The organism is Bradyrhizobium sp. AZCC 1578 (assembly GCF_036924675.1).
In the GTDB taxonomy this organism is placed as follows: Bacteria; Pseudomonadota; Alphaproteobacteria; order Rhizobiales; family Xanthobacteraceae; genus Bradyrhizobium.
In genome coordinates, this window is sequence record NZ_JAZHRZ010000001.1 from 4,544,629 (window position 1) to 4,599,841 (window position 55,213).

The 55,213-nt window shown below is 62.8% G+C and carries 60 protein-coding genes and 1 riboswitch (2 of these 61 running past the window's edge); of the genes, 28 read left to right on the forward strand and 32 right to left on the reverse strand.

The window, feature by feature from the left end:
- The 4 genes from V1290_RS21685 to V1290_RS21700 all read left to right on the forward strand — a co-directional run.
- On the forward strand, positions 1-836 hold the 3' portion of the coding sequence (locus V1290_RS21685; protein ID WP_334366289.1) for a dienelactone hydrolase family protein. It extends 58 nt beyond the left edge of the window; 836 of the gene's 894 nt are visible here — the last part of the coding sequence; the start codon falls outside the window, past its left edge; its stop codon occupies positions 834-836.
- Positions 836-1,294 (forward strand): glutathione S-transferase family protein, encoded by a 459-nt coding sequence (locus V1290_RS21690; protein WP_334366290.1) that lies wholly within the window; start codon positions 836-838, stop codon positions 1,292-1,294. Before V1290_RS21685 ends, V1290_RS21690 begins: the two co-directional genes overlap by 1 nt.
- A gap of 465 nt (positions 1,295-1,759) precedes the next feature.
- Positions 1,760-2,215, forward strand: a complete 456-nt coding sequence (locus V1290_RS21695; RefSeq protein WP_334369121.1) for a VOC family protein — start codon at positions 1,760-1,762, stop codon at positions 2,213-2,215.
- Between the two features lie 765 nt (positions 2,216-2,980).
- Positions 2,981-3,511 (forward strand): dihydrofolate reductase family protein, encoded by a 531-nt coding sequence (locus V1290_RS21700; protein WP_334366291.1) that lies wholly within the window; start codon positions 2,981-2,983, stop codon positions 3,509-3,511.
- Positions 3,512-3,602: 91 nt separating this feature from the next.
- On the opposite strand, the gene V1290_RS21705 is transcribed toward V1290_RS21700, so the two are convergent.
- The 7 genes from V1290_RS21705 to V1290_RS21735 form a co-directional block, all read right to left on the reverse strand.
- Entirely contained in the window at positions 3,603-4,376 is a 774-nt protein-coding gene (locus tag V1290_RS21705; RefSeq protein ID WP_334366292.1) for a type III pantothenate kinase, read from the reverse strand.
- 142 nt (positions 4,377-4,518) lie between these two features.
- On the reverse strand, positions 4,519-4,890 hold the full coding sequence (locus V1290_RS21710; RefSeq protein ID WP_334366293.1) for a hypothetical protein: 372 nt from the start codon (positions 4,888-4,890) through the stop codon (positions 4,519-4,521).
- A 71-nt stretch (positions 4,891-4,961) separates the two neighbouring features.
- Positions 4,962-6,689, reverse strand: a complete 1,728-nt coding sequence (locus V1290_RS21715) for an ATP-dependent Clp protease adaptor ClpS (RefSeq protein ID WP_334366294.1) — start codon at positions 6,687-6,689, stop codon at positions 4,962-4,964.
- A 74-nt stretch (positions 6,690-6,763) separates the two neighbouring features.
- The gene (locus tag V1290_RS21720; RefSeq protein WP_334366295.1) at positions 6,764-6,925 is read right to left on the reverse strand and encodes a hypothetical protein; all 162 of its coding nucleotides are present in this window, start codon (positions 6,923-6,925) and stop codon (positions 6,764-6,766) included.
- Positions 6,926-7,062: 137 nt separating this feature from the next.
- Complete coding sequence (locus tag V1290_RS21725; protein ID WP_334366296.1) at positions 7,063-7,347, reverse strand: GYD domain-containing protein; 285 nt, start codon at positions 7,345-7,347, stop codon at positions 7,063-7,065.
- 144 nt (positions 7,348-7,491) lie between these two features.
- A complete protein-coding gene (locus V1290_RS21730; RefSeq protein WP_334366297.1) occupies positions 7,492-7,962 on the reverse strand; it encodes a methyltransferase family protein in 471 nt (156 codons plus the stop codon).
- A 103-nt stretch (positions 7,963-8,065) separates the two neighbouring features.
- Entirely contained in the window at positions 8,066-8,497 is a 432-nt protein-coding gene (locus V1290_RS21735) for a nuclear transport factor 2 family protein (protein WP_334366298.1), read from the reverse strand.
- A gap of 125 nt (positions 8,498-8,622) precedes the next feature.
- Between V1290_RS21735 and V1290_RS21740 the strand changes: the two genes are divergently transcribed.
- Entirely contained in the window at positions 8,623-9,234 is a 612-nt protein-coding gene (locus V1290_RS21740) for a GyrI-like domain-containing protein (protein ID WP_334366299.1), read from the forward strand.
- A gap of 56 nt (positions 9,235-9,290) precedes the next feature.
- On the opposite strand, the gene V1290_RS21745 is transcribed toward V1290_RS21740, so the two are convergent.
- The 5 genes from V1290_RS21745 to V1290_RS21765 form a co-directional block, all read right to left on the reverse strand.
- Positions 9,291-10,268, reverse strand: a complete 978-nt coding sequence (locus tag V1290_RS21745; RefSeq protein ID WP_334366300.1) for a Bug family tripartite tricarboxylate transporter substrate binding protein — start codon at positions 10,266-10,268, stop codon at positions 9,291-9,293.
- Between the two features lie 106 nt (positions 10,269-10,374).
- Complete coding sequence (locus V1290_RS21750; protein ID WP_334366301.1) at positions 10,375-10,593, reverse strand: alpha/beta fold hydrolase; 219 nt, start codon at positions 10,591-10,593, stop codon at positions 10,375-10,377.
- 23 nt (positions 10,594-10,616) lie between these two features.
- Positions 10,617-11,156 carry an alpha/beta fold hydrolase gene (locus V1290_RS21755; protein ID WP_334366302.1) on the reverse strand — a complete coding sequence of 180 codons (540 nt, stop codon included), beginning with the start codon at positions 11,154-11,156 and terminating at the stop codon, positions 10,617-10,619.
- Positions 11,157-11,185: 29 nt separating this feature from the next.
- A complete protein-coding gene (locus V1290_RS21760) occupies positions 11,186-11,800 on the reverse strand; it encodes an NADPH-dependent FMN reductase (protein ID WP_334366303.1) in 615 nt (204 codons plus the stop codon).
- A gap of 57 nt (positions 11,801-11,857) precedes the next feature.
- Positions 11,858-12,898: an LLM class flavin-dependent oxidoreductase gene (locus tag V1290_RS21765; protein ID WP_334366304.1), complete on the reverse strand. Its 1,041-nt coding sequence runs from the start codon at positions 12,896-12,898 to the stop codon at positions 11,858-11,860.
- Between the two features lie 115 nt (positions 12,899-13,013).
- Between V1290_RS21765 and V1290_RS21770 the strand changes: the two genes are divergently transcribed.
- Complete coding sequence (locus V1290_RS21770) at positions 13,014-13,952, forward strand: LysR family transcriptional regulator (protein ID WP_442895005.1); 939 nt, start codon at positions 13,014-13,016, stop codon at positions 13,950-13,952.
- Positions 13,953-13,980: 28 nt separating this feature from the next.
- Here V1290_RS21770 and V1290_RS21775 read toward each other — a convergent pair whose 3' ends face one another.
- From V1290_RS21775 to V1290_RS21800, 6 genes are all read right to left on the reverse strand, one after another.
- Positions 13,981-14,868 (reverse strand): bifunctional 5,10-methylenetetrahydrofolate dehydrogenase/5,10-methenyltetrahydrofolate cyclohydrolase, encoded by an 888-nt coding sequence (locus V1290_RS21775; protein ID WP_334366305.1) that lies wholly within the window; start codon positions 14,866-14,868, stop codon positions 13,981-13,983.
- A gap of 14 nt (positions 14,869-14,882) precedes the next feature.
- A riboswitch (ZMP/ZTP riboswitch) is annotated at positions 14,883-14,962 on the reverse strand.
- 154 nt (positions 14,963-15,116) lie between these two features.
- Positions 15,117-17,048, reverse strand: a complete 1,932-nt coding sequence (locus V1290_RS21780) for a serine hydrolase (RefSeq protein WP_334366306.1) — start codon at positions 17,046-17,048, stop codon at positions 15,117-15,119.
- A 272-nt stretch (positions 17,049-17,320) separates the two neighbouring features.
- Positions 17,321-18,247 (reverse strand): hypothetical protein, encoded by a 927-nt coding sequence (locus V1290_RS21785; protein ID WP_334366307.1) that lies wholly within the window; start codon positions 18,245-18,247, stop codon positions 17,321-17,323.
- A gap of 13 nt (positions 18,248-18,260) precedes the next feature.
- Positions 18,261-19,586 (reverse strand): HlyD family type I secretion periplasmic adaptor subunit, encoded by a 1,326-nt coding sequence (locus tag V1290_RS21790; RefSeq protein ID WP_334366308.1) that lies wholly within the window; start codon positions 19,584-19,586, stop codon positions 18,261-18,263.
- Positions 19,583-21,316: a type I secretion system permease/ATPase gene (locus V1290_RS21795; RefSeq protein ID WP_334366309.1), complete on the reverse strand. Its 1,734-nt coding sequence runs from the start codon at positions 21,314-21,316 to the stop codon at positions 19,583-19,585. The genes V1290_RS21790 and V1290_RS21795 overlap by 4 nt, the downstream gene beginning before the upstream one ends.
- A 128-nt stretch (positions 21,317-21,444) precedes the next feature.
- Complete coding sequence (locus V1290_RS21800; RefSeq protein WP_334366310.1) at positions 21,445-21,735, reverse strand: hypothetical protein; 291 nt, start codon at positions 21,733-21,735, stop codon at positions 21,445-21,447.
- A gap of 209 nt (positions 21,736-21,944) precedes the next feature.
- On the opposite strand from V1290_RS21800, the gene V1290_RS21805 reads away from it, so the two are divergent.
- The 7 genes from V1290_RS21805 (at position 21,945) to V1290_RS21835 (ending at position 30,232) form a co-directional block, all read left to right on the forward strand.
- A complete protein-coding gene (locus V1290_RS21805; protein ID WP_334366311.1) occupies positions 21,945-23,195 on the forward strand; it encodes an NAD(P)/FAD-dependent oxidoreductase in 1,251 nt (416 codons plus the stop codon).
- Between the two features lie 250 nt (positions 23,196-23,445).
- Entirely contained in the window at positions 23,446-24,363 is a 918-nt protein-coding gene (locus V1290_RS21810; RefSeq protein ID WP_028347963.1) for an ABC transporter permease, read from the forward strand.
- Positions 24,360-25,241: an ABC transporter permease gene (locus V1290_RS21815; protein WP_334366312.1), complete on the forward strand. Its 882-nt coding sequence runs from the start codon at positions 24,360-24,362 to the stop codon at positions 25,239-25,241. Before V1290_RS21810 ends, V1290_RS21815 begins: the two co-directional genes overlap by 4 nt.
- Complete coding sequence (locus V1290_RS21820; protein ID WP_334366313.1) at positions 25,238-26,215, forward strand: ABC transporter ATP-binding protein; 978 nt, start codon at positions 25,238-25,240, stop codon at positions 26,213-26,215. The genes V1290_RS21815 and V1290_RS21820 overlap by 4 nt, the downstream gene beginning before the upstream one ends.
- Positions 26,212-27,162, forward strand: a complete 951-nt coding sequence (locus V1290_RS21825) for an ABC transporter ATP-binding protein (protein WP_334366314.1) — start codon at positions 26,212-26,214, stop codon at positions 27,160-27,162. Before V1290_RS21820 ends, V1290_RS21825 begins: the two co-directional genes overlap by 4 nt.
- 44 nt (positions 27,163-27,206) lie before the next feature.
- Positions 27,207-28,736, forward strand: coding sequence for an ABC transporter substrate-binding protein (locus tag V1290_RS21830; RefSeq protein WP_334366315.1), 1,530 nt, complete (start codon positions 27,207-27,209; stop codon positions 28,734-28,736).
- Positions 28,737-29,212: 476 nt separating this feature from the next.
- On the forward strand, positions 29,213-30,232 hold the full coding sequence (locus V1290_RS21835; protein WP_334366316.1) for a serine hydrolase: 1,020 nt from the start codon (positions 29,213-29,215) through the stop codon (positions 30,230-30,232).
- A gap of 19 nt (positions 30,233-30,251) precedes the next feature.
- Here the strand turns inward: V1290_RS21835 and V1290_RS21840 are convergent, their stop codons facing one another.
- Complete coding sequence (locus V1290_RS21840) at positions 30,252-31,727, reverse strand: amidase (protein ID WP_334366317.1); 1,476 nt, start codon at positions 31,725-31,727, stop codon at positions 30,252-30,254.
- Between the two features lie 126 nt (positions 31,728-31,853).
- Complete coding sequence (locus tag V1290_RS21845; RefSeq protein ID WP_334366318.1) at positions 31,854-32,030, reverse strand: hypothetical protein; 177 nt, start codon at positions 32,028-32,030, stop codon at positions 31,854-31,856.
- 166 nt (positions 32,031-32,196) lie between these two features.
- Between V1290_RS21845 and V1290_RS21850 the strand changes: the two genes are divergently transcribed.
- The gene (locus tag V1290_RS21850) at positions 32,197-33,003 is read left to right on the forward strand and encodes a transglutaminase-like domain-containing protein (protein WP_334366319.1); all 807 of its coding nucleotides are present in this window, start codon (positions 32,197-32,199) and stop codon (positions 33,001-33,003) included.
- 62 nt (positions 33,004-33,065) lie between these two features.
- Complete coding sequence (locus tag V1290_RS21855) at positions 33,066-33,314, forward strand: type VI secretion system-associated protein TagO (RefSeq protein ID WP_334366320.1); 249 nt, start codon at positions 33,066-33,068, stop codon at positions 33,312-33,314.
- Between the two features lie 70 nt (positions 33,315-33,384).
- Here V1290_RS21855 and V1290_RS21860 read toward each other — a convergent pair whose 3' ends face one another.
- Positions 33,385-33,615, reverse strand: a complete 231-nt coding sequence (locus V1290_RS21860) for a hypothetical protein (protein ID WP_334366321.1) — start codon at positions 33,613-33,615, stop codon at positions 33,385-33,387.
- A gap of 322 nt (positions 33,616-33,937) precedes the next feature.
- Between V1290_RS21860 and V1290_RS21865 the strand changes: the two genes are divergently transcribed.
- The 3 genes from V1290_RS21865 to V1290_RS21875 all read left to right on the forward strand — a co-directional run bounded on the left by V1290_RS21865 (position 33,938) and on the right by V1290_RS21875 (position 35,204).
- Positions 33,938-34,180: a hypothetical protein gene (locus V1290_RS21865; protein WP_213254581.1), complete on the forward strand. Its 243-nt coding sequence runs from the start codon at positions 33,938-33,940 to the stop codon at positions 34,178-34,180.
- A gap of 374 nt (positions 34,181-34,554) precedes the next feature.
- Positions 34,555-34,734, forward strand: coding sequence for a hypothetical protein (locus tag V1290_RS21870; protein ID WP_334366322.1), 180 nt, complete (start codon positions 34,555-34,557; stop codon positions 34,732-34,734).
- A gap of 335 nt (positions 34,735-35,069) precedes the next feature.
- Positions 35,070-35,204, forward strand: coding sequence for a hypothetical protein (locus tag V1290_RS21875; RefSeq protein WP_334366323.1), 135 nt, complete (start codon positions 35,070-35,072; stop codon positions 35,202-35,204).
- Between the two features lie 100 nt (positions 35,205-35,304).
- Here the strand turns inward: V1290_RS21875 and V1290_RS21880 are convergent, their stop codons facing one another.
- Both V1290_RS21880 and V1290_RS21885 read right to left on the reverse strand, forming a co-directional pair.
- The gene (locus V1290_RS21880) at positions 35,305-36,273 is read right to left on the reverse strand and encodes a VOC family protein (protein ID WP_334366324.1); all 969 of its coding nucleotides are present in this window, start codon (positions 36,271-36,273) and stop codon (positions 35,305-35,307) included.
- Positions 36,274-36,886: 613 nt separating this feature from the next.
- A complete protein-coding gene (locus tag V1290_RS21885; protein WP_334366325.1) occupies positions 36,887-37,252 on the reverse strand; it encodes a nuclear transport factor 2 family protein in 366 nt (121 codons plus the stop codon).
- 260 nt (positions 37,253-37,512) lie between these two features.
- Between V1290_RS21885 and V1290_RS21890 the strand changes: the two genes are divergently transcribed.
- Complete coding sequence (locus V1290_RS21890) at positions 37,513-38,646, forward strand: alpha/beta fold hydrolase (protein WP_442895070.1); 1,134 nt, start codon at positions 37,513-37,515, stop codon at positions 38,644-38,646.
- 70 nt (positions 38,647-38,716) lie between these two features.
- Here the strand turns inward: V1290_RS21890 and V1290_RS21895 are convergent, their stop codons facing one another.
- Together V1290_RS21895 and V1290_RS21900 are read right to left on the reverse strand one after the other, a co-directional pair.
- On the reverse strand, positions 38,717-39,067 hold the full coding sequence (locus V1290_RS21895; RefSeq protein WP_028347975.1) for a RidA family protein: 351 nt from the start codon (positions 39,065-39,067) through the stop codon (positions 38,717-38,719).
- Positions 39,068-39,189: 122 nt separating this feature from the next.
- Positions 39,190-40,848, reverse strand: coding sequence for an FAD-binding dehydrogenase (locus V1290_RS21900; RefSeq protein WP_334366326.1), 1,659 nt, complete (start codon positions 40,846-40,848; stop codon positions 39,190-39,192).
- A 287-nt stretch (positions 40,849-41,135) separates the two neighbouring features.
- Between V1290_RS21900 and V1290_RS21905 the strand changes: the two genes are divergently transcribed.
- The 6 genes from V1290_RS21905 (at position 41,136) to V1290_RS21930 (ending at position 46,451) form a co-directional block, all read left to right on the forward strand.
- Complete coding sequence (locus V1290_RS21905) at positions 41,136-41,606, forward strand: hypothetical protein (RefSeq protein WP_334366327.1); 471 nt, start codon at positions 41,136-41,138, stop codon at positions 41,604-41,606.
- 189 nt (positions 41,607-41,795) lie between these two features.
- Entirely contained in the window at positions 41,796-41,960 is a 165-nt protein-coding gene (locus V1290_RS21910; RefSeq protein WP_334366328.1) for a hypothetical protein, read from the forward strand.
- 22 nt (positions 41,961-41,982) lie between these two features.
- On the forward strand, positions 41,983-42,573 hold the full coding sequence (locus V1290_RS21915; protein ID WP_334366329.1) for an SCO family protein: 591 nt from the start codon (positions 41,983-41,985) through the stop codon (positions 42,571-42,573).
- Between the two features lie 180 nt (positions 42,574-42,753).
- A complete protein-coding gene (locus V1290_RS21920) occupies positions 42,754-43,581 on the forward strand; it encodes a transporter substrate-binding domain-containing protein (protein WP_334369124.1) in 828 nt (275 codons plus the stop codon).
- Positions 43,582-43,733: 152 nt separating this feature from the next.
- Positions 43,734-45,377: a lysine--tRNA ligase gene (locus V1290_RS21925; RefSeq protein WP_334366330.1), complete on the forward strand. Its 1,644-nt coding sequence runs from the start codon at positions 43,734-43,736 to the stop codon at positions 45,375-45,377.
- 291 nt (positions 45,378-45,668) lie between these two features.
- On the forward strand, positions 45,669-46,451 hold the full coding sequence (locus V1290_RS21930; protein WP_028347981.1) for a class II aldolase/adducin family protein: 783 nt from the start codon (positions 45,669-45,671) through the stop codon (positions 46,449-46,451).
- A 317-nt stretch (positions 46,452-46,768) separates the two neighbouring features.
- Here the strand turns inward: V1290_RS21930 and V1290_RS21935 are convergent, their stop codons facing one another.
- Positions 46,769-47,104, reverse strand: coding sequence for a mismatch-specific DNA-glycosylase (locus tag V1290_RS21935; protein ID WP_334366331.1), 336 nt, complete (start codon positions 47,102-47,104; stop codon positions 46,769-46,771).
- Positions 47,105-47,114: 10 nt separating this feature from the next.
- On the reverse strand, positions 47,115-47,765 hold the full coding sequence (locus V1290_RS21940) for a S24 family peptidase (RefSeq protein ID WP_334366332.1): 651 nt from the start codon (positions 47,763-47,765) through the stop codon (positions 47,115-47,117).
- 185 nt (positions 47,766-47,950) lie between these two features.
- Here V1290_RS21940 and V1290_RS21945 point away from each other — a divergent pair, with 185 nt between their 5' ends.
- Both V1290_RS21945 and V1290_RS21950 read left to right on the forward strand, forming a co-directional pair.
- Entirely contained in the window at positions 47,951-48,295 is a 345-nt protein-coding gene (locus tag V1290_RS21945) for a DUF952 domain-containing protein (protein ID WP_028347984.1), read from the forward strand.
- Positions 48,292-49,389, forward strand: coding sequence for a quinone-dependent dihydroorotate dehydrogenase (locus tag V1290_RS21950; RefSeq protein WP_334366333.1), 1,098 nt, complete (start codon positions 48,292-48,294; stop codon positions 49,387-49,389). Before V1290_RS21945 ends, V1290_RS21950 begins: the two co-directional genes overlap by 4 nt.
- An 11-nt stretch (positions 49,390-49,400) precedes the next feature.
- On the opposite strand, the gene V1290_RS21955 is transcribed toward V1290_RS21950, so the two are convergent.
- The 5 genes from V1290_RS21955 to V1290_RS21975 all read right to left on the reverse strand — a co-directional run bounded on the left by V1290_RS21955 (position 49,401) and on the right by V1290_RS21975 (position 54,672).
- On the reverse strand, positions 49,401-50,726 hold the full coding sequence (locus V1290_RS21955) for an MATE family efflux transporter (RefSeq protein WP_334366334.1): 1,326 nt from the start codon (positions 50,724-50,726) through the stop codon (positions 49,401-49,403).
- Between the two features lie 2 nt (positions 50,727-50,728).
- The gene (locus V1290_RS21960; protein ID WP_334366335.1) at positions 50,729-51,463 is read right to left on the reverse strand and encodes an MBL fold metallo-hydrolase; all 735 of its coding nucleotides are present in this window, start codon (positions 51,461-51,463) and stop codon (positions 50,729-50,731) included.
- A gap of 24 nt (positions 51,464-51,487) precedes the next feature.
- On the reverse strand, positions 51,488-51,790 hold the full coding sequence (locus tag V1290_RS21965; protein WP_028347988.1) for a DUF6460 domain-containing protein: 303 nt from the start codon (positions 51,788-51,790) through the stop codon (positions 51,488-51,490).
- A gap of 96 nt (positions 51,791-51,886) precedes the next feature.
- Positions 51,887-53,638: a cisplatin damage response ATP-dependent DNA ligase gene (locus V1290_RS21970; RefSeq protein WP_334366336.1), complete on the reverse strand. Its 1,752-nt coding sequence runs from the start codon at positions 53,636-53,638 to the stop codon at positions 51,887-51,889.
- Positions 53,635-54,672, reverse strand: coding sequence for a ligase-associated DNA damage response exonuclease (locus V1290_RS21975; protein WP_334366337.1), 1,038 nt, complete (start codon positions 54,670-54,672; stop codon positions 53,635-53,637). Before V1290_RS21975 ends, V1290_RS21970 begins: the two co-directional genes overlap by 4 nt.
- Positions 54,673-54,887: 215 nt before the next feature.
- On the opposite strand from V1290_RS21975, the gene V1290_RS21980 reads away from it, so the two are divergent.
- Positions 54,888-55,213, forward strand: the start of a protein-coding gene (locus V1290_RS21980) for a class I SAM-dependent DNA methyltransferase (protein WP_334366338.1). Its footprint extends 601 nt past the window's final position; only the first 326 of its 927 coding nucleotides appear in the window; the start codon lies at positions 54,888-54,890; its stop codon lies off the right edge, out of view.

Below are 55,213 nucleotides of genomic sequence, written 5' to 3' on the forward strand. Positions count from 1 at the left end.
AAATGGTCAAGATACCTTGGAAGGGTGACTACGCGCACAACTATGATGCAGTCTACACTCCCGACAACAAGCACCGCTCAGGCTTGTCAAAGAACTTTCTCAATGGTGCTCCGGAGGAAGGGGGCAAGGTGCAGAAGAACGGTGTGCTCAGTGCTGAAATCATCAAGCCTAAAGGCAGCACCGGCCCGGTGCCGTTCATCATCTTGATGCACGGCTGCACCGGCTTGTCCAAGGCGGTCGCCATTTGGGCCAAGGAAAAGGCCAAGGTTTTTCTCGACAATGGCATTGGCGTTGTGATCCTCGACAGCTTCAAGCCACGCAACGTTGAACGGACTTGCGGCGAAGCCAATTACCACTGGGGCTGGCGGCGAGCCGAAGACGCCTACTCGGCGCTCGACTATCTGATCGAGAACAAGCTTGCTGTCCCCAGCGGGGTCTACGTGATGGGTCGGAGCAATGGCGGTACCGCAGTGATGATGATCAGCCATTCGCACTACTCATCCAATCACCGCAACACCTTCGCCGTTGTTTTTGCCGTCTCGCCGGGTTGTGCTAGTCTGACCAAGGTAAAGTTCTCGACGCGGCTTATCATTTTTACGGGCGACAAGGACAACGCTAACGATCCGAAAGTTTGCCAAGAAATTGTGAGCGACAAGGTTCAACTCGTGCTGTTTAAAGGCGTTCACCACGGGTACGAAGACAAGGGGCCGGCCTACGTCATGAGCAATGGATGGCGAATGGAGTACAACGCCAACGCCGACAAAGAGACCATTAATCGATCACTCGCCGTGATGAAATCAAAAGAAGCCTTTAGGCCCGGGGTGGAGGTACGTTGATGGACGCTAGGGTCGGTCTGAAATGCTCGGTGTTTGCCGACGAGAGCGGCATCGTCGTGAGCGCTACGCTGGCTCGCATGAGGGCAGCGCTCGACTCGCGCGCCCGGGTGGAACAATGGCTTGACTGGAACCAGTGCCGCCTCGGCCCCGCCGTGGTCGATATCGTCCTCAACAAGGTATTCCTCGGCCCCAATGGCGACGCCTCCGCAATCGAGCGTGGCGAACGGCGATTGGCGGATGTCGCTCCGGTCCTGGAAGCCAGGCTGTCACGTTCCGCCCATGTCGCCGGAGACACGCCAACGATCGCGGACCTGTCGATTGCATCGAACCTGACCCAACTCTATCTTGCCGACGCTTCGCCAAAGACACCCGCCACCGTTGCATGGTATCGCAAAATGGAAGCGCTAAGCGGTGTCAGGGCATCGTGCGCGCCCATGCAGGCCAAGACGAAGGGTTAACGGCCAACCTCGTCCCGAGCACACGCCACAAAACGCTAGAGCAAGTTGTTTTTTACCGGAATCGGGATTTCCAGTCTGGAGAATCTCTGATTCAAACTCGATGGATGGCGCGCCCCCTTTTGGAAGACACGCGGCCTGCGCAAGGGCAAACACTATCGCGCCGAGCCAGCCTGCAGATACCGCGGCCGGCCAGAACGGCAAGGGTGTGAGCCGGTTGAGCGCGAGCCCAGTAAGCACCGCGACCGCCCACGCGATCGGCGGCCGGACAAATGACGTCAGCGGTACCTGCCGTGTCAGCCATGGCGGAACCTGCGTTCCTTTCGATGTAGCCAGCCGAAGTTATTTGCAGGCGTAGCGCAAAATCGCAGGCAGTCCGAAATGAGCGTGCCCGAAGCTCTTCGCGCCGTGGATGGCGTAGTGCTACCGTCCAGCAGCTACACCATCACCAGGGACACGACCGAAATCATGACCAAAAGTAAATTGCTACGAATGGACAATGTCGGCATCGTGGTGGAATCTCTCGATGATGCCATCTCTTTTTTCACCGAGCTTGGCCTGACGCTTGAGGGGCGAGCCATGGTTGAAGGAGAATGGGCCGGACGCGTCACTGGACTGGGTAATCAGCGCGTCGAGATCGCCATGATGCTCACTCCCGACGGCCACAGCCGCCTCGAGCTCTCGCGTTTTCTCACCCCGTCTGTAGTCGCCGATCACCGGAACGCCCCGGTGAACGCCCTCGGCTACCTGCGTGCTATGTTCACAGTGAGCGACATCGACGAAACACTCACCAGACTCCGTAAGCACGGTGCGCAGCTCGTCGGCGAAGTGGTTCAGTACGAGGATTCGTATCGGCTCTGCTACATCCGCGGCCCCGAAGGACTTCTCATCGGACTGGCAGAACCACTCGGTAGTAATCGGTAACGGTTAAGGGAGACCCCCGCCCGCGTCAGCGGGTGGGGTTGGACGTGCCACGCTTCAGCCGGATCGCGTGGCGTAGTGCGATTTCGCAATCTGTCGCAACTTTTCGAGCGACAGCGGTCTCGCGGCTGCAGCGTCATAGCGTTCCGGCGGAAACGTAGTTATCAGTTTCATCTACGCCGGGGCGCCATTTCCTCGTCGCCGCGCCCGGCGTGTTGGCAGTGTTCCTCCCATGGTGGGTTACGCACTGGGAGGTCGATCGCCATTCCTTGGGCTTGAGCTGACGCGCGCCATCGGCGCGATATTGATCCTTGCCGGCATACCCGGACTTGTGGGTTCATTTGCTCGCTTTGCGCCGTATCATTCGGGCTAATCGTCGGCGTAGCGCGCAATCGTGCAACCTCGCAGTTTTGCCGGCTGGAACACGCGGCAGGCCACGGCATCATGGCGCCGCGGCGAACGAGTAGTGCCCATCTTTATCGACCGTGGCGCGCCATTTCGGTTCAAAGGCACGAACGCCTGGCACCGCCGCCTCTACGCCAGAGGCGGCGGTTAGCGTTCGGAGCAGCTCGCTCCGCAGCCCACGAATGCGAACCTCTTTCCGGCTCACGACTTACACCCGCTGCGCGACAGCGCGCGCACTTGATCGCGGGCGAACGTGCCGTCGCCGTTCCCAATTGCGATTCAAAATCAGTCAATCTAGCTTACAACCGATTTCATGACGCAATCAGAACCGCGTGGATGGGCCGCGTGAGGAAGGAATTGGGTATGGCTAAGCTCGTGTTCGGAATGAACCAGTCCCTGGACGGCTACGTCGACCATATGGCGTTTGCGCCAAGCCCTACGCTCTTCCGCCACTTCATCGAGGAGGCTCAGGGGCAGGCAGGTAGTGTGTACGGTCGCCAAATGTATGGGATCATGCGTTACTGGGACGACGATCATCCTGAGTGGGGTGCAGAGGAACACGCCTTCGCGGCGGCGTGGCGGAAACAGCCGAAATGGGTCGTCTCGCGCTCGTTGAAGTCGGTCGGCCCCAACGCCAGGCTTGTTGAGGATGATCTCGAGGGCGCGATCCGCAAGCTGAAGGCCGAGCGCGACGGGGAGATCGAAGTTGCTGGCCCGAACTTGGCGCAAAGCCTCACCGAACTTGGCCTGATCGATGAGTATCGAATCTACCTGCACCCTGTCGTGCTTGGCCACGGCAAGCCATATTTCGCCGGACCCCGGCCGCCGCTCCGCCTTGTGACCCATGATCGGATTGGCGAGGATGTGATCAGGTTGACCTACGTTCCTGCTTAATCTCGCGACTCGCCGGATGGAAATCGCAGCGATCTGCGCTCGCTAGCGGCGCTGGCGAAGTAGGAACGGCGGATTGTATTCGAGTGCATCGTCACCGTAATCCCGTACTACGCCGGTATATCTCCAGCAGACCGCGAATCGTCAGGTCGGGATCGAAGTGATCTATCGCCTTGGTGGCGTCGTGGAACAACGATGCGACGCCGCCGGTGGCGACGACCGTCATTGCTTCGTTCCGCTCGGCCTTAATGCGAGCAATCATTCCTTCGATGAGCGCAACGTGACCCCAGAAAATACCGGACTGCATGGCGCTAACCGTGTCATCGCCTACCACCCGTCGTGGCTTTTGCAGCGCAATTCTGGGAAGCTTCGCGGCGGCTGCATGCAGGGCCTCCATCGACAGGTGGACGCCTGGCGCGATCACACCTCCCTCGAAGCCGCCATCACTCGCGATCACGTCCAGCGTGATGGCGGTCCCGCTGTCGACAATGATCAATGGCCCGGAATAGAGCTTGAGCGCGCCGAGCGCATTGACCAGACGGTCCGATCCGACCTCCGAGGGCTTCTTGGTCCGCACCTCGATGCCCAGCTCGGTGTTCTCACCAATGATCAACGGCTCGGCGTGCAGGTAACGACGCGACAGGTTTCGCAGGTTGAAGATCGACTGCGGCACTACGCTCGATATCACACAGGCATTCAAAAGGCTGAGCTCAAGTTTGTGCATCGCCATGAGCTGCGACAGCCACACGGCGTACTCATCGGCTGTACGGCTAGGCTCGGTAGCCGATCGCCATTGGGCGATCCAATGGTCGCCGTCGTGAACCGCGAACAGGCTGTTGGTGTTTCCCTGCTCAATTGCCAGAAGCATCGATCAAGTCCTGCGTTGCAGCTTCACATTATCTGGGCGCGGCGCCACGGTGAAGCAATAGTGCCCATCCTCATCGGCCGCGGCGCGCCACTTATCGACTGCATCGCGCAAATATCTTGACCTGCGAGGCCACCCCTGCGCTTCAATGGCCTTCGCGCTCGGCGTCGCCCTGAACCGCGTCTTCCGCTTGTGCGGCGACCAGTGCCGGCACGCCGCGGGATCGAATGACGATTCCGATGACGTCGACATCGACCTTCAGCAGATCGAGCTCTCGCGTCATCTCGCGCAGTTCCTGGCCCTTGCGCGCGATTTCCTCGGAAACGTCGATAGCCATGTTGCGCTCGGTGACCCCGCCCGGGCTGCCGACGAACATTTTGGCTCTGAGCCACTCCAGCCGCGCCCGCTGCGTATCGCGCGCGAACTTCTTTTCGACGAACTGTCGCCGTGCCTCTACGTAGGCCGCCAGCAATTCGACGTCGGACATTTTGTACAGGTCGTCGGCTGAAACGCTCATGGCCGCTGGCTCAGACGATCGGGTTCATGGCAGGTAGCGGGTCAAAACCTATTCTACCAAGCCAGGTCCGATCAAGAGCCTGCCATTTCCTGCGCGCCGCCGAGCAGCGTGACGTTGAGTCTGCCGCCAGTGAACAACATGTCGTCCAGCGCTTCGCTGATGTCGCCGGATTCGACCGTCGAACCGCCGTCCCGAAAAATGCTCGCTTGCGCGATACGCCGCATCAATTCCTTGATGAACGCGGCGCTGACGCCCTTCGTGCGGTTCACGGTCTCATCAATGATGGTCTGATCCATCGGCAGGTCCTTGCCATAGAGCCGAACAAGCTTGCTGCGGCCGATGCCGTCGGGCAGCGGCACTTCGATCGCCTGGTCGATGCGTCCGGGCCGGCCGGCCAGCGCGCCTTCAAGCTGCTCCGGCCGGTTGGTGGTGAGGACGAACAGGATGTCGGAGTCCTCCTTCAGCCCGTCCATTTCGTTGAGCAGCTTGTTGAGCAGCGGCTCTTCACACGATCCCATCTCCTCGCGATCGCGGGCGATGAGGTCGACGTCCTCGATCACTACCATCGTCGGCTGCAACAGGCGCGCCAGCTTCATGTAGGCGCCGAGCAACCCCACCTGCTCGGCCGTGATGATCAACGTCGTATGTCCGGGCAAATTGGTCGCGAGGTAACGGATCGTGTGCGTCTTGCCGGTGCCCGGCGGACCATAAAGCAGGATGCCCTTGCGGGTCGACTGGCCCAGCTTGCGAAGCGCCGCGCGATTGCCGACAAAGCCCATGACGTTGCGATCGAGCAGCTTCAGCGTCTGTTCGGGCAAGATGACTTCCTCACGTCCGACTGCCGGCAGCCGGTGCACCATGACCCCGCTCGACCGTCCGCGATAATCGGATCCACCTTCGAGCGAAAGGATCTTGCCGCGATAGGAACGCGCGGCGTGCACCGCCTCTTCAAGCCCGGCGAACGAACGTTGCACGAGTGCGTCACCGGCGGCGCCGGCCGGCACGGCGATCTCGATGCGTATCGCAGCCTCATGCTGGTATTCGCGATGAAACGATAGCAGCACGGCGTAGCGGAGTTCGCCGGCCCTGCACAGCCACAGTCCGGTATGCAGGCATTTCACCGGCTGCGCTTCACCGATCTCGACGTCGTGGTACTGCGGCGGCGCAAGCGCCGGTGCGTTCCGGCCATCCTTCATCAGGGCCGCAAATACCAGCGTCTCATAGCGATACTCCTCGTGAATGCCGAAGAAGTGCAGCGCCGAGGCGAGCAACTGGTCGACCGCGACCTGGACGTCGGCGAGCATGTGGCCGGGAAACTGCCGCGCTCTCGTCACTAGCTGGTTTCGCGGGATTCCGGCAAAGTGCCAGTCAAGCGCGAGCCAGGCGTATTTGAACTCGTCTCCAGGCACGGCCTCCGATGCGCGCCTGACGGCAAGCAGGCAGCAGTTGCAGAGGCACGCCGTGCCGCCGGCGAGCAGGATTTCACTGCCAGTCGCCGGTGCTCCGCAAAGATCGCATGCGCCTTTCGTGGTCGCGGTTTCGCTGGTGATCAGCAAACCATGACCGGCGGCGCTGATGCTTTGCCGTGCCGAATCCAGCAGCGCCTTGGCGACCGAGCCCGGGTAGGGGCCGCAGGCCACCTTCTCTTTGTTCTCGATCAGCGCGGTGAATGCGATCGCTTCCCGTTCCGACTTGCCGAATACGTTGCGAAGGAGCTGCCGGACGAATTCGACGGGCGTATCGTCGTCATTATGAATGAAGAGCGTGATCGACCCGGCGTCGGTGCAAATGTCATGCATGAAAGGAAAGACCTCATACGCGTTGTTGCCCAAAGAACAAAAAGAGAACACAGGCGGCGAGCCCCGTCAAGCGGTCAGAGAACCGCCACTTCCAATGTGGGAATAGCATTGATCTTCTCGCCAAGCTCCTGCTCGGCCCGCTCCAGATCGTAGCGCTTCTGCAGATTGAGCCACAGGTCCGGACCAAGCCGCACCACCGCAGTAATCGCTGCGTAGCGGCTTGCGGCATCCTTCATCGACCGTGGCGCGCCCGGCCTTCGATCACTCCGGGGTAAGCGCGGCACCCGCGCCCGGGAACAATGCCGCACCCTGCTCGCCCAAGCGAAGTGGGCACGGGTCGGTCGCAGGAAAGCCGTGAGCCACGCCGCGACGCCTAGTTCGCCGCGTCCTTGATAGCGGCTTCGAAGGTCTTGGGGTCGAAGGCCGGCATGCTTTGGACCCGCCCCAGACCCTGGGTCGCGTACCAGACGGAGAACGCGAGCATCGCCGCCTCATTCGGGGCATCGACGATGTCGACGAAATCGTAGTAGCCCTGCGTGTAGTGGATCGACTCGACCTTGATGCCTAGCTTGTCGAGTTTTGTCTTGGCCTTGCCGATCCGCTCCGATTGCTTGCTTGCCCATTCCGGGCTCAGATTACCAAGCAGCACATATTTCATGGCCACCTCCACGAGAGGTTGATCATTTTGCGCGAAGGACCACACAATTATACGCCTTCCCACGACCCATGCCCATGCCGATTTGCGGAGCGGGAACGGCGAGGCACGGGTTCCCCCGGCGCTGGTCCCTGGCCGACAAGTGCCCTATAGCCAGCGCCGGACCCGCGCGCAGTAGCGGCGATAGACGTCCCCGAACTTGCGCTCGAGATAGGCTTCCTCGCGAGCGATCACACCGTAGCGGATGACTAGCGCGAAAGGCAGCAGCGTCATCAACAGCCAGAGGCTGTTGAAGGCAATGGCCAAGCCGATGAGCCCCAGCACCATGCCGAGATAGATGGGGTTGCGCGTGAAGCGGTAGGGGCCAGCCTCCACGATGGTCGTGGTCGGCAGGTTGGTGGGCACATTCGAGCCGGCCCGGGTCATGGTAGAGATCGCCCACGCGACCAGCGCCAGCGCGAGGGTAAACACTATCGCGCCCAGCCAGCCTGCAGGTAGCGCGGCCGGCAAGAACGGCAAGGGCATGAGCCAGTTGAGCGCGAGCCCGGCGAGCACCGCGAGCACCCACGCGATCGGCGGCCGGACAATGACGCCAGCGGTATCTGTTATGTCAGCCATAACGGGACCGGTGAAACCGCGCTTGATCTGGCTGAAGGCTATTTGCAAGCATAGCACAAAATCGCAGGCTGCACCGGGACGCGAACGGTGTGGGAAGCGGAATTCAGACGATGCCGTGTTCTTTCAGAACGGCTTGCTCGTCCCCTGACACCCATCCAAAGATCTTCGGCGTGTCTTCGAGTTGCTGCACCAGATAATGGACCTCAAAATCAATGGAAACATCCGATTCGCTGCCACGGTCGTAGATGGCGGTCCAAGCGACGTGCGCCAGGCAATGCTGCTCGTCGATCGGTGCGATGCGGACATTGCGAAGTCGCATATCCTTCGTACCGATCCGGCGATAATTTTCAAACCCCTGTTGCATCATCTGCTTCAGGTGTTCGTCATTCCGGCCGACACTGACGCCAGCCGGAGAGGCCGCAACGAACGCAGTGGCGTATGAAGACGCCACTTGGTCCATATCCACTTGATCCCTAAGCGCCGTTCGGAACAGGTTCTCATAGCGCTCAAACAAGTCCTTTACGTTCTTCTCCATAAGGTGCCGCCTCCTCACTATGGCTCTCCGGGCTCGAGGTATTCTGCGCGAGGTGGTCTAGTGTAGTCTAGTAAGGCTGATCTGGTTCGGCCGTCCAAACATGTTCAGAATGCTGTGAGGGGTAGATGGAGAAGCTGGATCTAAAGAAGGTGAGGAAGCCACTCTTCACCGCTCCCCTTAACCGCTTCGTGACGATCGATGTGCCGCCGGCTTCCTACCTCATGGTAGATGGTCATGGTGACCCGAACACAGCCCAAGCTTATAGGCTGGCCGTCGAAAGCCTCTACGCGACGGCCTTTACGATCAAATTCTCCTGCAAGGCAAACGGGAAAGACTTCGTCGTGATGCCATTGGAGGGACTTTGGTCAGCTCCCGACCCTGAGAGCTTCTCCGCACGGCGCAAGAACGAATGGGAATGGACCATGATGATCATGGTGCCGGACTATGTGGATGACGAGACCTTCCTGGCTGCCAGGATCAAGGCGCGAGAGAAGCTCGGCGCGCTTCCTGACAGTCTGAGGCTCGAAAGCCTGGAGGAAGGCCTCTGCCTCCAGGCATTGCACGTGGGCAGCTACGACGACGAAGGACCGCTGCTCGCGAGGTTGCACGGGGAGATCATGCCTTCCGGCGGCTACGATTTCGCCGGTCGGCATCATGAGGTCTATCTGAGCGACCCTCGCAAGACGGCGCCCGAAAGGCTCAAGACCGTGATCCGCCAACCCGTGCGGCAGAAGTGAAAGTGGAGCCTGATCAGCACGTCAAGCGCCACAGAGGCCGGCTACGACATTTGCAGCTAGTTGGCGGCGCGAATGCCCCGCTCACGTATGATCACGCCGAACCGCTCGGAGTCTTTGCGGGACTTTTCCTTGAACTCTTCCGGAGACATCGGTGCGGCAATATTTCCGAGGGTCGCGATACGCTCGTTCAACGCGGCGGTTGCAAGCGATCGATTAATTTCCTTGTTCAAACGCGCGACAACATCGGGTGATGTTCCGGCTGGCGCGTAGATGCCGAATACGGCATCCGCGTCAAAGCCCGTAAGGCCGAGCTCGCCGAGCGTGGGTACATTCGGAAGTTGGGGCGATCGTTGGGGGCTTCCGATCGCAAGAGCACGCAGCTTGCCGGCTTTCACGTGCTCGATGGCGATGCCGGGATCGAACAGGAAGTCGAGTTGCCCCCCGAGCAGGTCATTGAGCGCAGGTGCCGCGCCGCGGTAAGGCACGTGCACTGCGCTTGTGCCGGTCATGTTTTTCAACATTTCTGCCGCAAGATGGGGAGAACTGCCGATACCGGGCGATCCAAAATTCCGCTTTTCCGGATTGGCCTTCAGGTCAGCAATGAATTCCTTGAAATCCCGCACCGGATTGTCCGCCCGAATGACGAGATAGAAAGGCACGCGTGCAACAGAAGCGACGGGGATGATGTCCTTCGTGGGGTCGAATGGCATTTTGGCATACAGATGCGGATTGATCGCCACCATCCCGCCTGAAGACATCAGCAGGGTGTAGCCATCCGGCGCTGACCTCGCCACGAATTCTCCGCCCAGATTTCCGCCAGCGCCTCCCCTGTTTTCGATTACGACCGACTGACCGAAAGCTTCGCTGAGAGGTTGACCTACAAGGCGCGCGAGCTGATCTGCTGCTCCTCCCGCGGGAAAGTTGACAATGAGACGAATGGACTGGCTAGGCCAAGTCTGTACCTGCGAAGTCTGTGCCAGCGAAGTGGATATCAGGCCCGCGGTGAAGGCGATCGCGACCACAATGGCTCTCATGATTATCTCCCTGGCTTTTACTATTTGAAGGAATAGAGATGGATCGCTCGATCCATCCGCAGCATCCCGTTCCGCATATGAAAGCGAGCGGGCGGGTAAATCACTTTCAACCGGCGAGGAAATCGCCGATCGGCGCGACACAGGCGGGGTCTTCCTGCATGGCGAAGTGCCCAACGCCGGGCACGATATGAGTGCGGGCTTTTGAAATCGCGCCTGCCCAGAGTTCCGCCTGACTGGCAAGCGCGATCCTGTCCCTGTCGCCCCACACGATAAGCGTTTCGTTGGGTATCCGGCTTAGCCATCGACCGAGATTCGGGTGTCCCATGCCGTGGGCCTTCCGAATGTTGCTCAGCGCCTGGCCTTCCTTCTCCGTTGCCGCAATGAACTGCTCCGGCGCGGGGGTGCAAGCGAGCCTCCGGGAAAGTATCGGGCCGCAACTTCCGTTCGATGCGCCAGGTAGTGAGGCAAATCTTGCGGAGCGATTTTGGTGGGGTCGGCGCCGCGATGGTCAGGATGGTTGAGCCCGGCAGGGGCGTTCAGCACCAGACGAGCAAAGCGTTCGCCGGCGACCACCGCCATTTCTGCCGCCATCCAGCCGCCCATGGAATGACCCACGAGGTGCGGCCGATCCAGCCTCAATGCTGCGATGAGCCGCAAATTATGGACGATCAAATCCTGCATCCCGCAGATAAGCGGCGCAGGTCCGCTTTCGCCGAAGCCGGGGTGGAATGGCAGATAGACCCGAAACCTGTCGGCCAAACCACGTGCCCATTCTTGCCCCTCGATCGTTGCCGCTCCGTGGAGCGCCAGGACGGCCGGACCCCTTCCGATGACTTTTATGACCGTGTCCACGGCATCGATTTCGAGCTTTATCGTTTCGAATACCACGTCAAACTCCCTTTTGGCCGCGAGCCGGACTACGGTTGGACCATCGTTTCTGTCGAGAAGGAGTGCGCTGCCAATCTGCCGCGAGATTGCGTGCGCACGAAATCGATCACCTGCTGGCCCACCGTCTCGAGCTGACGTTTGGTTGCCGCATCGGTGCAATTTCCCTCGGCGTCGAACAGTGCGCTGGATGTGTTCAACATTGCACCAAACGGCGTTGGCCAGCCTCTAAGGGAATGAGCAACCGTCCGAAGCGCGGCTAATGTCTGCCCAACCGCCTGCCATCCGCCAGCACAAGCAATGCAGCCGACGGGAATTCCATCCAGGTAAGCGCGTGTATCCGTTCTAAGTTCTTCCGCGTAGTCTAGCGCGTTCTTTATCAGTCCAGATATCGATCCATGGTAGGCCGGCGACGAGATGATAATGCCGTGGCATTCACGAAGCGCGGCCAGGAGACGCGAAGCCTGATCGGACTGTTGCTGTCCGGGCATATACATCGGCAGAAGCAGTTCTGCACCGGAGAGAAGCAGGGTCCTTGCGCCTTCATCCTCGGCGGCCTTGAGGCTGATCACGAGCGCGCGTTCGGACGATGACCCGCGCCGCGGGGTTCCTCCTATCCCGAGAACAAGAGGCTTATCCTGAATCATGCTTCGCTCCAGTTGTTGTGCCGCAAGCCCGCAATGCTCGGCTCGCAATCGGGCTCATCAACCTATCTGCGCGCGTCGCAATTGGGGGATCACCTCCTCGCCGAAGAGAGCGAGTGTTTCACGGCGACGCGGCGTAAAGCTCCTTCCCAGCATCGCGAGGAAATGGCCCGCGCCGCATTTGCGGCATTGATCGATGATCTGTTCGGCGACCTGCGCCGGTGTGCCGGCGATGTAATCGTCGTCATGCAGTGAAAAGCCGGCTCCAGCCCGCGGCGCATCGAGCAATGAGGATGTGCCTTGGACAACGCGCGGATCGCCAGCCACAACTTTCAGAGTCGCTGCCTTCGCGGCACGAGATTCCTCGCGCGCCTCAGCCGCATTGTATGAAATGGAGACATTGCGCCGGATTGCGAGTTGATCGGGCCCTGCCGGAAATCCCAGTTTGGCAGACTCCGCGCGATACACGTCAAAAATTTCTGATATGCGGATGACGGATTCGAAGCCGGTGCAGATCTTGGATCGCCTTTGAGCGGATTTCTGCGCGGATCCGGTACTTACAACAGTTGTCCATTTTGGCGGAGACGGCTGCAGGAAGACGTTCGGCATCAGGCTGAGGTTTTCGAATTTCCAATACTTTCCGCTGTGGCTGATGACGTGGTTCACGAGGGCGGCATCGAGTATCTCCAAAGCCTCGTTGAACCGCTCGCGGGCCTCCTCGATCCCTAAGCCTATCCGCGCGAGCTCCTGCGGCACGCCGGCTGCAAAGCCGATCTCGAGGCGTCCCTTTGTCAGGTGATCGAGCATCGTCAGTTCTTCGACGATGCGCCATGGCTCATAGAGCGGCACGACCATTCCCATCGTTCCCAGCCGCAGCCGGGTCGTGTGACGAGAAATAGCTGCAATCAAGAGGTTGGGAGAGGGGCTATATGAGTGACCGAAGTGATGTTCGCTAAAGAATATTCCTTCGAACCCCAGCTTCTCGGCTTCGAGCCAATGCGCGTAGCCTTCGTCGAACACGGCAGTCACGGTACTGGGCAGGGTCTCCCCGTCGCTCAGGTTCGGGGCCTGCATGAATTCAAAGATCCATGGCTTGATCAAAGCGTTTCTCCCAATGCACGACTTATTTCTTGATTGCGTCTTGAGTACACGGGACTTTTAAATTTGAAAAATCGATTATATTGATCTGTGATATTTGAATGATGGATGTAAGCCGATGCGGTTCGGAGGCCTGGACCTCAATCTCCTGATCGCGCTTGATGCGATCCTTGAAGAACGCAGCGTCATGGGAGCCAGTCGACGCCTTCATCTCAGCCAGCCGGCGATGAGCGCCGCTGTTGGCAGATTGCGTCAGTATTTCAACGACGAGATTTTCACGATTTCACAGCGAAAGCTGGTGCCGACGCCGCTGGCGCAATCGCTGGAAAGACCAACCCGGGACATCCTGCTGCGAATCCGGGCCAATCTGATCTCGCCGCCAAAATTCGACCCGGCGAGTTCCGAGCGGCGTTTCCGGCTGGTCGTTTCCGATTATGCGAGCATCGTATTGATGCACGCCGTCATGAAGCGCGTCTATCGCGCCGCGCCGCGGGTTTGCCTTGAAATTCTTCCCTTCGGTGATCGCGTCGATGACCAGCTTCAGCGAGGGGAGGTCGATTTCGTCGTGATCCCCGATACAAATCTCATTGATGGCCATCCCAGCCAGCATTTGTTTGCAGACGAATTCTGCTGCGTCGCCTGGCGCGGAAGCCGCCAGATCGGGCGCTCGATCTCGCTTGGCCGCTATCTTCAGCTTGGACACATAACGGCTCAGCTCGGGCCCATTCACGGAGTATCCTTCGATGAACGCGCCCTCGTGCAGTTAGGTTATAAGCGCCGCATCGAGGTCATTGCCCCGAACTTCACCGCGATGGCTGCCATGGTGATCGGAACGGACCGCATCGCGACAATGCATCATCGCCTCGCTGTAATTTTCGCGCGAAACTTTCCGCTGAAGCTGCTGCGTGCGCCGGTCCGCATCCCCGCATTTCGAGAAGCCCTACAATGGCCGGCGTCTTTTCACCTGGATCCCGCCCTTGTTTGGCTGCGCGAGATCATTACCGACGTTGCTGCCGAGGTTGACCGGACCCCGGCCAAGCAAATGAAGGTTGGGTAGGCGCGACAGCGTGCAGGGAAAGGCGAAGTTAGTGTGCCGCGGTAGACGCCAGCCGCATCCGTGCCGATAGCCGGCCTCTCGCTGCCTTCACCGTATTCTCCATCAGGCATGCGATGGTCATCGGACCGACCCCTCTTGGCACGGGCGTAATGGCGCCGGCAACCTGTACCGCCTCCTCGAAAATGACGTCGCCCTGAACGGCATATCCGCCGTCCTGCTTCGCGACACGCGTGGTGCCGACGTCGATGACGATGGCTTGCGGCTTGATCCAGTCGCGGCGCACAAGTCCGGGCTTGCCGACTGCGCTGACCAGGATGTCCGCCTCGCGGCAGATGCACGCGATGCCGCGTGTATGGACATGCGTTTGGGTCACCGTCGCGCGCTCTTCCAGAAGCAGCGCTGCCATCGGCTTGCCCACGATATTCGAGCTGCCGATGACGACGGCGTGATAGCCGGTAAGATCCGGCGCGATCGATTTGATGAGTTTCAGGCAACCCGACGGCGTGCATGGCACGAGGGCGTCGGCGCCATGCAGCAGGCGGCCGGCATTCAGCGCATGCAGGCCGTCGACATCCTTGGCCGGATCGATCGCGCCCATGATGCGCAACGTGTCGATGTGCGCCGGCAATGGGAGTTGGACGAGAATACCGTCGATATCGTCCCGCTCGTTCAGCGTCGCAATGACGGAAAGCAGCTCGGCTTCGTTGACGCCATGCGGCAGGATTTTCGTCTCGCCGCGCAAGCCCAACTGCTTCGCTATCTTGATCTTGCTTCGGACGTAGATGTGGCTGGCCGGGTCATCGCCGACCAGCACCACCGCCAAGCCCGGTGCTTGGGATAGCTGCCCCAATTCACCCGCAACACTGTCGAGAAGAATTTGCGCCTGTTTGCGCCCGTCGATGATTTCCGCAGTCATGGCACCTCCGTAAAGAGCGGTGCCCAGGCGCGCGGCATCTAGCTTCCGCGCTCCCCGATGGTTGTCCATCTGAGCGCCAGTCGCGCGGAAGCAGGCTTCATAGTTGATTGGATGGCCGAGGGCAATGGCCGTCGTAGCACCACATCACAGGGAACGCCGACGCGACCGGATTGAGCGTCGTCGAGGGGATGCCGGGGGGCGCACATGGACGATGCGTGGGACCTCGCGTCTGCGCTTTGGTCTCCCGGTCAGTTGATCCGCTGACCAATGATCTGCCAGGGCCCCGGATCCAGCACCAGGCGCATCGTCTGATCGGTACCGTCGCGGCGGAATGCAAGGCGCGTGTGGTCGCCGCCATCGACAAAGAACTCGCTGCTCGACATGGGGACAACCGTGATCGGTGCGCCTTTCTCAAAGTCAAGAACCGACAGGGCACGACTGGCCTCGAGCTCGAGCTTGCCATCCTTGACGGCGACTTCAAGGTCAGCTCCTGCCGCTCGGATCGGGGCGCGCACGACCGTCAACTCGATCGGCTCGTGCTGCTCGTTGCGCACGATCTTCAGGTGGATCGAGGTGTTGACGGGCCCGCGCATCTTGTCGAGCACTTGGTTGAGGGACTTGCCTTGCGTCGCCTCGCCATCCAGATGCGTGATGATGTCATTGGCCATGACGCCAGCTCTGGCGGCAGGCGCGTCCGGCATCGGAGACGCCACCTTGACGCGACCACCCTGCATCGCGATTTCGAGGCCGAGACCGCCGAATTCGCGGCGCTCTTGCTTGTCGCGCGAACTCGACGATGCGAACCTGTAGGTTCCGACGTAAGCCGCAAGTCTGTTCGCGTCGACTCTCAACGGAGCCCGTGCGGCATCGGGGGCGCCCTGGTCGGGAACGCGGAAGGCCCCATAGGTGAGATTGCGAAACGCATAGTTGAAAGGACCGCCCTTGCCTGGCGCAACCTGGATCAAGTGGACGGCGGTCAGTTGCTCCGCTGGATCAACCCAGAAATAGGTGCCCGAAGCGCCCATCCAGGTGAAGCTGCCGACCGATCCCGGCACCACGCTCCACGCGGCATCGCTGCGGACCGCAAGGCCGAGTCCCCAGGTCGAGCCAGCCTGGGGCCCGACAAGGCCGCTGGCAATGCCGGCGAAGCGGATATCAGGCGGCAGCGAGTTCGTGGTCATCAGCCGCACGGTTGCCGATGAAAGGATGCGGACGCCGTCGAGTTCGCCTCCATTGAGCAGCATCTGGCAGAACCGCAGATAATCGGCGGCAGTCGACACCAGTCCACCGCCGCCCGAAAACAGTTTCGTCGGCTTGGTGACGTCCGCCATCACGCTGTCCGGCGGACCGCCCCAGCCGCTGGCGGGCGGATCAACCAGGCGGGACAGCTTGGCTTCGGGCACGTAAAAGCCGGTGTCGATCATGTCTAACGGCTTGAACAGACGTGCCTCCAGGAATTGGTCGAACGGTTGACCGGAGGCAATCTCGATGACACGCGCGAGCACATCGACGGAGTGACCGTATTCCCAGACCTCGCCCGGTTGATGAGCAAGTGGAAGCTTGGCCAGCCCGGAGACGAAGTCGGCAAGAGATTTGTCCCGACGCCAAACGCCGGCATTGCCGTAGAGGCTTTTATATAGCTGGTCCACCTTCGTGCCACCGACGCCGTAGACCAGTCCGCCGGTATGGCGCAGCAGATCCAGCACCGTCATCGGGTGCTTCTGCGGCTCGCGGGCGAGCTCTGTCTTGCCGGTCACCGGGTCTTTCTTCTCGACGGCGACCACCATGTCCTTGAGTTCGGGAATATATTGGTGAACCGGGGCGGCAAGGTCGAGCCTTCCCTCCTCAACCAACATCATGGCCGCCACGCTGGTGACCGGCTTGGACATCGAAGCGATCCAGAAGATTGCATTGGGCTGGAGTGGGATTGTCTTGGCTTTGTCACGAAAGCCGACGGCGCGGAGATACGCGACTCTGCCATTCCGCGCGATCGCCGCGACGCCGCCCGAGAAGGCGCCGGCATCGACCTGCGACTGCTGCCAGGCTGCGATCCGCGCCAGCCGCGATGACGAGAAGCCGAGTGCTTCCGGATCGCTCACCGGCCCAGCGTCGTGTGCACGGGCGGCGGTGGTGAGGCAAAGCATCAACAGTGCGGCGAGAGGGCGGTGCAGGCGCTTCATCGGAGAGCTCCTTTGCGGCAGTGTGCAGCCGGCCGCCACTTCCGGCGTGTCGTTGTATCTACGTATCTACCCAGACTACGACGGCCGGGCGCGCGCTCACGCAAAACGCATCGTTCCGGGATTGGTCGAGAGGGCCGCTGTGAAGGGTAACTGGACCATTCTGCAGAATCACCACGACGTCGGCAAGTGAGTTCGCAGCGTGGGCTCGCAGGCTATCTCGCAGCCGCGGCACCTTGCGAGCTGAGATCGCCGCTTATGGCGCCGTCGCTGTCTCAGAAATGATGGATCCCCAGCGCCGAGAATGCGCCGTCATGCGGCTCATGGCCGTCCATCGTCGGCTGGCCGAGAAAGCCGAGCTGCAGCGGGATCGGATGTAGCAGCGAGGTCGGTATCGCGCCCGCAGTGTCGAGCAGCGGTATGTCGTGCTGCGCGGCGCCGGAGAAATCCGTTGTGCTGGATGTCGGGCCGGAAAGGTTCGTCGTCGGCGGCTCGATCAGGCCGGTGGCCGGCGCGTCCTGGATCAGGCCGGTGAGCGTGCCGGTCAAGCCGTCGAGGAGATGGCTCGCGGTGCCAGTCACGGTCGTCGTCAGTTGGCCGACGGTGGCACTCACGCTTGCGATCGTACTCGATACCGTTGCAAGCGCGGTGTCGACGATGCCGGTGAGGCTGTCTGCAAGGTTGTGAGCGGACGCGCCAAGATCGAGTGACGGTGATGCGATGCTGCTGCCGGACGGCGCGCTGCCTGCGCCTGCCGATGGCGCGTGATCCAGAGCTGCGCTGAAGCTCGATAGCACGGGCGTCGATGTAAAAGCCTGCGCGGCGAGCACGTCGCCTGATGGAGCTTCGGCGAGCATCGCGGTCGTATCTTGCGGCGTGTTCGTTGCCGTGGCGTCGGCGTGGACCGCAGGCGAAAGGTCGGCCGCAGGAGATTCGATCATGCCGGCATGCTGGTCGTCATGGCCGGGTGCGGGATCGGCCGGCTGCCGCGCGGCCGCGACAATATCTGCCGGAGGCGGGTGCAGGGCAGCCGGCTGCGCCGCGCGGGCTTCCCCCTCGTGCTCCAGGCGGTGCAGCGCGGTGTCGGCATCGTTGAGCAGGCCGAGCAGCATGGTGGCGAAAGCAACCGATTCGGTTACCGCGAGATGACGGCTGCGCTCGGCTTCGTCGGAGCGGCGGGCGTTCTTGACGGCATCGGCCATGGCCATCTCCTCCTCAGCGCTCGCGGAACGCGCGGGTGATCTCGTCGCGCAGCGGACCGAGCAGATATTCGAACAGGGTGCGCGGACGCGTCGGCACGATCACCTCGGCCGGCATGCCGGCCTGCAGATCGATGCGCGACTTCTTGACGTCGTCGGGATCGAGCGCGACCTCGACGGCGTAATAGCCTTGCCCGGATTTGTCGTCGGTCAGGCGGTCGGCGGAAACCGTGTGCACGGTGCCGTAGAGCCGGGGACGCTCGATATAGTTGACGCCGGTGAGCTGCACTTCGGCACGGTGGCCGACGGCGACGTCGTTGATATCGGAGAGCTTCAGCTTTGCGGCGGCGATCAGCGGATTGTCGGTGGGCACGATGTCCATCAGCCGCGCGCCGGGCTGGATCACGCCGCCCTCGGTAAAGACGTCGAGGCCGACCACCGAGCCGGTCGCCGGCGCCGTGATCCGCGTGCGGACCAACACGTCCGTGGCGGCGTCGATCTTGGGCGTCAGTTCCGCGAGCTTGTTTTCGCATCCGCGCAACTGGTCAGTGATCTCGCTCATCCGTGCGCGTTCCACCCTGGCGATCTCGAGGTCGTTCTGCGCGATCTGCTGCTGCATGCCGGCGATGCTGGCCTGCTGCGCGCCGATATCGGCCTTCAGCCGGGCGTCCTCGCGCTGCAAAGCAAGGATGCGGGTCTTTGGCGTATAGCCCTGCGCGAACAGATGCTGCGCGCCGTTCATCTCGTCGGTCAGCAGTTCCCGCTGTTTCTCGGTGCCGGCAAGCTGCGCCTGCGTGCCCGCGATCTGCGCTTCGAGCTCCTTGGTCTTGCCGCGCAGCACCGCTGTCTCGGCGGCGAACTGGTGCTTTCGCGCCGCCATCATCGCGGTCTCGTTGGCCATGGCCTGGCGCGCCGCGGATAGTTCGCTGCGCGCGCGGAGATGTTCGTCGAACTCCGGCGCATCTTTTCGGTCGCGCTCGGCGACCAGCCGTGCGCGCGCGGCGAGCGCAGCGTCACGATCGGCCATGAGCACGTCGAGCTTGGCGCGCGGGTCGCTGTCGTCGAGCCGGATCAGGAGCTGACCTTTTTCGACGCGCGCGCCGTCGCGCACGGTGAGCTGGCGCACGACGCCGCCATAGGGGTGCTGCACGCTCTGCCGCCGCCCCTCGACCTGGAGGTTGCCGCTTGCGATCGCTGCGCCGGAGATCGGCGCGAGCGTTCCCCACATCGTCATCGCGGCAAGGAACGCCGCCACCACGCCGGCACCCAGCAGCGCCGGCCGCGAGGGACGTGCGTAGCGCGCACGGTCGCGCATCGGGGTAAAGCCGTCGATCGCCGTCATGACGCGCGCCCCGCGGCGGCCTGCTGGAGCGCGTGGTAGACCTCGCCCGGCGGACCCAGCATGTCGAGCATGCCGCCGCGCAACACCATCATGACGTCGACGATGTCGAGGATGGTGGTGCGGTGAGTGATCACGATGATGGTGGCACCCTCGCTCTTGGCCTGCAGCAGCGCCACCTTCAGCGCCTCTTCGCCGGGAGCGTCGAGATTGGCGTTGGGTTCGTCGAGCACGAGCAGCGGCGGGCGGCCGAGCAGTGCCCGCGCCAGCGCCAGACGTTGGCGCTGGCCGCCGGACAGGCCGACGCCGCCGGGACCCAGTCGGGTGTCGTACTGCTTCGGCAGGTCGAGCACCATCTCGTGAATGCCGGCGCGCTTGGCGGCGTCGATGATCTCGTCCGTCGAAGCATCGCCGAAACGGGCAATGTTCTCGCGCACGGTGCCGGCGAACAGGCCGACGTCCTGCGGCAAATAGCCGACATGGCGGCCGAATTCGAGCGGGTCCCAATGGCTGTAGTCGAGCCCGCCGAACCGCAACCGTCCATCGGCAGGTAGGATGGCGCCCACCAGAAGGCGGGCCAGCGTGCTCTTGCCGGAGCCGCTCGGGCCGACGATGCCGAGCGCCTGGCCGCCGCCAAGCTCGAAGGTCAGGTCCCTGATGACGGGCTCCTTGCGCGTCGGCAGCAGGCAGCGCAGTTCGCGGACCTCGATGGTGTTGCGCGCCCGCGGCACGATGGTGTGCGGCGGCGTCAGGTCGATCTCGCCGAGCAGCTCGCGCACTTCCGCATAGGCCTCGCGGGCGCCGATGAACTGCTTCCAGGTGCCGACCGCCTGTTCCACCGGGACCAGCGCCCGGCCCATCACGATGCTGGCGGCGAAGATTGTCGCCGGCGTGATGGCGTGGTCGATGGCGAGCCAGGCGCCGGTGCCGAGCATCAGCGATTGCAACAGCAGGCGGAAGAAGCGGATGGAAGAGGTCATCACCGCGTTCTTGTCGCTGGCAAGCGCCTGCTGCACCAGCATCGACGAGCGTTGGCTCTGCCAGTTGCGCTCCACTGCCGGCTGCATGCCCATCGCGCGGATCACGTCGGCGTGGCGCAGGATGTTTTCGGTGAACACATAGGACTGGTTGCCTGCGGCTTCGGCTTCCTTCATCGGCTCGCGGGTCATCACCTCGTTGAGACCGGCGAGGCCAAGCAGGAGAACCGCGCCAATGGTCGCGACGATGCCCAGCAGCGGATGGATGAAGAACAGCAGCATCAGATAGATCGGAATCCACGGCAGGTCGAACGCGAAATAGATGCCGGGGCCGGTCACGAAGGTGCGGAACTGATCGAGATTGCGCAATTGCTGCGCGCCGCGCGATGCGCCGCGCTGCGCCGAGCGCACCACCAGCGCCTCGAACACGCGTGCCGATAATTCCATGTCGAGGCGGATGCCGCAGCGGATCAGGATGTACGAGCGCACCGCATCCAGCGCCGCCATGGTGAGCAGAGCGATCGCCAGGATCAGGGTGAGGAGGACGAGCGTGGAGACGTTCTCGTTGAGCAGAACGCGGTTATAGACCTGCATCAAATAGAGCGGCGAACTCAGATAGAGCAGGTTGATGGCGCTGGAGAACAGCCCGGCCCAGAGGAATTGCGGCCATAGCGCGACCAGCGCCTGGCGAACGTCATCGATCCGTCGCGCCGGGGCGACGGAGTCGTCAAGGGCGGTCAGCATGCCCGTAGGCATTCGGCAATCACCTTAAGCGAGTTGACACGATGCTGCGCGATCCACTCGTGCAGTGAGGCAATCGAGACGTGGCGTGGGGATGCGCTCCCCACGCCACGCGGTTTTGAAATGTCCGAACTCAACTGGAGTTAGGCGAGGCCGTGGAGCAGGCCACCGACATCGAGATGGCCGACATCGGCGCTGGCGCCGATCAAGGTCGGTGCGGAAACCGAGGCGTCGACACCGTTGAGCCCTGCCGAGAGGTCGATGCTCGGGTTCGTCTCAACTACTGCGCCGAGATCGAGCACGTTCGACAGGTCCGCCGTGCCGCTGGCGCTGGCAGAAGCGCTACCGCTGGCGCTTGCGCCGCCAAGTACACCGGTGGCGGTTCCAAGCAGGCCATCGACGGTACCAAGCAGGTTTCCGAGTAGTGCAGCCATATAGTCAACTCCTATGAAGGTTGGCTGGAATGCGACGAACGTCGCGGGGCAAGAAGCCACGGGCGTCAGAAAGGTTGCGGACTCACATGCGGCGTTTTGGTGATGATTTGTTGGGAAGGGAACTTTCCGCTGTTGCCGGTCGGCGGTGGTCCGACCATGATGCGAAGTCTCCTTTGTAAGATCCCCTTGGGAAGGTGTTTGGAAAGTCGATGCCGGAAGATAAAGCGGATGTCGTGGTGCTCGGCGCGGGCATCGTCGGGGTATCGACGGCGTTTGCCGCGCGGCAGCGCGGGATGCCGGTCGTACTCGTCGATCGGCGCGAGCCGGGCAGCGAAACCTCCTACGGCAATGCCGGCATCATCAGCAGCGGCTCGATTACGCCGCTCAATAATCCATCGCTGTGGAAGTCGCTGCCGAAATACCTGACCAACCGCCATGCGGCATTGCGTTGGAATCCGCTTTGGGCGGTGAAGAACGCGGGCTGGGTCGCGCGCTTCTTGGCCAATTCGGCCGCGTCGCGACTTCGGCCGCGCGCGACCGCGCTGCATGGCTTGATCGGTGCATCGGCGAAACTGCATCGGGAATGGATCGTGCAAGCGGGAGCGGGACATCGCATTCGCGAGACCGGCTGGCTCAGGGCGTGGCGCAGCGATGCGGTTCTCGCGGCGAAGCAGGAGCAGGCCAAGTTGGCTGAATACGGCATCGCCAGCGAATGGCTCAACCGCCAGGCCATCTCCGCGCTCGAGCCGGATATTGTGCCCGTTTATAAAGCGGGCCTGCTGCACACCCAGACCGCCTCGGTCGACTCGCCAGGCGAGGTGGTCAAGGCCTATGCACGGATGTTCGCGAACGCCGGCGGCCAGGTGAGGCAGGCGGACATCAAGGCGATCCTACCCGACGGCAATGGCTGGCGCGTGGTGCTGGCCGATGGCGAGATTTCGGCGCGGCATGTGGTGGCCGCGCTGGGACCCTGGTCTGCCGATATGTTGCGGCCGCTCGGCTATCGCGTGCCGCTCGCCTTTGAGCGCGGCTACCACCGCGAATTCAAGCCGAACCCGGCGCGTTCCTTGCGGCGTCCGATCTATGACATCGACGGCGGTTTTATCATGACGCCGATGGAGCAGGGTATCCGCGTCACCTCGGGCGTCGAACTGACCGATCGCGATGCGCCGTCCTCGTTCGCGCAGCTCAATCAGGCGATTCCGCTCGCGCGCGGCGTGGTCGAATTTGGCGACGCTGTCGGCGATGCATGGCGCGGCTCACGGCCGACACTGCCCGACAGCCTGCCGATGATCGGACCAGCGCCCCGGCATGCCGGGCTTTGGCTTGCGTTCGGCAACCAGCACATCGGCTTCACGACCGGTCCCGCAACCGGCGCCGCCATTGCCGCCATGATTGCCGGCGCGCCCACGCCTTACGACGTGACGCCGTTCGCGCCGAGCCGCTACATTCGAGACTGAGATCGCGGACCCGGCGCCCAAACTGGACTCGTTCGGACTCTTTTGACCGCAAAAGTTGCACCGGACCGGGTGCTTGTCGCATGATTGCAGCCTGCAATGGCACACACATTGCATCGTCGCAACAGGCAGGCGTCGCGTTGGGAAATCGTTGCAATCGTCCCTTGCATGGGACGACAGTTTGGTGACACTTGCCCTTGCTTCGCCGACCCGAGGAATGCGCCTGCGCGCCGGTCGGCGCTGGAGTTTGTTGATGTTGCGTCTGATTGCCCGGCGTCTTGCTCTCGGTGTGCTGGTCGCGCTGACCGTCATGACGCTTGCATTCCTGCTGACGCGGCTGTCCGGCGACCTTGCGGTTTCGATCGCGGGCCCGCAGGCGACGCAGGCCGACGTCGAAATCGTGCGCAAGGCCTACGGCCTCGACCGCCCGCTCTATGTCCAGTTCTTTGCCTGGACCGGCCGCGCCATGGTCGGTGATTTCGGCCAGAGCTATTTCTTCAAAGACAGTGTGGCGAACCTGATCCAGAAGCGCCTGCCGATCACGCTGACGCTCGGCCTGGTGGGCTTAAGCCTCGCCTTGCTGATCTCGCTGCCGCTCGGCATCCTGGCGGCGCTCCGCGAAAACACCTGGATCGACCGCGGCGTCACCCTGTTCACGATGGTCGGGCAGGCAGTGCCGAGCTTCTGGCTGGCGCTGATTCTGATGATCGTGCTCGGCCTGCAGCTCGGCATCCTGCCCATATCCGGCACCGGCACCTGGCAGCATTTCGTGATGCCCGGCATCGTGCTTGCCTTCACCGCGATCCCGGCGCTGACGCGGCTGACGCGCTCCGGCATGATCGAGGCGATGGCCTCCGATTACATCCGCACCGCGCGCGCAAAAGGCCTGTCGCGGGCGCGCATCATCTTCAAGCACGCGCTGCGCAACGCCGCCATTCCCGTGGTGTCGATCGCGGCGGTCCAGCTCGGCTTCATGCTGGGCGGCTCGATCGTCATCGAAACGGTGTTCGCGCTGCATGGCGTCGGCTATCTCGGCTGGGAGAGCATCGCCAAGAACGATTTCCCTGTCGTGCAGGCGGTGGTGCTGGTGCTGGCCGTGTTCTATATCGGCCTCACGCTCCTGGCCGACATCCTCAATGCGCTGCTTGATCCGAGGCTGAGGACCGGATGAGCGAGCCGATTGCCATTCAGGCGCCGCAGCCTTCGAGCATAGGTAGCTCGCGCATCGGCGCCGCCGGCTTTGCGATCGGGATTGCCATCGTCGCGATCGTCGTCGCGGCGGCGCTCGTCGGCAACGCGCTGGTGCCGCAGGATCCGTTCACCCAGGACCTCGGCAATCGCCTCAAGCCGCCGTTCTGGATGGAGGGCACCCAGCCGGGCCACTGGCTCGGCACCGATCAACTCGGCCGGGATTATCTCGCGCGGCTGGTCTATGGCGCGCGCATTTCGCTCCTGATCGGCATCATGACGGTGATCACGTCGGGGTTGATCGGCATCACGCTCGGCGTGCTCGGCGGCTTCTTCGGCGGCCGCGTCGACGATTTCGTGCTGTTCGCCATCACGACGCGATTGTCGATCCCTGTCGTGCTGGTCGCGCTTGCGGTGGTCGGGCTGATGGGATCGGGCCTCGGGCTCGTCGTCGCCACGCTCGGGCTGTTGTTATGGGACCGCTTCGCGGTCGTCGCGCGCGCGACCACCATGCAGGTTCGCAACCACGACTACGTCAGCGCGGCCTGGTGCGCCGGCGCCTCGATGCCGCACATCCTGATCAAGGAGATACTGCCGAACATCGCGAGCCATCTTGCCGTGGTGGCAACGCTGGAGATGGCGCTGGCCATCCTGCTCGAGGCTGCCCTGTCATTCCTGGGATTGGGCGTGCCGCCGCCGCTGCCGTCCTGGGGGCTGATGATCGCCGAGGGCAAGGACTACATGTTCTTTTCGCCCTGGGTGATCATGATCCCCGGCGTAGCCCTGGCAGTTTTGGTGCTCGGCATCAATCTGGTCGGCGACGGACTGCGCAATCTGCTCGGCGCGGAGCGGCTGCGATGAGTGCGCTCTTGGACGTGGAGGAGCTTCAGGTAACGTTCGGCCGCACCGCGGCGGTGCGCGGCGCCTCGTTCCGGGTCGAGAGGGGCGAGACTCATTGCCTGGTCGGCGAGTCCGGCTGCGGCAAGTCGGTGACCGCGCTGGCGGTGATGAGCCTGCTCGCCCGCGGCGGCCAGCGTTCGGCGAAACGGATGCGTTTTGCCGGTACCGACCTCACATCGCTGTCGGACCGCGAGATGGCGCGCCTGCGCGGCAACCGCATGGCGATGATCTTTCAGGAGCCGATGACCAGCCTCAATCCGGCCTTCACCATCGGTTCGCAGATGGCGGAGGTGATGACGCGCCACAAGGGCGGCTCGCGCGCGGCGGCCCTCGACCGCGCCGCCGAATTGATGGGCCGCGTCGGCATCACCGCACCTGGCATGCGGCTCGGCCAGTTTCCGCACCAGCTCTCCGGCGGCCTGCGCCAGCGCGTGATGATCGCGATGGCGCTGATGTGCGATCCGGAACTGTTGATCGCCGACGAGCCGACCACCGCGCTCGACGTCACCGTGCAGGCGCAGATCCTGCGGCTGCTCGCCAATCTCAAGCGCGAACTCGGCCTCTCGATCCTGCTGATCACCCATGACCTCGGCATCGTCGCGCGCGTCGCCGACCACGTGTCGGTGATGTATGCCGGCGAGGTGGTCGAGCGCGCGCCGACCGCGGAACTGTTCCGCGCGCCGCAACACCCTTACACCCGCGGTCTTCTGTCCTGTGTGCCGGTGCCCAGCCGCGTGCAGCGCGACCGGCCGCTCGGCTCGATTCCCGGCGTCGTGCCGGCGATCGGGCCCGGCTTTGCCGGCTGCGCCTTTCGCTCGCGCTGCGCCCACGCCAATGAAACGTGTACACGCGCGATACCGCGGCGTCGGGCGGGCGAGGCGCACGATTATCTTTGCCGGCTCGAGCCGGACTGGGCGGAGCTACAACCCGCATGACCGCCGCGATCGAGGTCGAGAACCTGCGGTGCGAATTCCGCGTCCACACCGGACTGATGTCGGCGGAAAAGCGCGTGGTCGCGGTCGACGATGTCACGTTCAGCGTGCCGGCCGGTAGCGTGCTCGGCATCGTCGGCGAGTCCGGATGCGGCAAGTCCACGCTGGCCCGCCTGATCCTCGGGCTGCTCAAGCCGACGGCGGGAACCGTGCTGGTCGATGGCAAGCGCCTGTTCGACCTCGACCGCAAGGCGCGGGCGCGATTGATCCAGCCGGTGTTCCAGGATCCGTTCGCCTCGCTCAATCCGCGCCGGCGCATCAAGGATATCGTCGCGCTGCCGCTTGCAGCCCAGGGCACTTTCTCGCGCGGCGAGATCGAGCGCCGGGTCGGCGGCATTCTCGAGCGCGTTGGCCTGTCGGCCGCGATGGGCGAACGCATGCCGGCGCAACTCTCCGGTGGGCAACGCCAGCGCGCGGCGATTGCCCGCGCATTGGTGCTGGAGCCGCGGATCGTGATATGCGACGAGCCGACCAGCGCGCTCGACGTCTCGGTGCAGGCGCAGATCCTCAATCTCCTGGCCGACCTGCGCCGCGACCTCGGGCTCACTTACCTTTTCATCAGCCACAATCTCGCCGTCGTCGAGCATGTCGCGAGCGAAGTCGCGGTGATGTATCTCGGCCGTTTCGTCGAGCGGAACGAAACCGACGCGCTGTTTCGCAAGCCCCGCCACCCCTACACCCAGGCGCTCCTGGAAAGCGTGCTGACGCCGGAGCCGGGCAAGGGCGTGCCGGACATTGGTCTCGGCGACGCCATGCCGGATCCGTCCAATATTCCGCCGGGCTGCCGGTTCAACCCGCGCTGCCGCATCGCGGTCGAGCGCTGCCGCCATGAGGCGCCAATGCCCATGGTCCGCCCGCCCCAGGGAATGGTAGAGTGTCATCTGGCATAGGGCGTGCTTCACGCCGCCTGTAAACGCGAATGATGGAGGGCAATATGCGTATGCAAAACAAGCTCGGCGCGGCCATTCTGGCCGTGGTTCTATCGGGAGCCGGTGCGTTGCCCGCTTCCGCGCAGAAATCCGCCGACACGCTGCGGATCGTGATGCGCGACGCGCTGCCCAACATCGATCCCTTCTACAACAATTTGCGCACCGGCGTGGTGATGCACCACCAGGGCTGGGATGCGCTGGTCTACCGCAATCCCGATACGTTCAAGCTGGAGCCGCTGCTCGCAACCGAATGGAAGCTGCCGGATCCGACCACGATCGAGTTCAGCTTAAGGCCCGGCGTCAAGTTTCATGACGGCAGCCCGTTCACGGCCGACGACGTCGTTTACACCATCAATATCGTCGCCGATCCGGCGAGCCGCGTCTCGACCCCGTCGAATTACAACTGGATCGACAAGGCGGAGAAGACCGGCGACCTTTCGGTGCGCGTCAAGCTGAAGCGGCCGAACCCGGCGGCGCTGGAATATTTCGCGCTGGTGCTGCCGATCTATCCCAAGGCCTATCGCGAGAAGGTCGGCGCAGAAGGTTACGCCAAGGCGCCGGTTGGCGCGGGTCCCTACAAGGTGACGAAGGTCGAGCCCGGCGTCTCCATCGACTTCGAGCGCTTCGAGGACTACTGGGCCGGCAGTCCCAAGGGGAAGCCTGCGATCAAGAAGATGAGTGTGCGCTTCGTGCCGGATGCCGGCACCGAGATGACCGAATTGCTCGCCGGCCGCGCCGACTGGATCTGGAACATGAACCCGGACCAACTCGAGCCCGTGAACCGGATGCCGCATCTGCAGGCGGTGCGCAAGGAATCGATGCGGATCGGCTTTCTCTCGATGGATGCGGGCGGCCGCACCGGCGCCGACAATCCCCTGACCAAGCTCAAGGTGCGTCAGGCGATCTGGCACGCGATCGACCGCAAGGCGATTGCCGACAAGCTCGTCACCGGCGGTAGCCGCGTTCCGGCTGCGCCCTGCTTCCCGTCGCAGTTCGGATGCGATGCCGAAGCCGCGGTGGCCTACGCCTACGATCCGGCCAAGGCCAAGCAGCTTCTCTCCGAGGCCGGTTATCCCGATGGATTCGACGTCGAGCTTGCCAGCTACGTGCTGCCGCAATGGGGCTCCTCGGTGCAGAACTATCTGCATGCGGTCGGCATCCGTGCCAAGCTCAACCAGCTCCAGACCGCGGCGCTGATCCAGCGCGCCAAGGCCGGCGAACTCAGGATGTATCTCGGAAGCTGGGGCAGCTATTCGATCAACGACGTCTCGGCCATTCTGCCGAACTACTTCGATGGCGGCGCCGACGACTACGCGCGCGATTCCGATGTGCAGAAATGGCTGCTTCAGGGCGGTTCATCCATCAACCCGGAGGTGCGCAAGGAGGCCTATTCGGCGGCGATCAAGAAGATCACCGAGCAGGCCTACTGGGCGCCGCTGCACACCTATGTAACGACCTACGGCCACTCCAAGCAGCTCGATTTCACGCCATACCCGGACGAACTGCCGCGGTTCTATCTGGCGAAGTGGAAGTAGAGCTGGCGGGTTGCCCGGAGAAAGCAGCGATGGAGCGGGATGACGATTCGAAGATCAGTCATCCCACTCCACACCATCAAGCGGGCAGCACGCCCAGACTGACTGCAACGAACGCAGGTGCGTTGACGGCGGCGTGCAGGGCGATGTCCACGGTGGCGTTCCTTGAAAACTTCGGAGGGCGCTTCATCAAATGACCGTGTCCTTGAGGAGCGATTGCAGGAACAGCGCGTTTCGGTTGGGAGCATAACCCGGGGATCACCACTACCGCGCGGACCTGTCATGTTGTTTCCATCAATCATCGCATCGCTCGGCTGACAACAGCGGCTGGCGATTTCGCGGTACATCTCCAAATGGCAACGGCTTCGATCAGATGGTGGTGTCGCGCTGCAGGGCTGACCTTTCTGCTTGCCTGCCTGTCCGGTTCGGCGCCAGTTGTCATTGCCGACCCTGATATGGAATCGCGGGTTCGAGACCTCGTGGCAGGCCACCTCGCCCCCGAAGCGACGGCTGATCATCCGGGCGGGGCCGCATCCGCAGTTTACATCGCAGGCCGCGTGGAGTTTTTTAATTACGGCTTCGCGGATCAAGCCAGGAAAACGACAATCACGTCGGACTCGCTGTTCAATATCGCGTCCATGCGCAAGGTGTTTGAAGCTACGCTGGTGGCGCTCGGAACGCTTCGTGGCGAACTGAGGTTGGACGATCCCATCGACAAATACGTCACCGAATTGCGGGGGGACTATATTCGTCGGGTCACGATCGGCGAGCTTGCAAGCCATACGTCCGGCCTGCTGCTGGCAACGGATCATCCGCCCTGGCCCAACGAGACGTACTCGTTGGCCGACTTTCTCGACATGCTCAACGCCTGGACTCCCCATGCGGGCGAGCAGCCGGGCAGGCAGCGCGTCTACACGCACGCCGGCTATGTGCTGTTGCAGCTCGCGCTCGAGCGTCGGTATGGGCTTCCAATCAAGGAACTGGTCGAAACCCGCATCCTGAAGCCTCTCGGCATGAACTCGACGCTGCTTCCGGACCGCGGGCCGGACAATCGCGCCATCATGAGTCCGGAGTTCATGCAGCGCGCCGTCCAGGGCTATTCCGAGGACGGAACGCCAATCGGGCCGCCGGGCAACCAGCAGAGCTATTACCATTTCGCCGGGACCGGACAGATGTTCTCGTCGGCGAGGGATCTGGCGATCTTCCTTGCTGCTTGTGTCGACGGCAGAGCGATCGATCCGCAGTTGCGCGAAGCCTTGCAGATCACGCAGCGCGAGATGTTCCGTGTGAGCGAGATGTTCGGACAGGCGATGGCCTGGGAGAATGTCGACGTCGATGGGGTGAGCATCGTCGACAAGCCGGGCGGTCTCAACAACGCATCGGCCTATATGGGGCTGGTCCCCGCGCGAAAGATCGGCATGCTCCTGCTCGCCAACCGCGCCAACTTTCCGACAGAAATGGCTCGCTACCGTATACTTCCGGCGCTATCCCGAATGTAGATGGTGCCGAGCGCGCCGTTCAATCGCTCGTCACATGCACGCCAGCCCTTTGCCCCGCATTCCACTTGCCGCCGATCGCGCGCTCGATCTGCGCCGCGAGCTGCAACAATAAGCCGTCATTGGCCTGCTTGGCGATGGCCTGGATGCCGAGCGGCAGACCGTGCTCGTGGGTGGCAAGCGGCAGCGAGATCGCCGGGATGCCGCAGAGATTGGCGAGCGGCGTAAAGGCAAAATTGCGCCAGAGATTGCCGAACCAGTCCAGCACGTCGGGATTGTCGCTGATCGTGAGATACTCGGTCGTGCCGACCTTCGGCGTCGGCAGCGCGGTGATCGGCGTTAGTATAATATCCCACTCCTCGAAGAACGCGCCGAAGCCGCGCGAGGTCGTGTTGAACACCGCCTGCATGCGCGCTCGGTCCGCGTAGGACGTGTGCCGGCCACGCTCCCAGATCCGGATGTTGATCGGCTCGATCAGATCTTCCGGCGGCTGTTCTAGGCCACGCGCCGCCAGCATGTTGGAGATGACGACGGAAAAGTTGCTGATATAGCAGGTGGTCTGCGCCGCGAAGGCCTCACCATAGTCCAGATCCGGCAGGGCGTAATCGACATCATGGCCGAGGCCTTCGAGAAAGCGCCCGGCTTTCTGCAGCTCGGCCGCGATATGCGGTGTCGCGCGATAATCACCCCACTGATACGACAGCGCGATTTTCAGCCGGGCAGGATCGCGTGTGATCATCCGCGTATACGGCTCCGGCGGACTCCAGAACGGCATGAATTCGCCCGGCGCCGGACCGCGGCAGGCATCGACGAAGGCCGCGGTATCGCGCACCGTGCGCGACTGGCAGCCTTGAATCGAGACCAGCCCGCTCAAATCGGAGAGGTGCGGCGACAGCGAGAACACGCCACGCGAGACTTTCAGCCCGATATTGCCGTTGACGCCGGCGGGAATCCGGATCGAGCCGCCGCCGTCGGTCGCGTGCGCGATCGGCACCGCGCCGGCGGCGACCATCGCAGCGCTGCCGGCCGACGATCCGCAGGTGGTGTAGTCGGTATTCCAGGGATTGCGCGTGACATAGACGGCGGGATTGTCGGCCGAGCTGCAGACGCCGAATTCCGGCGTCGTGGTGCGTCCGATCAGATTGAGCCCGGCTCCGCGCATCTTCTTGGTCATGAATGTATCGGCCGTGGCGCGATTGCCGCGCATGTAGAGCGAGCCCATCTCCTGCAGCCGGCCCTTCAGCGTCGGACCGAGGTCCTTCATCAGGAACGGAAGTCCGGCAAACGGCCCGCCGAGATTGGTACCGTCGGTGGCGGGATCTGCGACCGCATCCTCGAACACTTCGACGACGGCCGAGAGTGGGGGATCGACCTTGGCGATGGCGGCGGCGGCCTGCGCCGCCAAATCCTTGGCCGTCAGCTCGCCCTTCGCGACACGCGCAGCCAGCGCCACGCCATCGTGCTGCGCCCACTCGTCCCAGCTCATCGGCAAATTCATGCAATCGGTCCCCTCGGAAAATAGCTCGGACATTAGAACATGATTGGGAAAAGGCGGAACTGTTTTTCGCCGGCCCGCAGATAGGTTCAATATGATCTTCCCGCCGGCCGATGAGCGGCTGCGTCTTCAGGAACGGAAATCTATGCTGCGCACGATGATGCCGGGAGGAGTGCCTTCAAACTCTCGGGCCAGGAATTTGCGGGACACGCATGCGTCGATCCGGTCCTGCAGCCGCGCGAACTGTTCCTCGCGCGGATCTGCCGGCGTGCGTGGCACGCGTTCAAGACTGTTGCGGCCGAACATCTGTTTGTTCAGCTCGCCTCTCCCGAGAGCCGGGTGAGGTCGGCAATCTCAGCGTATATCGGTTTCCTTGGCGCCCGCCGCATTTGGTCGAATAAGCCAGTCAACGCCTTGTATTCGCTGGCTTCGTAGCCACTTCGAGCAGGCAGCTGCCGGAAAGGGCTTTCGAGTGAAGATTCGCGTCGGATTCGAAATGATCTACGATTTCCCGCAGCCGACGCCGATGATCATGGTGCTGGGCACGCACTTCACCCGTGCGTCCGACATCATCGTGCCGGATTTCCTCACCACCGACCCAGTCGTTGAGATCACCCCCTACCGCGACATGTTTGGCAATTGGTGCAGCCGCATGGTTGCGCCCGCCGGCCGCGTGCGTCTTGCGGCCGACGGCGTCGTTCGCGACAGCGGTCTGCCAGATCCGGTGTTTACTTCCGCCGTTCAGCACGCGATCGAGGATCTGCCCGCGGACACTTTGGTCTATCTGCTCGGCAGCCGTTATTGCGAGACCGACCGGCTTTCGGAAATCGCCTGGCAATTGTTCGAGAAGAAGCCGCCGGGCTGGGCGCGAGTCCAGGCGATCTGCGATTTCGTCCATCATCACATCGCCTTCGGATATGAGTATGCTCGCGCCAGCAAGACGGCGTGGGAGGCTTACCAGGAAGGCAAGGGCGTCTGCCGCGACTACGCCCATCTTGCCGTTGCGTTCTGCCGCTGCATGAACATTCCCGCGCGCTATTGCACGGGCTATCTCAGCGACATCGGCACGCCAAAGCCATGGGCTGCAGGCGATTTCGCCGGTTGGTTCGAAGCCTATGTCGGTGGGCACTGGCGTACTTTCGATCCGCGCAGCAACGTGCCAAGGATCGGTCGCATCCTGATTGCGCAGGGGCGCGACGCTTCCGACGTGCCGATCACCCAGACCTTTGGGCCAAACACATTGGTCGGCTTCAAGGTCTGGACCGACGAGGTTGCGTGACGACGGTCGCCGCGCATCGACCTGCTTGATTTGAACTGCGACCCATCGGGAAAGGAACTCGGATGAAAACGACTCTCGCCGTGCTGGCACTATGTGCATTTGCGCCGGGCGCTCTTGCCGCAGCGCCAGAGTGCCGCGCGATCGAAAACGCCAATGCGCGCCTGTCGTGCTATGACGCCACGTATCCTCCGAAAATCGAAAAATCCGTAGTCTCTGAAAAAGACCCGTCGCGAGCCGCCTACAAAGATCCCTTCAGCGCAGAAGACGCCAGGACCAACGCCAAGCTGAAGAATATCTGCCGCGGTTGCTGAGATGGAGGCGCCCCGGCCGGTAGAGGGCTTTTTCTTCGCACAGGCGATAACGGCGCGACAGCCAGCTTTGCTAGCTCAACAATGTACGCACCCTCATGGCGGCATCGTAGATCTCGACCTGAAGCATCGGATAAGCGGTCTTTAGCTTTCGACCGGCGACCTCGGCAGCCTCGATCGCGTCAAACTCCGACTTGAAATGGCCGTCGACAATCGTCGCGAACCCTTCGGTCGGAGGCCTGTCGGCCCGCACTGATTTCTTCGGTTCTGGCTCTTCAACTGAAAGCAGGGGTTTCTTCATCATTATTCCTTTCGCGTTCACCGCGATTATTTGATCTGCGTGGAAGCTGGTTTCAAAAGCCGCGGCTGGCGCATCGTGATGCGTGTCCTCCGATCAGGAGACCAAGAACAACTGGTACCAGGATTGGAGGTACCAGCCACTCTCGCAGATCGAATTGTTGGCTGGTGGACACATTAACCGCCCGTCGTGTGGCGGGAGTACAAGACTCTCAGTCACCGATAGCAGCCAATGAAGGGGCGGTGATGCGTATAGCAGACGCTCTTTCCATGACGATGTCGAGGGAAATCCCAAAGCGCGGTGCGACCCGCACTCCTAAGGAGAGCCCATGGCTCGCGAAACAAGCTACTTCGTTCAGGCATTCGATGCCGGCCGGGGAGGAAACCTGAAAGCGGGCGTTCCGATAGCCTGCAAAACGGCAACTGGCGCGCTTCGCACCGCGGAGCGGCTGGCCGAGAGCAAGCTCGGTGTTGTTGCCTTCTCATCCACCGGTGACCCTGAGATGGGCGACTATGACGACGAGCCGACGGTCATCTTCCGCAAGGGAGAGCTGCCATCGGCCTTCGACTGAGATAGGTCCGGCAACTTTCCGCGGATCGGCCATGTAGATCGCTTCGAGTTGGACGCGACGGGATTACGTCAGCACCCCTTCCGTGGTCGCGCGTCAAGTGTGAGCATCGCCACCGGCAGGCGCTCGCGGTTGTCTCCGCGGCGTTTTAGCGCTCGCTATTGCCGCGACGCGAGCCTAGAGTTGATTATCACCGCGTTTCCCACGGCGTCTATCGGTGATTGAGGGCTAGCAACGCTCACGCCCGACGAACGGAGCGCTTTTGTTGTCCCAAGGTTGCTTGGCTGCCGACCGGACCGTCCCGCTGGCAATCGTTCCGCCGCTTCTTCCATTGTTGGTATCGGCCGTGGCATTCCTGCATGGATAGGACGAGCGAAGTGCATTACCTGATCAGCGGCAACAATCAATTTGGCCGGGTCAATCTTAGCCGTGCAGCGGCGGGGGCTGCCGTCAAGAAGGCAAAGGAGCTTTTGCAGGAAGGTTATTTGGACGTGAGGATATCCACGCCCCGGGGCCGGATCCTGTTGTCTGATGAGTTCGATCAGCTTGAAGAATAGCGGGGCGCCCACAATAGGTCCGGGAGGCAAGCCATGAGCAGACCCTTCAAGACCGCCGATGAGCTCCAGGATATGATTGTCGAGCAGGCAAGGATTCTCCATGGTCCCTGGCCTTCGGGGATGACGATGTTTGTTTTCGACGATGCTTACGGATGGAGCGCGAGCATCAGTCGGCCAGCGTCCGAGGGCGACAATTTCTATCGCACCCGCACACTCGATTTGATCAGGACGTTGAAGGTCAGATATGATCTAGACGCGCCTCGGCTCTAGTCGACGACGATATCTAGCCGAATCTGCATTGGTTCCGGCATCACCATCAACCCACGGAGATCGACATGGCTAAAGGCGAGCAAAGAGGCAATCGGGAAGCCAAGAAACCCAAGAAGGAGAAGATCAAGGTAATTGCCGCAGCACCGAGTCAGAAGGCCGGAGGCTGGCAGCCAACCTCAGGTTCCGGTAAGAAGAAATAATGCTCGGTGCTCATTGGTGGGGAGAAACCTGATCGTCTCCCGCGGTTGCATGGCCTATCGGGGCATGCTGAACGGGGTTAACCGACGATCGCACCCAGCATCAAACCATTATCAAACGGACCTTCGTCCCCCAGGGATCGGCGGTCTCGACGCCATTCGCGATCGCAACAGTCGGCGCGCCGGCCTGCCGCAGGCGCTGCTCTTGCGCCTGCAATAACTCTGGTTTCGCGACTTCAAGCGAAAACCATGCAAGTCCCGTGGCCGCATCATCCCGCCGGCCGGCGCCGGCGCTCTGCCAGACATTGATGCCGAGGTGATGGTGATAGCGCCCCGACGACAGGAACGCGGCGCCGGTGCGCTTGCGAGTCGGGTCGAAGCCGATGGCGCCGCCATAGAAGCGGTCGGCCTGTTCGAGGTCGCCGACGCGCAGGTGCATGTGGCCGATGCGAAGGCCATCGGGCGCCCCGGCATAGTTGGAGATGCGCGGATTCGTCAGCGTCAGCAGGCCGTCGATATCAAGCGGGTCGGTCGCCATCGCGACCGTGCCGCCATCCCATTTCCAGCTTTCGGGCGCGCGGTCGGCATAGACCTCGATGCCGTTGCCTTCGGGATCGTCGAGATAGACGGACTCGCTGACGAGGTGATCGGCAAACCCGGAGAGCGGCACCTTATTCGTTGCGGCGTGCACCAGCCAGCGCGCGAGATCCTTGCGGGTCGGCATCAGGAAGGCGGTGTGATAGAGGCCCGCGGCATTCCGCGCCTCGCTGGCAGCGCCCGCGCGCAGGGTGAGATCGAGCAGCGGCACGCCGCCCGCGCCGAGACGGGCGCCGGTAGCCGTGCGCTGCAAGATGGTGAGCCCGATGGCGTCGCGATAGTAATTGGTGACGAGATCGAGGTTACGCACGCGCAAGGTCACCATGCCGATCCGCATCGGCGTACGGTTGGCGAAGGTCGGCCCGGCAGCGCCGTCAGCCGCTCCTTCCGCCAGCGCTGCCGCCGTGGCGGCCGCGCTCAACGACGAGGCGCCGGCCAGGTGAAGGAGGGTGCGGCGGGTCAGGTCGATGCTCATGACAGCTCCGTTTCTCGATCGGCTCAGCGAAGCAAATCCCGCGCCGGTTCTATGCTCCGCAACGTCGCGACAGGGCCGGCCGGACCATCGTTGTTGCAGCAGAACGTTTTGCTCCGAGCAAGCTATTTTTCAGCGCAGGGTTGGGCAAAGGCGCGATTAGCGCCGTGCCCACCATCTATCGGCGATCACACTTCTCTGATGCGCGTCGTCCCTGCGAACCCAGGGACCCATAACCACAGGTTTGCGTTGTTGACGGAGGCCGTCTACGCGCGCGCGAAATAATTTACGCCGCGGCGTATGGGTCCCGGGTCGCGCTCGCGTTGCTCGCTTGCCCAGGACGACGGTCTGATTTGCCGCGCGCGCTAGCGCAATCATGCAATGACCCGGGACAAGATAAGCCGACGGGGCAAATCACTTCTGATTTTCAGAAACCGTGTCAAGCCCGGGATTCAAAAATATTCCGCTTCACGCGAGGGGCAAATCAGTCGCATATTTCCGCCCGTCTCACCCATTGAGGGGCGCTCGCGATCGTCACGAACGTGCGGTGAGATGCGGTGGACAGCCCTCCCCCGCAAGGGGGGAGGGAGCCGACCGCCCGCGCGTCGAGACTCAGCTACGCCCCCGCCGGCACCTGATCGAGGAAGCCGGTGATGCTGCGGATGCGGCCGTCGCGGAGGACTGCGAAATCCGTGCCCTTGATCGGGCTGTCGCCGCCGTCGGGGCCGAGGCCCCAGGAGAAGCGGACGTGGTCGCCAAAGCCATTGGGCTCGCCGATCAGCCTGAACCTGAAATCCGGAAACTTTTGCTGCACGCCCGCGATCAGCGCGTCCACGCCGTCATGGCCATCGCCCGACATCAGCGGGTCGACATAGCGGGCGTCACTGGTCCAGTTCTGGCTGAGAATTTCGCGGCGGCGGCTTGGCGTCCGCTCGTTCCACAGATCGATGTAGCTGCGGGCAATCTTGTTGACGTCGGTCATCATGCTCTCCTTCGTTCCGGCCGAATGGGCCGGCTGACCGACTATCGAAAAATCCGACGCGCCAATCGATTACCTCAGAGGTCAAGGATTTCGATTTTTGGCAATCATGCATCTTGCGGATGCGGTGCTGACCTATTTCCGACGATCGATCAGGCTAGGGCCTGCGCCGGATCTGGCGTAAAAGCATGCGACCTCGGCTCTTGCCGTCCTCACCATGGTGGGACGATCAATCGGGAACGGCTGTGGCAGAGAAACCCAAGATGCCGGAGACGCCGGAGCAGCATGCGGGCGCCGATTGGGCGCAGCAGGTATGGCTGTGGCCGCTGGAAGCGACGCGATTGGCGCTCGACAGCTATGCGCAATGGTTCGCCGATCCCAGGCCCGCGCCTTCCCGCGCCCCGGAGCAGATGCCGCTGGCCTGGACCACGCCAAACGTCGTGGCGCTGCAACTTCCGTCGATGCGGCTGCGGGCGTTTTCGCGAGGCAATGCGGGGCAGCCGGTGCTCGTTTGCGCGCCCTATGCGCTGCACGGCGCGCTGGTCGCGGACTTCGCGCCGGGCCACAGTTTGGTAGGAGCGCTGCAACGAGACGGCATGAACCGCATCTATGTCACGGACTGGCGCTCGGCCACGCCGGAAATGCGCCATCTGTCGATCGACAATTATCTTGCCGAACTCAATGTGGCGATCGACGAGATCGGCGCGCCGGTCGATCTTGTCGGCCTGTGCCAGGGCGGGTGGCTGTCACTGGTCTACGCCGCTCGTTTCCCCGGCAAGGTGCGGCGGCTGGTGCTCGCCGGTGCGCCGGTCGATGTTTCCGCGCCGTCAGAACTCTCGAAGATGGTGGCCGCACTTCCGCATGCGGCTTTCGAGCAGATGGTGCAGCAGGGTGAAGGGATCGTGAACGGCGAGCACATGCTGCGGTTCTGGAACATTCCATTCAGCCAGCATGACGTCGAAGCCGTGCTGCAAAGGAATCTTCGCGATGGATCGGACGAGGCGCGCATGCTGCTGGACCGTTTCAAGCGCTGGGATCGTGAGACGCTGGATCTGCCGGGAGCCTATTATCTCGAGGTGACCGACCGGGTTTTTCGCGAGAACCAGATCGCTGAAGGGCGTTTCGTCGCGCTCGGCCGCAGGATCGATCCTGCTGAGGTGCGCGTGCCGGTCTTCCTGCTGGCGGGAGAGAACGACATCGTCGTCCCGCCCGATCAGGCGTTCGCAACCGCGCGGCTTTTGGGCGCGCCGCAAGCATGGCTGGAACGGGCCTCCGAGCCATGCGGTCATCTCAGCCTTTTCATGGGGCGCAGGGCCTTGCGCCATTCCTGGCGCCGGATTGCCCGGTGGCTTCAGGCTGATATCGGCGATGTCACGGGCGCACGGATCAGCGCGTGAGAGGCAGATGAAAATGCCCCGGATTGTGCCTGCAATCCGGGGCAACAAGACGGTTAGCGGCTGACCGACGTTACTTCGCCGCGACGACCATGATCTCGACGTTGTACTGCGGGGCGGCGAGCTTGGCCTCGACGGTCGCGCGCGCCGGCGTGTTGCCGGCCGAGACCCAGCCATCCCACACCGCGTTCATCTCGGGAAAGGTCTTCATGTCGGTGATGTAGATCGTGGCCGACAAGAGCTTCGACTTGTCGGTGCCGGCCTTGGCGAGATGGCCGTCGATGATCGAGAGAATGTCCTGAGTCTGCTCGGTCACGCTCTTGCCGGCGGCCTTGCCGGCAACGACGCCGGCGAGATAGACGGTGTTGCCGTGGACGACGGCCTGGCTCATGCGAGGTCCGGTTTCGAAGCGCTGGATGGTCATATTGTTTCTCCTGATAGGGGGCGGCGGTTACTTAGCGCGCTCGTGTCCGATGCGCCACTGCGTTATTTGCATTGAGATTGGAGCCGCCATGCCGCGACAAGCCCGGCCATCACGTCGAGAAATCAGGAAGCCGCTTTTGCCGCCGCGCGTCCCGCATTCCTCCCCGAGAACAGGCAACCGCCGAGGAAGGTGCCTTCCAGCGAACGGTAGCCATGCATGCCGCCGCCACCGAATCCGGCGGCTTCGCCGGCGGCGTACAGGCCCCTGATAATCTCGCCGTCGGTGCTGAACACGCGCGAGTCGAGGTCGGTCTCGAAACCGCCCAGTGTCTTGCGCGTCAATATGTTGAGCTTCACCGCGATCAGCGGGCCGTGTTCGGGGTCGAGAATTTTGTGCGGCTTTGCGGTGCGGATCAATTTGTCGCCGATGTAGCGGCGCGCATTGTGCAGGTTCATTACCTGCGCGTCCTTGACATAGGGGTTGGTGATCTCGCGGTCGCGCGCCTCGATCTGCGCCTTGATGTGATCGTGCTTGAGCAGGTCGTTGCCGGCGAGCGCGTTCATCGCGCTGACGAGGTCGCCGAGATTGTCGCGCACGATGAAGTCGGTGCCGTTCTGCTTGAATGCTTCCACCGGCGCCGGCGCCCCCTTGTTGGTGGCGCGCTTGATCGTCATGCGCCAGCTCTTGCCCGTGAGGTCGGGATTCTGCTCGGAGCCGGAGAGCGCGAACTCCTTTTTGATGATGCTCTGGGTCAGGATGAACCACGAGTAATCGTAGCCGGTCGACATGATGTATTGCAGTTGGCCGAGCGTGTCGGAGCCGGGGAAGAGCGGCGCGGGCAGGCGCTTGCCCGTGGCGTCGAACCACATCGAGGAGGGGCCGGGCAGGATACGGATGCCGTGGCGCGGCCAGATCGGGTTCCAGTTCCGGATACCCTCGACATAGTGCCACATCCGGTCGCGGTTGATCAGCCGCGCGCCGGCGGCCTCGGTGATGCCGATCATGCGGCCGTCGACATGTTCAGGCACGCCGGAGATCATGAATTTCGGCGGCTCGCCCAGACGCTTCGGCCAGTTCTGCCGGACCATGTCGTGATTGCCGCCGATGCCGCCCGAGGCGACGATCACGGCGTGCGCACGCAGCGTGAAATCGCCGATGACCTGGCGCGATGAGCTCTTGCCGCGCTCGACGCTGTCGGGCTCGAGCACCGAACCGCCGACCCCTTCGACCGCGCCGTTCGCCATCATGAGTGTGTCGACGCGGTGGCGGAACTTGAACGTTAACCGGCCATTTTTTTGCGCTTCGCGCGCACGGCGCTCGAACGGCTCGACGATGCCGGGGCCGGTGCCCCAGGTGACGTGAAAGCGCGGCACCGAATTGCCGTGGCCCATCGCGTCATAGCCGCCGCGCTCGGCCCAGCCGACCACCGGAAAAATACGGTGGCCCATCGCGCGCAGCCATTCCCGCTTCTCGCCGGCCGCGAACGCGACATAGGCTTCCGCCCATCGCTTCGGCCAATGGTCGTCGTCGCGGTCGAAGCCCGCGGTGCCCATCCAATCCTGCAAGGCAAGATCAAACGAATCCCTGATGCCCAGCCGGCGCTGTTCGGGAGAAGCGACCAGAAACAATCCGCCGAACGACCAAAAGGCTTGTCCGCCAAGGCTTTGTTCGCCTTCCTGGTCGACGACAATGACGCGTTTGCCGGCGTCTGCGATCTCCGTCGCCGCGACCAGTCCCGCCAAGCCACCGCCGACCACAATTACGTCTGCATCGTCAGCCATCGTTTCCTCCCCCACGCCGTTTTTGATTCAAGCCCGCGTCCTCGCGCGCGGTCAACGGCAAACGGATTCTTGCCTGCGGCTGCGTCGCCATCTCGGCAAGAGTCGTTTGTTCCAGTTTGGGACCTTTACGCGCAGAGGGTGCAGCGGCCAAGCAACACTTAATTTGAATTTGTTTTGACCTGCTGTGGCTGCCTAGACAAAATCACGATCTCAAACGACGCTACACCACGTCTTGCATCACGAAGACGATCAGATTCGGTTTCGATATTTTTGAACTGGGGCGGGATATGAAGCTGGTGACGGGGTTGCTTGCCGCGGTGCTGCTGCTGGCGGGAATGGGGGTGAGCCAGGCGGTGGTGCGGATAGCCGACGATCGCGGCGGCCGGATCGGCACCTATGTTGACAGATACCAGGGCTTACGCACCTCAGGCGAAACCGTGATCATCGACGGCCTGTGCGCCTCGGCCTGCACCATCGTGCTCGGCGCGGTTCCCCATGACCGGATCTGCGTTACCTCGCACGCCAATCTCGGCTTCCATGCCGCCTGGGATTTCGGCGCCAACGGCCGTGCCATCACCAACCCCGAAGCAACCCAGATGCTGTATTCGATGTATCCGCCGCCGGTACGGAGGTGGATCGCGGCGCGCGGTGGCCTGACCCAGCGCATGCTCTTCCTGCGCGGCAAGCAGCTTCAGGCGATGTACAGGCCCTGCTATCTCGACGCCCAGGCCTCCTCGAACAAGCCTGCCTCGCGCTGAACCAGCGCAGCCGTTTCGCCAAAAAGTAACGCGGTGGCCGGGCCTGTCCCGGCCATTTGCTTTTGGTGCACCTCTCGCCCGACTTGCCCTCCGCATGACGTGATGTTGGGCATGGCCATTCCGCTTGCCTGCACCGGGAACTGACCCTATCTGAACCCCATGGTTCAGCCGATTTCCACGCGAGTCCGAATGATGGCGGCGGCCCCGCATCAGGGCAGGGTCGCGTCCGTGATCGTCTGGACCGCTGCCGGCCTCGGTGCGCTGGCCGTGCTCGGCGCGGCTGCATTGTGGTTCCATTACGGCACCACGGTGTTTTTCGAAATGATCGCCGCCGGCATCTCGGCCTGCTTCTGACCGGGCAATAAGGATTCCTGACATGGACCGGACCATTCGCCCGCTGGTGATTATCGCTGCCTTCGCCGCGAGCCTCGCGGTCGGGCTGACGATCATGCTGTGGGCAATGGGCGGCTTGCGAACCGTCACGGCGCCGGCCGCGATCGGCGGACCGTTTCAACTGACCGACCAGGCCGGCCAGACCGTCACCGAGCAGAATTTAAAGGGCAAGCCGACACTGATCTTCTTCGGCTTCACCCATTGCCCAGATGTCTGCCCGACCTCGCTGTTCGAGATATCGGAAGTGCTGAAGGCGATGGGCAAGGACGCCGATCGCGTCAACGCCTGGTTCGTCTCCGTCGATCCCGAGCGCGATACGACGGCCGCGATGAAGGACTATCTCTCCAGCTTCGACCCGCATTTGAGGGGGCTGACCGGCAATCCGGAGGCGATCGCAAAGGTGCTCTCGGCCTACCGGGTCTATGCAAAAAAAGTCCCGCTCAAGGACGGCGATTACACCATGGATCACACCGCGCTGATCTATCTGATGGATCGCGATGGCAATTTCGTAGCGCCCTTCAACCTGAAACGGACACCCGAGGAAGCCGCTAAGGATCTGAAGCGCTATCTCTGAGCGGCAAGCTGGCCGAGGAGCGAAAACGGCCTCGCATCGCGGGCCGGATGGTCTATAAGGCCGTGAAATTCCGCAAAGCCATTGCCGAAGATGTCATATCTTAACGTCCAGTTAACCAATGCAAGACTGTATCGAACCATCAGCGCGTGGCTGGTCGGGCTGTCGATCGTGTCCGCGTTGATGGCTGGCGGCGGTAATGCGGCGCAGGCGCAAACCCAACCCCGCACCGCGGTCGAGGCGGCCCCGCAGGCGGTGCCCGGCTTCTGGGACCCGCGGCGGCGCCCGGACCGGCCCGACATGTCGCGCCTCACGGTGATCCGGTTCCTGACCGAGACCGATTACCCGCCGTTCAACTTTACCGGCCCCGACGGCAACCCCGCCGGCTTCAACGTCGATCTGGCGCGGGCGCTGTGCGACGAGATCAAGATTTCCTGCACCATCCAGATGCGCCGGTTCGAGACGCTGGTCGATGCGATCACAAGCAATCGCGGTGACGCCATTATCGCCTCCATGGCGGTGACGCCGGCCTTGCGCGCAAGGCTCGATTTCACCGATCCCTACTACCGCGCGCCGGCGCGCTTCGTGTCGCGGCGCGATGCCGTGATGCCGGAGGTCCGCCCGGAATATCTCGAAGGCAAGAAGGTCGGCGTCATCGCCGGCACTTCGCACGAGGCCTATCTGAAGGCGATGTTCACCGACGCCGAGATCAAATCCTACCCGAACGACGACGCGCTGCGGCTGGCACTCAGGCGGAGCGAGGTCGACTTCATCTTCGGCGATGCGATCTCGCTGGCGTTCTGGATTAACGGCACCGATTCCGCCGAATGCTGCGCCTTTTCCGGCGGGCCCTTCGTTGAGAGCCGCTATTTCGGCGAAGGCATCGGGATTGCGGTGCGCAAGGGCAATGATCTGCTCCGGACGTCCCTGAACTGGGCGCTGTTCCGGATCTGGGAAAAAGGTCGCTTCACCGATCTGTGGCTGCGGTATTTTTCGATTAGTCCGTTTTGAGGTGGCGTCATTCCGGGATGGTCCGAAGGACCAGACCCGGAATCTCGAGATTCCGGTTCGATGCTTTCGCATCGCCCCGGAATGACGGCTCTGCCGTCATTTTGCATTTTGCCGCGGAGGCGCTAGTTTCCGCGGCCTCTGGAGAGCCTTTAATGTCCGTCATCGACCTTGCCGCCAGCCCGAGCGATTTGCGCGCGCTCGCGGAACAATCCAACGCCTGGCCGTTCGAGCAGGCCAAGGCCATTGTCGCGCGGCTGAAGAAGAACCCGAAGGACGAGGTGCTGTTCGAGACCGGCTATGGCCCGTCGGGCCTGCCGCATATCGGCACCTTCGGCGAGGTCGCGCGCACCACCATGGTGCGCCACGCCTTTCGCGTGCTGACCGAGGACAAGATCAAGACCCGGTTGCTTGCCTTCTCCGATGACATGGACGGCCTGCGCAAGGTGCCGGACAATGTGCCGAACAAGGAGATGCTGGCGTCACATCTCGGCAAGCCGTTGTCGCGGATACCAGATCCGTTCTCCAACGAGCACCCGTCGTTCGGCGCGCACAACAATGCGCGGTTGCGCGCATTCCTCGATACTTTCGGCTTCGACTACGAATTCGCCTCGTCGACTGACTACTACACCTCGGGCCGGTTCGACGCCGCGCTGTTGCGCATGCTGGAACGGCTCGACGCCGTCATGAAGATCATGCTGCCGAGTTTGCGCGAGGAACGCGCGGCGACTTATTCGCCGTTCCTGCCGATCTGCCCGCGCACCGGCATGGTGTTGTATGTCCCGATCATCGAGCACGATGTGAAGGCCGGCACCGTCTCCTATGACGATCCCGAGACCAAGGAGCGCGTCACGGTCCCCGTCACCGGCGGGCATTGCAAGCTGCAATGGAAGCCTGACTGGGCGATGCGCTGGTTCGCCCTCGGCGTCGACTACGAAATGGCCGGCAAGGACCTGATCGACTCCGTGAAGTTGTCGGGCAAGATCTGCTCGGCGCTCGGCGGCACGCCGCCGGAGGGTTTTAACTACGAACTCTTCCTCGACGAAAAGGGCCAGAAGATTTCGAAGTCGAGGGGCAACGGGCTCACCATCGACGAATGGCTGCGTTACGCCTCGCCGGAATCGCTGTCGCTGTTCATGTATCGCGAACCGAAGGCGGCGAAGCGGCTCTATTTCGACGTGATCCCGCGCAATGTCGACGACTATCAGCAATTCCTCGACGGCTTTCCGCGGCAGGATGCCAAGCAGCAGCTTGCCAATCCGGTCTGGCACATCCATTCCGGCAAGCCGCCGAAGGCGGATATGCCCGTCACCTTCCAGCTCCTGCTAACCTTGGTGTCGTCGTCGAATGCGGAGAACGCTGAAACGCTGTGGGGTTTTATCGGCCGCTATCGTCCGGGCGTCACGCCGCAGACGCATCCGAAGCTCGACGCGATGGTCGGCTACGCCATCAACTACTATCGCGACTTCGTGGCGCCGACCAAGAAGTTCCGCGAGCCGACCGACAGCGAACGCGCCGCGCTGCAGGATCTGCGTGACGCGCTGTCGCAATTGCCGGCGGGATCGAGCGCCGAAGACATCCAGAACGTGGTTTATGAGATCGGCCGCCGCGAGCCGTTCCTCGATCCTGTCAAGAAGGGCAAGGACGGCCGGCCGGGCGTCTCCCTCGACTGGTTCAACATGCTCTACCAGGTGCTGCTCGGCCAGGAGAAGGGCCCGCGCTTCGGCTCGTTCGTCGCGGTGTACGGCGTATCGAATGCGATCGCGATGATCGACGGCGCGCTGGCAAGGAGTGCGTAGCTTTCTCCGTCGCCCCTGCGAAAAGCAGGGACCCATAGCCACAGGCCGATGTTATCGGCTTCGCTGTGGCTCCAGCTTGATGCAAGCAACGAACGCCTGTGGCAATAGGTCCCGGCTCAAGGCCGGGACGACGCCGGAGGGCTTGGCTGCTGCCGCGGACCCGCAAACCGGGATGGCAGATCCGCCGCAATTTCAGCCATGGCGGCGCCGGATTGCGCTACACTAGTGCGCATAACAGCCGTCAAATCCTCCCCCGAGGGTCGGCAAATAAGCGGATCAGGGAGAAAGCTCATGCAGTTCAGGGTTTCGCCACAGACGCTCAGCGAGTACGGCGCCGAGGAATGGCAGGCGCGGGTCGATCTCGCGGCCGCGCACCGGCTGGCCTTCATCCAGGGATTTTCCGAAGGCATCTTCAACCATCTGACCTTCGTGGTGCCGGGCAAGAGCGACCGCTACTACCAGATTCCGTTCGGCACGCACTGGTCCGAAGTCACGGCGTCCTGCTTCATGGAAGTCGGCATCGACGACGGCGAGGTCAAGCGCGGCGAGGGCGAGGTGGAGCGGTCCTGCTATTGCATCCATGCGCCGATCCACAAGGCGCTGCCGCAGGCGAAAGCTGTGTTTCACACCCATATGCCGCATGCCAGCGCGCTGACGCGGCTAGAAGATCCCCGCATCAAGGAAATCGGCCAGACCGAGGTCGGGCTGTCAGGCGCCATCGCCTATGACGACGAATATACCGGCCCGGCGCTCGATCCCGCCGAAGGCGCGCGGCTCGCAAAAGTCATCGGCGACAAGACCGTGCTTTTCATGGCCAATCACGGCATCTCCACCGTCGGCGCGACCATCGCGGAAGCCTATGACATGCTGTATTACGTCGAGCGCGCCGCGCAGGTGCAGATCTACGCGATGTGGACCGGGCAGAAGCTGAAACAGTTGCCGGCGCCTGTGGTGGAGAAAACCAAGCGCGATTATAAGGACGAGCATCTCTACAAGGGCCCGACCCCAGCGCAGCGGCATTTCGATGCGTTGAAACGGATGCTGGATCGGAAAGAGCCTGATTACGCGACGTAATTCTCCGTCGTCCCCGCGAAAGCAGGGACCCATACGCCGCGGCCTGCGGAAAGGGCAGGCTGTGAGACGCTATTCTTCGCCATGAGCATTTGTGGTTATGGGCCCTGCGTTCGCAGGGCGACGCTGTGGTGAAATCAGCGGCTTGCCCGCGCGCCCACCGTTCTCACCTCATCCGCAAACTGGTGCCAGATCTCCGGGCGCCAGCTTCCATTTGCGGCACCTGAAGTCGACGGTAGTATCCACACCCTGGTATCGCCGATCAGCTCCAACTGCTCGCCATAGTCCCGCTTGCCGTCGAAGAATTTCTGCCCCGCCGTCTAGCTGGTGAACGCAAGGAATTGCGGACGGAATGTCGCGATTGCATTGCGCAGCCGGGCGCGATCCGCTGCCGTCAATTTGGGAAGCGTGGCGCGGTCCATCCCCGCGCCCGCTTTCACCAGATCGGTCAGGCCGATCCCATGTCGCAGCAGACTGCGATATTGATTTGGCCACAGCAGCTCCGGCGTCAGCCCCGTCTCGTGCAAGATCGCCCAGAACTTGTTTTGCCGGTGCGCGTAGTAGGCCCGCTGGGCAGCGGACGTCGTCCCGGCGGCGGTTCCGCACAGCACGATGCGAAGAGAATGTTGCAGCAGGTCGCTCAGCACGTCCGGCACGGCGGCAATCCTACTGGCTCGCCCATACGATCCGGGCGATCCAGGCGACGTCGTCGGCCTCAAGCGTGCGATCGGCATGCGCCGGATTGAGCGACTGCAGTTCCAGGGTCTTGGTGGTCCGGCGCTTCAATTCCTTGACCATCACTTCGCCATCTGACGTCTTGAGTACCACGCGGTCGCCGCGCCGGATCGGTGTGCCCGGCGACACCACGATGATGTCGCCGTCGCGATAGGTCGGCTTCATCGCGTCGCCCGAGATTTCCAGCGCGTAGGCATGCTCGTCGCTGGTCGACGGCAGCGCCACCTCGCTCCAGCCCTTGCCGGCGGGAAAGCCGGAATCGTCGAAATGGCCGCTGCCGACTTGCGCCAGGGCGAGCAGCGGCAGCGACTGCTGGCTGCGCGCGCCGTCGCCGATCAATTGCACGAAGGTCTCGACCGACGAATTGGTCGCGGCCAGCGCTTTGGAAACTGATTCCGTTGACGGCCAGCGTTCGCGACCGTCGGCGGCGATGCGCTTGGACTTGTTGAACGTGGTGGGGTCGAGGCCGGCGCGCTTGGCAAGACCCGAGGGTGACATGCCGGCACGTTCCGCCAGCCGGTCGATCGCGGTCCAGATCTGGCTGTGGGTCAGAATGCGTTGCGCCTTGGCCTGTCTGGCCATCGAAAATCCCTGAAGCGATCTAGGAATTATTGCCTCATTTGGCCGGTTTGCGCAATTCTTCCAGCCGAAGTCTGTGACCGCAGCGCTTGAGTTAGACGCGGGCCGCCTTTACGGTCGGCCGCCAGCCCGGCCTTTTCCGGGAAAATCCCAAAAGACTCAACGACAAGCAGGAAGTCCGGATAGCCGTGCCCACGATCTATAAAATCACTCCCGCCTCGGCTTGGCGCGAGGCCGAACGGCAGGGCGTCTACCGGGGAAGTAGCGACGATCTGCGTGACGGCTTCATTCATTTTTCGACCGCGTCCCAGGTCGCGGAGACCGCGCGCAAGCATTATTTCGGCCAGACCGGGCTGTTCCTGGTCGCGGTCGACGCCGACGCGCTGGGGGATGCGTTGCGCTGGGAGCGTTCGCGCAACGACGAACTGTTTCCGCATCTCTACGGCGAACTCGATCTCGGCGCGGTAACCGGCATTCTCGATATGCGCGCGCGGTCCGATGGCACGCACGACATTCCGGAGCTACTCCCGTGATCCGCGCTTTCGACGCCTTCTCGCTGCCGCTGTTGCGCTGGTTCGACCCGGAGGACGCGCATCGCATGGCCATCCAGGGCCTGCGGCTACTGCCGTTGGTCAAGCCGCGCGCCGACGACCACAAACTGGCGGTACGCGCATTCGGCCTGAATTTCCCCAATCCGATCGGCATGGCCGCGGGCTTCGACAAGAGCGCGGAAGTGCCCGACGCGCTGTTGCGGCTCGGTTTCGGCTTTGTCGAGATCGGCACGGTGACGCCGAAACCGCAGGGCGGCAATCCGCGGCCGCGGCTGTTTCGGCTCGAGCGGGATGAAGCCGTGATAAACCGCATGGGCTTCAACAATGACGGCGCCGAAGTCGCATTGCGCCGGCTGGCGGCGCGCGCCCACCATGGCGGCATTATCGGCGTCAATGTCGGGGCGAACAAGGATTCGTCCGACCGTGTGGCCGATTATGTCAAGCTGATCGAGACCTTTGCACCTGTCGCGAGCTATTTCACCGTCAACGTCTCCTCGCCGAACACGCCGGGCCTGCGCAATTTGCAGCAAGCGGCAGCGCTCGACGAACTGCTCGCCAAGGTGATCGATGCGCGCGAGCGGGTGCGGAAGAATGCCGGGGATTCGCCGGTGCTGCTGAAGATCGCGCCCGATCTCAGCCTCGCCGAACTCGACGACGTCGTGCACATCGCGCGCTCGCGCCGCGTCGACGGCATGATCGTCGCCAACACCACGCTGGCTCGCCCTTCGATCCTGCGCGAACAGGCCCGTGCGAAAGAGCAGGGCGGATTGTCGGGACGGCCGCTGTTTCGACTATCGACCCGCATGGTGGCGGAGACTTATGTCCGCACCGAGGGCGCGTTTCCGTTGATCGGCGTCGGCGGCATCGATTCCGGCGGCGCAGCGCTGACCAAAATCCGCGCCGGCGCCAGCCTGATCCAGATCTATTCGTCGCTGGTCTACAAGGGACTTGGTCTCGTCGACGACATCAAAAACGATCTCGCCTCGACCTTGCTGCGCACGGGGCGCGACTCGCTGTCGGAGATCGTTGGTGCCGACGCCGCGACGATTACCGCCGAGGACTGGCCGGTGAGGTAGATGCGGCCGGGCTACGAGTCAAACGACTTTCTCAAGAGTGCCGGATACCGCAGCGCCTCTAACCCACCGCGCGCGGCGTAATGAATCAGTAGCGCGCCCCACAGTCCGGCATTGCCAAACGACCGCAGCGCAAACCACGCGGTGAGGAAGATCACCAGCGAAGCCACCATCAGATTGCGCATGTCGCGCGCCCAGGTGGCGCCGATGTAGATGCCGTCAAAGGCAAAGGCGAACACGCCGAGCAACGGCGCAAAAATCACGAACGGCAAATAGTCGCGCGCGATGCGCCGCACCTCCACGCTTGTCGTCATCATGTCGACAAACGCGGGCCCGAACAGCAGGAAACAGGCGGCGACCGCGAGCGCGAAGCCAAAGCCCCACATGACGACGAGCTTGACGGCGCCGGCGAAGGCCGCCTTGTTGCGGGCGCCATAGGCCCGGCCGCAGAGTTGCTCGGCAGCGTTGGCGAGGCCATCGAGGAAAAAGGCGCCGAACAGCAGAAAATTGTTGAGCACGGCATTGGCGGCGAGCGTCAGGTCGCCGGCACGTGCACCCTGTGCGGTGAAGAACAAGAACGCCGCGATCAGCGAGGCGGTGCGGATCATGATGTCGCGGTTGACCGAGAGCATGCGCATCAGCTTGGCCGGATCGAACAGCATCGCGCGGGAAACCCCGAGTTGCCCTTTCGAAAGCCGGCGGGCGATCTGCAATCCGAGCATCAGGCCTGCGGCTTCCGCGATCAGCGCGGCGATTGCGGCGCCGGCAATTCCGAAGTCGAGCGCCAGCACCAGCACGACGGTTGCCGCCACGTTGATGAGGTTGATCGTGATCTGCGTGCCGAGCGCCAGCTTGGCCCGGGCCTGTCCGACCAGCCATCCCAGCACCACGTAATTGCCGAGCGCCAGCGGCGCTGACCAGATCCGGATAATGAAGTAGGTTTTCGCCGCGCGCGTGACGCCCTCACTGCCACCCATCGTGTTGAGCAGAACGGTGGCGAGCGGGATCTGCAGAGCGATCAGCGCCGCGCCGACCAGTGCCGCCACGATCAGCCCGCGTGCCAGGATGGCGCGCAGTTCCGATGTCTCGCCGGCGCCGAGCGATTGTGCCGTAAAGGCGACCGTGCTCATGCGCAGGAATCCGAACAGCCAGAACATGCAGTCGAACAGCACCGAGGCCAAGGCCACGCCGCCGAGCAGCGTGGCGTCGTCGAGCCGCCCGATGGCCGTGGTCGAGACGATGCCGATCAGCGGCGTGGTCAGGTTTGCGACCATCGCGGGACCCGCGATGGCAAACACCTGTGCTGTCGTGACTTTCGATGGAACTAGCGGCGAGTGCATGCCTAGAGCTCGACGACCATGCCGTCTTCGGCAGCGGTATAGGGCAGTTCGCCCAGCCGCCCGAGCATGTCGTCGCTCATGTGCGTGAGCACCAGCCGTTTCGGGTTGATCTCGGGCAGATGCGCTGCGAGCGTTTTCAGGCTCAGATGGTTCTTGACGATCTTGTCAAAGTAATACGCCTCAGCGACGAACAGGTCGGCGTCGCGCGCCGCTGGGATCAGCGTCTCCGTCCACTCGGTGTCGGCGCTGTAGGCGATGACGCGGTTCTCCGCCTCGACGCGATAAGCCAGGAATGGCCCGCCAGATTCGCCATGAACGACGGGATAGGGTGTCACCTTGACCTCGCCGAACGTGCGACTTTGCTCCGGCTCAAGCGCCACAACCGAGAGATCAAAACGCTGTTTGGTCTTGGAGGAATGCTCGAACAGCGCTTCCATCAGGCTGGCGAGTTTTGTCTCGATCCCTTGCGGGCCGGCAATGACGAGCGGGCGCGAACGTCGCGTGAATTGCGCGTCCAGCAGCAGGAACGGCAAGCCGCCAAAATGGTCGCCGTGGAAATGCGTGATCAGGATCAGATCGATCTCGTCGCGCGCAATGCCGAGCCTCTTCAGCGCCGGCAGAGATGACGCGCCGCAATCGATCAGGAAGTTAACGCGGCTACCCGTGACGTGGAAGCAGGTGTTGTGCCTGCCACCGGAGCCGAACGCATCGCCGCAGCCGACAAATCGCAATTGCATCGGCCGCCACCGCCCAACGAGTAACTATCGCCCGCGCGGGGCGCCGAACAGCCGCGACAGCAGCCAGATCGGGACCACGATCACGGCGCCGAGCAGGAAGTAGCGCCACAGCCAGTTGATGGCGTCGAAGCCGAGATCCCACAGCCGCTGGAACAGCATGCGGATGCTGTGCAGGATATTCCAGGGATCGAACCCGATCGCGGCAAGCACCACGCCGACCAGGATCGACAACAGGATCAGCCGGAACGCCACCGACAGCGGCGAGCCGCCGAGAAAGCGATACAGGCCGTCATTGTTGGCCGGCAGGTCTCTGACGTCGTTGGGCATCGATTTCTCCTCGCGGGTCGTGCGCATTATAGGCACGGCGGGGCACATGGGGAACCCGCAGATATCAGTCAATGGCCGCCATGCGCCTGCGGAATGTTAATTTGCCGTCACGTCCTTCAACATCCGTTCCAGCGTTTCCAGTCGGTCGGCCTCGCGCGGCGGCTTGTCCCAACGCAGCCGGCTGATGCGCGGAAACCGCATCGCGACGCCGGATTTATGCCGCGGCGAGCGCGCCAGCCCTTCGAACGCCACTTCCAGCACCAGGCCCTGATCCGGCTCATGCACGACATGGCGGACGGGGCCGAACTTTTCGGTCGTGTTGCGGCGGACGAAGCGATCGATCTGCAACAGCTCTTCATCGGTGAACCCGAAATAGGCCTTTCCGACAGGCACCAGTTGCTCGCCGTCCTCGCCCGAGGTCCAGACGCCGAAGGTGTAATCCGAATAATAGGACGAGCGCTTGCCGTGACCGCGCTGGGCGTACATCAAGACGGCGTCGATGATGTGCGGATCGCGCTTCCATTTCCACCACTGGCCCCTGGGCCGGCCCGGCAGATAGGGCGCGTCGCGGCGCTTGAGCATCACGCCTTCGACGGCATCGGCGTCCTCACCCGCGCCGGCATTCGCGGGGTTGGCGCGCGCGGCTATCAGCGCCTGCCAGCTATCGAAGGCAATGGTCGGCGACAAATCGATGCGCGGGTCGTCCAGCTTCCGGACGAATAGTTCGAGATGCGCGCGGCGCTCGACAAACGGCAGTTCGCGCAGGTCGTTCTCGTCGTCGCCGAGCAAGTCGTAGGCGCGCAGGTGAATCGGAAAGTCCTTGGTTAATTTCGGCGAGACGACTTTTCGATTGAGCCGCTGCTGCAATACGTTGAAGGTCTGCACGCGGCCATCGCGCAGCACCAGCAGTTCGCCGTCGATCGCGCCGGGCAGATGCAGCGACGGCAGGAGGTCGGGAAAGCTGTTGGTGATGTCCTCGCCGGTGCGCGAGTAGAGCCGCGCCTGCATGTGCCCGCGCTCGTCGCGACCGCTTACTGCCTGCACGCGAATGCCGTCCCACTTCCATTCCGCGATGAAATCGGCTGGATCGAGACTGGCGAAATCCGCATCCTCGATCGCATGCGCCAGCATCACCGGGCGGAACGGTGCCGGATCGCGGTTGACCGGCTTATCGCCGCGGCCTTCCAGCCACGCGAACAATTCGAGATAGGGCGGGGCGAGGCCTGGCCAGATCAGCTCGATCTCGTGCGGATCCTTGTCGCCAAGCGCTGCCGCGGCCGTTTTCGCCAGCCGCGCCGAAATCCCGATCCGCATCGCGCCGGTGACCAGCTTTAGCAACGCCCAGCGGCCGGTCTCGTCGAGCTCGTCGAGCCAGCGCGCGAGCTGGCTTGGCAGCTCGGTCTTGCCGAGCGTGCGAAGGGTGACGACGACTTCGGAGAGGGTGGGCGGAGGCGGGTTATTGTGGCGTGGGTCAATATTGAAACCACCCGTGGCGTACTCCGCTCCCTGGCCCTCCCTTGCGGGTGAGAGCGGGAGAGAGGGGTGGCCCAGCAAAGACTCGCGGTAATTTTCTCCGCCCTTCGGCCACATCAGCGCAACCGTCTCGGATAAGTCGCCGACATAATCATAGGACAATCCGAACAACACCGGATCGGTCCGATCCATGATCAGGTCACGAACAAGCCCCGGCTTGGCGTGCTTGAACGACAGCGCGCCGGTCAGCGCCGCCAGCGCGTAGCCGCGGTCGGGATCGGGCGTATCGCGGAAATAGGCCGTGATCAGCCGCAGCTTGTTGTTGCGGCCGGGCTCGTAGGCGAGGCGGTCAAGCAGTTCGGCAAAGCGGTTCATGTCTCGGCCTCGTCGGCCGCGACCACCTCGTGTTCCTCCTCATCACCGTAGCCGACCAGATCGAGCGGCCGCGCGGCAAGCCCGCGTGCCCTGCACCAATGCACCAGCGCGTCTTCCTGGCCGTGCGTGACCCAGACCTCGCCGGCGCCGGTGGCCGCGATGGTGGCTGTCAGCCCGTCCCAGTCGGCGTGGTCGGAAATCACCAGCGGCAGTTCGACGCCGCGCTGGCGGGCGCGGGCCCGCACCCGCATCCAGCCCGAGGCAAACGCCGTGACCGGATCGGGGAATCGCCGCGTCCAAATGTCAGAGGTAGCCGTCGGCGGCGCCAGCGTGATGGTGCCGGCGAGATCGGCCTTCTTCATGCCCTTCACCAGCCGCAGCTCGCCGAGCGCTATGCCGCGGCTCTCATAGTAGCGCGTGATCCCTTCCATCGCGCCATGCAGATAGACCGGCGCGTCATAGCCCTGCTCGCGCAACAACGCGATCACGCGCTGCGCTTTGCCGAGTGAATAGGCCCCGACCAGATGCGCGCGTTCCGGAAACAGCGCGACCGAGGCGAGCAGCTTTTTCACTTCATCCGCCGCATCGCCATGGCGGAACACCGGCAGGCCGAAGGTGGCCTCGGTGATGAAGACGTCGCAGGGCACCACTTCGAATGGCGTACAGGTTGGATCGATCGCGTCCTTGTAATCGCCGGACGCAACGATGCAGAGGTCCTTGCAGGAAACGGCGATCTGTGCCGAGCCCAGTACGTGGCCCGCCGGGTGAACTTTGATCTTGACGTCGCCGAGGCGGATCTCTTCTCCATAGCGAATCGCCTGCGTGCTGCGCGCAAAATTGTCGCCATAGCGCAGCCGCATCATGTCGAGCGTTTCCTGCGTGGCGAGCACGGCGCCATGGCCGGGCCGGGCATGGTCGGAATGGCCATGGGTAATCACGGCGCGCTCGACCGGGCGAACGGGATCGATATGGAAGCCGCCCGGCTTGCAGCACAGGCCGGCAGCAACTGGCAACAGGATGTCGTGCGGACGCATTCGGTTTATATAGGGCGTCTCCCCGCAATGTTCAGCCGTGTGATGTTTAGCCGTCATGCGCGGGCTTGACCCGCGCATCCATCTTTTGAAGAATCTATTTTTTGATGAATTGCCGGGTCCCGGCTCCGCCAAGGCTTCGCCGGGCCAAGAATGCACTCGGCCGGCGTAGCTTCGGCGAAGCCGGCAAGCCCCGGCAACGACAAGTTTCGGAACCCATGCCTGCCCGTCTGTTTCTCTCTTCCGGCGATCTGATGGCCGACCGCCGGTTCGAATTCGCGCGCGATCTGCAATTGAAAGGCGATCTGGCGGCCGCCGCCGATCTGCTGATGCAGGCGATCGAACTGGCGCCGAATTTCACCTCCGCCTGGTTCACGCTCGCCGATATCCGCGAGCAACTCGGCGAGCATGACGCGGCGATCTCGGCGTTTCGCCAGGCCCAGGCCAGCGATCCCGGCGACCGCCGTGGCGCCGGACTTAGGTTGATGCGGCTCGGCGCTGAACCATTGGCCGGCATGCCGCAGGCCTATGTGCAAACGCTGTT

What these genes read in the sequence shown, in the direction of transcription:
- V1290_RS21690 (WP_334366290.1), top strand. Translation starts at nt 836, where the DNA reads ATGGACGCTAGGGTCGGTCTGAAATGCTCGGTGTTTGCCGACGAGAGC.
- V1290_RS21695 (WP_334369121.1), top strand. Translation starts at nt 1,760, where the DNA reads ATGACCAAAAGTAAATTGCTACGAATGGACAATGTCGGCATCGTGGTG.
- V1290_RS21700 (WP_334366291.1), top strand. Translation starts at nt 2,981, where the DNA reads ATGGCTAAGCTCGTGTTCGGAATGAACCAGTCCCTGGACGGCTACGTC.
- V1290_RS21705 (WP_334366292.1), bottom strand. Translation starts at nt 4,376, where the DNA reads ATGCTTCTGGCAATTGAGCAGGGAAACACCAACAGCCTGTTCGCGGTT.
- V1290_RS21710 (WP_334366293.1), bottom strand. Translation starts at nt 4,890, where the DNA reads ATGAGCGTTTCAGCCGACGACCTGTACAAAATGTCCGACGTCGAATTG.
- V1290_RS21715 (WP_334366294.1), bottom strand. Translation starts at nt 6,689, where the DNA reads ATGCATGACATTTGCACCGACGCCGGGTCGATCACGCTCTTCATTCAT.
- V1290_RS21720 (WP_334366295.1), bottom strand. Translation starts at nt 6,925, where the DNA reads ATGAAGGATGCCGCAAGCCGCTACGCAGCGATTACTGCGGTGGTGCGG.
- V1290_RS21725 (WP_334366296.1), bottom strand. Translation starts at nt 7,347, where the DNA reads ATGAAATATGTGCTGCTTGGTAATCTGAGCCCGGAATGGGCAAGCAAG.
- V1290_RS21730 (WP_334366297.1), bottom strand. Translation starts at nt 7,962, where the DNA reads ATGGCTGACATAACAGATACCGCTGGCGTCATTGTCCGGCCGCCGATC.
- V1290_RS21735 (WP_334366298.1), bottom strand. Translation starts at nt 8,497, where the DNA reads ATGGAGAAGAACGTAAAGGACTTGTTTGAGCGCTATGAGAACCTGTTC.
- V1290_RS21740 (WP_334366299.1), top strand. Translation starts at nt 8,623, where the DNA reads ATGGAGAAGCTGGATCTAAAGAAGGTGAGGAAGCCACTCTTCACCGCT.
- V1290_RS21745 (WP_334366300.1), bottom strand. Translation starts at nt 10,268, where the DNA reads ATGAGAGCCATTGTGGTCGCGATCGCCTTCACCGCGGGCCTGATATCC.
- V1290_RS21750 (WP_334366301.1), bottom strand. Translation starts at nt 10,593, where the DNA reads ATGGGACACCCGAATCTCGGTCGATGGCTAAGCCGGATACCCAACGAA.
- V1290_RS21760 (WP_334366303.1), bottom strand. Translation starts at nt 11,800, where the DNA reads ATGATTCAGGATAAGCCTCTTGTTCTCGGGATAGGAGGAACCCCGCGG.
- V1290_RS21770 (WP_442895005.1), top strand. Translation starts at nt 13,014, where the DNA reads ATGCGGTTCGGAGGCCTGGACCTCAATCTCCTGATCGCGCTTGATGCG.
- V1290_RS21775 (WP_334366305.1), bottom strand. Translation starts at nt 14,868, where the DNA reads ATGACTGCGGAAATCATCGACGGGCGCAAACAGGCGCAAATTCTTCTC.
- V1290_RS21780 (WP_334366306.1), bottom strand. Translation starts at nt 17,048, where the DNA reads ATGAAGCGCCTGCACCGCCCTCTCGCCGCACTGTTGATGCTTTGCCTC.
- V1290_RS21785 (WP_334366307.1), bottom strand. Translation starts at nt 18,247, where the DNA reads ATGGCCGATGCCGTCAAGAACGCCCGCCGCTCCGACGAAGCCGAGCGC.
- V1290_RS21790 (WP_334366308.1), bottom strand. Translation starts at nt 19,586, where the DNA reads ATGACGGCGATCGACGGCTTTACCCCGATGCGCGACCGTGCGCGCTAC.
- V1290_RS21795 (WP_334366309.1), bottom strand. Translation starts at nt 21,316, where the DNA reads ATGCCTACGGGCATGCTGACCGCCCTTGACGACTCCGTCGCCCCGGCG.
- V1290_RS21800 (WP_334366310.1), bottom strand. Translation starts at nt 21,735, where the DNA reads ATGGCTGCACTACTCGGAAACCTGCTTGGTACCGTCGATGGCCTGCTT.
- V1290_RS21805 (WP_334366311.1), top strand. Translation starts at nt 21,945, where the DNA reads ATGCCGGAAGATAAAGCGGATGTCGTGGTGCTCGGCGCGGGCATCGTC.
- V1290_RS21810 (WP_028347963.1), top strand. Translation starts at nt 23,446, where the DNA reads ATGTTGCGTCTGATTGCCCGGCGTCTTGCTCTCGGTGTGCTGGTCGCG.
- V1290_RS21815 (WP_334366312.1), top strand. Translation starts at nt 24,360, where the DNA reads ATGAGCGAGCCGATTGCCATTCAGGCGCCGCAGCCTTCGAGCATAGGT.
- V1290_RS21820 (WP_334366313.1), top strand. Translation starts at nt 25,238, where the DNA reads ATGAGTGCGCTCTTGGACGTGGAGGAGCTTCAGGTAACGTTCGGCCGC.
- V1290_RS21825 (WP_334366314.1), top strand. Translation starts at nt 26,212, where the DNA reads ATGACCGCCGCGATCGAGGTCGAGAACCTGCGGTGCGAATTCCGCGTC.
- V1290_RS21830 (WP_334366315.1), top strand. Translation starts at nt 27,207, where the DNA reads ATGCGTATGCAAAACAAGCTCGGCGCGGCCATTCTGGCCGTGGTTCTA.
- V1290_RS21840 (WP_334366317.1), bottom strand. Translation starts at nt 31,727, where the DNA reads ATGAATTTGCCGATGAGCTGGGACGAGTGGGCGCAGCACGATGGCGTG.
- V1290_RS21845 (WP_334366318.1), bottom strand. Translation starts at nt 32,030, where the DNA reads ATGTTCGGCCGCAACAGTCTTGAACGCGTGCCACGCACGCCGGCAGAT.
- V1290_RS21855 (WP_334366320.1), top strand. Translation starts at nt 33,066, where the DNA reads ATGAAAACGACTCTCGCCGTGCTGGCACTATGTGCATTTGCGCCGGGC.
- V1290_RS21860 (WP_334366321.1), bottom strand. Translation starts at nt 33,615, where the DNA reads ATGATGAAGAAACCCCTGCTTTCAGTTGAAGAGCCAGAACCGAAGAAA.
- V1290_RS21865 (WP_213254581.1), top strand. Translation starts at nt 33,938, where the DNA reads ATGGCTCGCGAAACAAGCTACTTCGTTCAGGCATTCGATGCCGGCCGG.
- V1290_RS21875 (WP_334366323.1), top strand. Translation starts at nt 35,070, where the DNA reads ATGGCTAAAGGCGAGCAAAGAGGCAATCGGGAAGCCAAGAAACCCAAG.
- V1290_RS21880 (WP_334366324.1), bottom strand. Translation starts at nt 36,273, where the DNA reads ATGAGCATCGACCTGACCCGCCGCACCCTCCTTCACCTGGCCGGCGCC.
- V1290_RS21885 (WP_334366325.1), bottom strand. Translation starts at nt 37,252, where the DNA reads ATGACCGACGTCAACAAGATTGCCCGCAGCTACATCGATCTGTGGAAC.
- V1290_RS21890 (WP_442895070.1), top strand. Translation starts at nt 37,513, where the DNA reads ATGCCGGAGACGCCGGAGCAGCATGCGGGCGCCGATTGGGCGCAGCAG.
- V1290_RS21895 (WP_028347975.1), bottom strand. Translation starts at nt 39,067, where the DNA reads ATGACCATCCAGCGCTTCGAAACCGGACCTCGCATGAGCCAGGCCGTC.
- V1290_RS21900 (WP_334366326.1), bottom strand. Translation starts at nt 40,848, where the DNA reads ATGGCTGACGATGCAGACGTAATTGTGGTCGGCGGTGGCTTGGCGGGA.
- V1290_RS21905 (WP_334366327.1), top strand. Translation starts at nt 41,136, where the DNA reads ATGAAGCTGGTGACGGGGTTGCTTGCCGCGGTGCTGCTGCTGGCGGGA.
- V1290_RS21910 (WP_334366328.1), top strand. Translation starts at nt 41,796, where the DNA reads ATGATGGCGGCGGCCCCGCATCAGGGCAGGGTCGCGTCCGTGATCGTC.
- V1290_RS21915 (WP_334366329.1), top strand. Translation starts at nt 41,983, where the DNA reads ATGGACCGGACCATTCGCCCGCTGGTGATTATCGCTGCCTTCGCCGCG.
- V1290_RS21920 (WP_334369124.1), top strand. Translation starts at nt 42,754, where the DNA reads ATGGCTGGCGGCGGTAATGCGGCGCAGGCGCAAACCCAACCCCGCACC.
- V1290_RS21925 (WP_334366330.1), top strand. Translation starts at nt 43,734, where the DNA reads ATGTCCGTCATCGACCTTGCCGCCAGCCCGAGCGATTTGCGCGCGCTC.
- V1290_RS21930 (WP_028347981.1), top strand. Translation starts at nt 45,669, where the DNA reads ATGCAGTTCAGGGTTTCGCCACAGACGCTCAGCGAGTACGGCGCCGAG.
- V1290_RS21940 (WP_334366332.1), bottom strand. Translation starts at nt 47,765, where the DNA reads ATGGCCAGACAGGCCAAGGCGCAACGCATTCTGACCCACAGCCAGATC.
- V1290_RS21955 (WP_334366334.1), bottom strand. Translation starts at nt 50,726, where the DNA reads ATGCACTCGCCGCTAGTTCCATCGAAAGTCACGACAGCACAGGTGTTT.
- V1290_RS21960 (WP_334366335.1), bottom strand. Translation starts at nt 51,463, where the DNA reads ATGCAATTGCGATTTGTCGGCTGCGGCGATGCGTTCGGCTCCGGTGGC.
- V1290_RS21965 (WP_028347988.1), bottom strand. Translation starts at nt 51,790, where the DNA reads ATGCCCAACGACGTCAGAGACCTGCCGGCCAACAATGACGGCCTGTAT.
- V1290_RS21970 (WP_334366336.1), bottom strand. Translation starts at nt 53,638, where the DNA reads ATGAACCGCTTTGCCGAACTGCTTGACCGCCTCGCCTACGAGCCCGGC.
- V1290_RS21975 (WP_334366337.1), bottom strand. Translation starts at nt 54,672, where the DNA reads ATGCGTCCGCACGACATCCTGTTGCCAGTTGCTGCCGGCCTGTGCTGC.